Genomic DNA, 54,072 nt, shown 5'->3' on the forward strand with positions numbered 1-54,072 from the left:
GGCGTATCGTCTTCACCCGACAGGTGCCTTTCGTTCCGGGGAACTGGTTGGCTTTGCAGCTCCAATTCTCCCGCAACGAAAGGCATCCGTCGCGCATCCGAACGAACGTACGCGCGGCTAACTCACCGATCTAGGTCTGACTCGACGCGGCTCCCCGCCCCTTGGATCCATGTCCGCCACCACGGGGGACTCGGTCCAGGGGTGGAGTGTCAACCTCTGCAGAAGTCAGCTGGCGACGGCTCGGCGGCCCCCGTCGAGGTGGTCGACCAGGGTGCCCTCGGTGCCGAAGAGGCGCTCGCGCCACTCGGCCAGCAGCTCGGTGGCGTCGTGGTCGTTGGGGTGGAAGTCGGGGCGGTTGTAGTCGCGGATGCGGCGCCGCACGTCCTTGGTCAGCCACGGCGAGCTGCGCACCCGGCGCAGGCTCCGACCGAGCCGGCGCAGGTCGCGGCTCGCAGGGTCGCGCAGCAGCGAGAAGGCGGCGAAGGCGACCGAGGTGGTGAGGAAGCCCACGGTGACCGCGTTCATCACGTTGCCCCGCAGCCGGGCGTTGCCGCAGACCTCCTGGTAGACGTCGAAGGCCACGGCCTTGTGCTCGCTCTCCTCCACCGCGTGCCAGAGCAGCAGCGACCGCACCTCGTCGGTGCTGAACATGGCCCGGGCCTCGGGGTCCGACAGCAGGGCCTCGGCGAGGGTGGCGGTGTAGTGCTCGAGGGCCGCGGTGATGGCCAGCTGCCAGGTCTGGGGCAGGGTCTTCTCGTTCATCCGGAGGCGAGCGCGGGTGAAGCGGTCGACCAGCTTGGTCGGGTACCCGAGCTCCGCCAGCCGGTCGTTGAAGGCCCGGTGCTCACGGCCGTGGGTGGCCTCCTGGCCGATGAAGCCGGCGACCTGGGCCTTGAGCTCGGGGTCGGTGATCCGGTCGCGGTAGTTGCGCACGGTGCGGACGAAGAAGTCCTCGCCCTCGGGGAACAGGCCCGAGAGCACCGACACGATGTGGCTCATCACCAGGTCGTCGGCCATGTAGTGACGGGGCAGCTCGTCGGCCGGGTAGTCGAAGGAGATCCGTCGGACCTTGATCGGGCGGTCCTCGGTCGGGCGGGAGATGGTGGCGGTGTCGCTCATGGCTGCTCCTCCGGGCCACGCTCCAGGCCTGGCCCTGTCGAATTGCTACCGACGGTAACACTGACCCGCCCTGATGGCGAGAGGCATGGGTCACACGATCGAGCTCATCACCGTCGTGGGGCCGTAACTGCGCCGATGAGTTCCCGGGCCGGCCGCGCGGCTCGGCTTCGAGTTCGACCCGGCGTTCACCGACGAGAGCGCGACCTGCATGATCATCGGTCCCGACGCCTTCGCCATGCTCCTCGTCGAGGCGCGCTTCCAGGACTTCACCAAGAAGGCCATCTGCGACGCCACCACGCAGATCGAGGCCATCTTGGCGGTGTCGGCCGAGAGCCGCGAGGCGGTCGACCAGCTCGCCGACGCCGCCCTCGCCGCCGGCGGTCAGCCGGCGAACGAGCCCACGGACCAGGGGTTCATGTACGGCCGGAGCTTCCACGACCCCGACGGCCACTCATGGGAGGTCATGTGGATGGACCCCAGCGCCGTGGCGCAGCGACCGCGGTCGCGGGTCCAGATCTGCCTGACCCCGTGATCGTGCATCAGCGCCACCAGGTGGGCGTCCGCCACGAGCTTCGCACGGATCGACGTTGACATCGAGGGTCTGGCTCACCGGTCGTCGAGCACGGCCCAGAGCGCGTCCTTGTCATCCAGGTCGACCTTGGCCCCCATGGGCTGGGACGCCCAGGCGTGGTCCCGTTCCGGAACGGCGTCAGCCGCAAGAGCCCGCAGGAGCAGCTCGGAGGCGATCACGCCCAGCGGCTTGTGGTCGCGAGCCCGGCGCTCCTTCAATGCACGGAGGCGCCATCGTCGAGGTCGAGCGTTGTGCGAGGCATGAACTCGATGGTACGCCGTTGCGCATCTGATGCGCGCCACGCGTCCGCACGGACCGCTGGGCTCTCGACGCCGGGAGTGAGATCACCCGCTCACACACCGTCGACGCCCGTCGAGGTCGGCGATGAGCGGGCCGAGAACCTGCTCCTCGTGGATCGCCACCGCCTCGGTCTCCATGCGGGCGGGGAGGCCGGGTGACCACGGCGCCGTGACCGGTCCTCGCGACGTGCCGAGCCCCAGACGTCCGAGGGGCACGGCCTCGGCGTAGTCCTCGGCGGAGAACCGCCACGGGGCCATGGCGTAGCGGGCGATGAGGGCGGCGCCGATGCGCACCCCGTCCCAGTCGAAGTCGCCGTGGTAGCGGAAGGCCGAGCCGGCGGCGGCGAGGAGGTCCAACAGGGTGTGGACCGCGGTGTTGGGCTGGCCCTCGACGCAGACGAGCGGCGCCGACGTGCACTCCAGGAGGGCCGCGGCCTGGGCCACCACTGACGGGTTCTCGCACACGTGGACCGTGACTCCGGGGACCACCTCGATCTCCCCGACGGCTAGCTGGCGCAGGGTGAGCCGCAGGGGCTCGCCCACCGCGCCGTGGTCGTGGATCGACCCGCCGACGACGGCACCGCTCGACGCCACCGGCAGGTTCAAGGCCAGCACGCTCACCGACAGGTCGTCGCACACGACCCCCGCCCGGGCCCAGCGCCGCCGCCACCAGTACGCGCCCGCCGTCGGCCAGTCGGGACGCCATGGGTCGTCGGCTTCCTCGGGGTCGAGCACCGCCAGGGCCCCGCCGACGAGGGTGCCCAGCGGACGGCCGCGGTCGAGGGCGTGGGCGTCGCCGGTGGCCTCCGCGGCCAGCACGGCCAGGGGCACGTGGGCGGCGGGTAGGTGGGACACCACGTCGAGGGCGGCCAGGGCGAGGGCGCCGCCGGCCGGTGCCGAGCCCGCCAGCCGGGTGGCCGTCCCCGCCCGTCGCGTCGTCGCCACCCACGCCGCCAGCTCGGGGCGAGCGGCCAGCACCGGGTGGCCCTCGGCCGCGACCCAGGCGTCCTCGCGGGCCGAGCGATCGGCGGCGCGCTCGGCCCGCCGGTCCCGCACCGGGCCACCGAGGCCCTCGAGGAGGTCGATCAGAGCAACCTCCGCCGCTCCGGTGCGGAGCCGGGCGTCGAGGTCGGCCAAGTCGACCCGCAGCACGCCCTCGCCGGCGGCGGACACGCCGAGGAGGCCGGCGATGGCCCGGCGCGATTCGGTCTCGAGCCCCGTCAGGCGCAGCGGCGTGCCCTCCAGGCGGCGACCGTTGCCCTCCAACCGGGTGCGAGCACGGTCCCACAGCGGCGCGAACGGGGCGCCGGCCAGGGCTACCCGGGCCCGCTCGCGACGATCGTCTGACGGGGCCGCCGTCACGGATGGTCCTCGCTCGCCGGCCACGCCAAGGAAGGTCCGGCCCGCGCTGCCCAGGCCTGCGCCCGACGATCACCGGCCGGTGCCGCCGTCACGACCGTTCGCCGCTCGCCGGCGGCGTCGCGAAGAGGCCGTCGGTCGGAGGGTCCAGGCCTGGCGCGCGCCCGGGGCCGGCCGCGTCGAGTGCGGGGTCGGGCTCCTCGACGAGGGCGTGGCCGTCCCACCGGAGGGAGAACACGCTGACCCCCTCGGCCGGCGGTCGGCGCAGCAGGTCGTGCACGGCGACGGCGGGGACCTCGACGTAGGCCCCCCAGAGCTCGTGGCCGGTCATGATCAGGTCGAGGTCGAACCGCACCGTGAGGCCCATGAGCTCGCCCCGCATGGCCTCGTCGATGCCGGCGAAGGCCTCGTCGAGGGCGACCAGGCGCGGGGCGGTGGGCTCGGCCCGGGCGTAGTGGGCGGCGGCCGCCGCGAAGAGCGGCAGGTGCAGGGCCACAGCCTGCTCACCGCCCGACAGCTCCCGGTAGCGGGTGCGCGTCAGACGGGTCCGAGCGCCGTCCGCGCCCCGCAGGTAGGGGCGGAACTCGTGCCACGACCGGTAGTCGAGGGCGGCCTCCAGGGCGGCCCGGTAGCCGGCGGTCGGGTTCTCGGCCCGCTGCTGGCGGATCACCCGTTCGAAGAAGGCTCGCAGCTCGGCGCGCTCGCTGTCGCCCATCTGCTCGGTGTCGCGCCGCAGGAGCCGCACCGCGTCGCGCACGGCTGGGTCGTCGACGCCCAGCTCCCAGCCCAGCTCGACGCGCAGGCCGCTGGCGGTCGGCGCGCCGGCGAGGGCCCGGTTGACCCCGGCGACGAACTCATCGGCGTCGGTGAGCAGACGTCGCAGCTCGTGGGCCACCCGGTTGAGCAAGAAGCGCTCGAAGACCTCTCGGTCGCCCTCGGTGAGGTAGGCGCGGAGCTGCTCGTCCTGGGCGGCCAGCTCGTCGGCCAGCACCGACAACCCGAACGTGCCCCGCTCGGAGGTGACCTGCACGGTGGTGATCCCGTCGTCGTGGGCGAGCGACGGGTCATAGCCGTGGTGCAGGTCGTCGAGCAGCGTCTTCTGGGCCCGGTCGAGCGCTGAGACCCGGCGGGCCTGCTCCTCCGCCGAGGGGACGTCGCCGTCCACCCGCCGGGTCAGCCACGACGCGAACTCCACCGGATCCGACGGGAGCCCGTCGGCGACGTCCGCCGGTTCCCGGGCGAAGACGTCCGGTCCGTCGCCGTCGGGTCCGGACGGGACGGCACCGGACGCGTCCCGGCCGGACGGCGCACCACTGGACGGGTCGACACCCGGCGCGGCAGCCTCCGGTGCGTCGCCGTTGGATCCGGAGGGGACGGCACCGGGGTCGTCCCTACCGCACGGTGCAAGACCGGGCGCGGCGACGCCCGACGGGGCGGTACCGGGCGAGGCGACGCCGGGCTCGGCGGCCCCGGACGCGGCGGCATCGGACCGAGTGGCCCCGGGCGCGGCGACGGCCAGCAGGTCCGCTCGCCGCAGCACGGTCAGCCGCTGGGACACCTCGGTGAGGTGGTCCGCGGCGGCGGTCCGGGCGCGAGCCGCCTCGTCGACCTCGCCTTCGACGCTCCCCTTGCGCCGCTCGAGCTGGGCGCGGGCGTCCTCCAGCTCTCGGCGGGCGCCGGCCAGGTGGCGCAGCCGCGCCTCGCAGCGCTCGAGGGCCAGCAGCGGTGCCTCGGCGTCGGGTCCGAGGCGCGCCCGCAGGGTGTCGACCCGGGCCCGCAGGCCGGAGGCCTCGCGACCGGCGTCGTCCCACTCGCTCCGGCGGACGTCGAGCTCGCGGGCCGCGGCATCTGCCCGCCCCTGCGCGTCGGTGGCCCGCTCGGCCGCGTCGATCGCCTGCTGACGAGACCGGACGGCTCGCCCTGTGGCCGCCGCGAAGCCGGCCACGAGCTGCTCGGCGGTCTCCAGGGCGGCGGCCTCGCCGCCCAGGCGCCGGGCGATGGCCTGCCGGGTGAGCGCCTCGCCCGCGGCCGCGGCGGCCACCGCCGCCTCGGCCTCCTCGGCCTGGGCCGCAGCCGCGGCATCCGCCCTCGCCTCAGCGTCGGATCGAGACCGGCGGAGGGTGGCGAGGGCGTGCTCCAGCCCGACGCTCGGGGGAAGGGTGGCCGGGGCGGCATCGAGCTCAGCAAGCCGGGCGACGACCTCGTCGCGGGCGGCGCCCTGGTCCTCCAGGCGGGCGGCGAGGACGGTGAGGGCCTGTCCGATCTCGGCCAGTCGACGGCGGCGGCGATCAGCCCGCGCCGTGGCCCCGATGAACTCCGGTCGATCCTTGGCCGCCGTGCCGCGCAGGGGACCGAGGACGAAGCCACCGTCGCGGTCGACGGCGACGCCGAGGTGTCCGAGCCCGATGGCGCGCAGCACGGCTCCCACCCGCGCCACATCGAGACCCGAGGTGTCGGGCACCGAGGGCACCAGCACGTCGGCCAGCGTGGGCCCCTCTGCGTCGTGGAGGCCGGCGCCCGCAGCGGTGCCAGGAGGGCCAGTGCCCCCAGCGACGCCAGCGACGCCAGGCGGTCCGGCGCCCTCACCGGCGCCAGGCGGGCCGGCAGGTTCGGGGGCGGCCGGGTCCGGCGGCGACAGCCAGGAGTCGATGGTGCCGGTGCCCGGCTCGGGCGGGGCGTCGGCGGGGGCGACCCAGGCGTCGAGGATCCCGCCGGCGTCGAGCGCGGCCTCGAGCCCGGCCCGGTCGGCGTCGGGCACCGAGGGGGCGAAGTCGCAGCATGCCCAGAGCGGCGCTCCGGGCCGGCTGGCGCGGTCAGACCGACGCCAGGTAGGTGCGGCTGGTCCGGGGTCGACCTCCGCCTCCACCTGCTGACGTTCGGCCTGCAACTGGGCCATCTCTGCGTCGAGGTCAGCGAGCACGGCGAGAGCCCCCACGCGGGACTCGACGAGCAGCTCGCGAGCGGTGGTGGTGAGCTCCCGGAACCGCTCGGCCAACCCGGGCTGGCCCGGTTCGCCCAGCTCGGCGACGGTTGCGACAAGGGTCGACCGATCCGCCGCCGAGAGGCCCGGCGCGTCGGCCGCCCAGGTGCCCACCGCGCTGGCCAGCGCGTCGCGTTCGCGGTCGGCCTCTCCCTTCGCCCGGGTGGCCTCGGCCGTCGCCGCGTCGGCCCGGACCAGGGCCTCCGAGGCGGCCCGTTCAGCTCGGTCGTGGTCGCGGCGGGCGGCGTCGAGGTCGGAACGGGCGGCGCGCACCACACGGATGTCGTCGCGCCGCGACCGCTCGGCCACCATCGCCCCCGACGCCAGCCGGTCCGGGTCCCGGGCCTGGTCGTCGCTGAGGGTCCACACCAGGTCGACGGCGTCGGCCGCGTCGCGCACCTCGGTGAGGGCCCGCTCCGCGGCGGTGGTCCGCTCCGCGGCCACCTCGCCGAGGCGCGCCGCCTCGGCATCGGCCTGCTGCGCGCCCGTCACGGCCTCGTCCCGGCGCCGGGTCGCCGCCACGAGCTGCTCGTCGGCCCGCCGGGCCGCGGCCTCGACCTCCCGCAGGCTGGTGGCGTCCCGGAAGGCGGGCGACTCGATCACCGCGACCCGCTCGGCGTCGGCCGCCTCGTGGGCCAGGTCGGTGTCGCGGCGCGCCGCGGTGTTGGCATCGAGCTCGGTCGCGACCCGCCCGACCGCGGCATCGGCCTGGCGCACGCGCGCCTCGGCCCGACGGCGGGCGTCGGCACCGTCGGCCACGGCCGCGGCCCGGGTGAGCGCTTCACCGGCCAGGTAGGCGGCGTAGGTGGGCAGGAAGGCGTCGAGGGTGGCCCGGGCGGCCTGCAGCTCGGCCAGGTCGCGCTGGGTGCTCTCCAGGTCGTCGAGGCTGGAGGCGACGTCGTCGAGGACGGCGCCGTCGAGGGCGGGCAGACCGCCGGAGAGCACCTCGGAGAGCAGGGTCAGGTCGAGCTTCCCGGCCAGCTGCGGGCGGCGGAGCACCCGGATCAGGCTCACCAGCTTCTGTTGTCGGTCGGCACCGAGGCCGAACACCGCCCGGTCGACCGCCGCCCGGTAGGCCTCGGCGGTGTCGTGGACGGCGTCGGCCCCGATGGCCTCGGCCAGCTTCGGACGGGTGAGCAGGTCGCCACCGGGGGCCAGGTCCACCTCGGGGCCCACCCGCCGTTCGGTCACGAAGAACCACGAGCGGGCGTCGCCGCTCTGGGCGGTGGCCCGGGCCCCGCAGCCGATCGTGAGGAACCGCTCGCTGCCGGCCCGATCCCGCCGTCCGAGCTCCATCCACACGTAGCCGAGGCGGGTGTCGTGGCGGTAGCGCCGGGCATCGGCGTCATCGCGCCGCACCCCGAGCAGCAGCGAACGCATCGAGCGGCCACCGGCGAAGGGGTCCATGGCGGCCGCGCTCATGGTGCCGTCGAGCAGGAACGGGAACAGCAGGGCGAGGGCGTTCGACTTCCCCGAACCGTTGGGGCCGCGCAAGATCAGGCGCCCGTCAGCGAAGGCGAAGACCTGGTCGTCGTACTCCCACACGTTGCGGATGCCGGCGCGGACCGGCCGCCACCGATCAGGCGCCATCATCGCCTCCACCGAGCCACGACAGCTGCGCGTCGTGGGCCCCGTCGTCGTCCTCGCCCCGCCCATCCGCCGGTCGGTAGCGGGCCAGGGCGGCCGAGACGGCGACCGATCCGTCGTCGCGCACCGTCGCCAGTCCGAAGCGGTCCAGCAGGGCCACCACCTCGCGGCGCAGGCGGTCGGGGGCGTCGCGGAACTCGGACCGGAACCGGGCGCCGTAGCCCGCCACCACCGCGTCCCACGCCGCGGAGGCCACCGCGGCGTCGACGACCGCGATCGCCGCCGGCGGTGACGGCATCCCGTCGTCCTCGGGCCGATCCCGCGCCGCCTCGTCGCCAGCGGACACCGAGGTCGGGGCCGAGCCAACGGCCTGCGCCGGCGCCGGTGCCGAGGCGACCAGCGCCGCTCCCCACAGCAGGGCGGCCTGCACCTCGGTTCCCCCTGCGGGGAACTCCTGGGCCGAGATCGGCTCGACGGAGGCATCGACGAGCACCAGGCCCTCGGCCCGGGCCTCGACCGTGGCGCCGGTGAGCTGCTCGACATCGGCGACCACGCGGGTCCGGCGTTGGCGGACGTGCGCCCGTTCGTCGGGGTCGAGGTCCTCGTAGGCCACGACCGGCTCGGTGACCAGCCGGCGCCCGACCTGGTGCCGCACCCGGTTGCGCTGGGCGTCCTCGGTGGGCGCGTAGGGGTCGACCAGGAAGTCGGCGGCCTGAGCGACGTCGCGCAGGATGCTGGGCGAAGCCACGAGCAGCCGGGACACCGCGTCGCGGTCGACGTCGTAGAGGGCGTCGCCGGTGGGGTCGTCGGCCAGCCAGCGGTCGACGGCGCCGTCGCACAGGCGCAGGACGCCGCGGTCCTCGAGCCACTTGACGGCGTCGACGAACGCCTTGCGCTGGTCATACCGGGTCAGGTCGACGGGCAGGGCCTCGTCGCCGGCGCGGAGCCGCAGCACCTCATCGGACAGGCGCGACGCCGTGGTCTGGTCGCCGAGGCCCTCCAGGGCGGCGAGCGCCAGGCACAGGAACGAGCAGGACACGCGACCCATGGGGCGCCCGGTGCGGGTGACCGGGCCGCGGTGGGCAGAGGTGGCGGCGGCCTTGCGGTAGAGCCGGGCGCACGACCGGCCGATGTCGAGGCGGAACCCCAGCACCCGGCCGAACTCGTTGCGCAGCGGGACCTCCCACCGGCGGATCGCGGCCAGGGCCCCCGCACGGGGCCAGGTCTCGGTCACGAGCGGGTGAGCGAGCAGGAGGCGGGCTGCGGCCTGGAAGCCCTCGAGCTCGCTGCGGTCGATCTGCACCGCGGCACGGGGACCCGAGCGCGTCGGTCCCGCCACCAGCCCAGTCGCGCCGCGGGCCTCACCGAGGTTGCTCACCGTGGTCCGGCGCCGGCCGCGACGGCGCCCACCACGAGCCGGTGGTCCGAGAGGGTGAGGGTGCCTCGTCGCGAGCGCACCGCCATCCCGTCGGGGTCGGGCTCCAGGCGGGCCGCGGTGCCCTCGATCACCACGGGGGCGTCGTGGCCCGGCGCGTCGCCCACGGGGCGCTGGTGCGCGGCCCGGTCGAGCAGCTCGAAGAGGACCGCCAGCTCCGGGTCCGACAGCACCCGGCCCTCGACGGGGCGGGCCCGGAGCCGGGCCGCGGCCTCGGCCCGAGCGGCCTGCGCGGCCCGGTGCTCGGCGGCCAGCCGGGCCTTGTGGGCGGAGAAGTCCGCGGCGTGGCCCGAGCGCCCTGAGGAGGGGCGCCGGCCGTGCTCCCGGAGGGTGACCGGCACGGGCACCGGGGTCGCATCCCACCACGAGGTGGCCGCCGGGGTCGTCTCGGGGTCGTCGTCGGCCCCGCCGAGGTGCAGCGGGCGGCCCAGGCCGAAGGCAGCGTCGAACAGCTCGGCCGCCTCGGCGTCGGTGCCGAGGCGCCGGAACCAGCGGGCCAGCACGACGAGCTCGGAGGCTCGGGTGATGGGGCGCCGGGCGCTCTCGGTGACCTGGCGGAGCAGGGAGAGCAGGTCGCTGATGGCGGCGGTGGTGGCTCCGATCAGATCGTCGGCCCCCGCCGCTCCTCGCGGCGGGGCCACGAACCACCCGGCCAGGCCGTCCCACCGCTCCCGCCACAGCTCGGCCCGGTCCCCGTCGTCGAACAGCCCCGCGGAGTCGTCGCCGGCGGCGGCCAGCTCGACGAGGCGGTCGATCCCCCGCTCCTCCACCGCCTGCACGGCCCGGACCACCAGGGCTCGCTGGGCCACGAGGTGCTCCAAGAACTGCTCGAGGTAGGTGATGAGCAGGTCCTTGTAGGCCAGGAACCGGTCGGGGGCCACGTCGTGCTCGCGCCGGAGCTGGGCCACCGCGGCGTGGAAGTCGCGGGCGTTGGCGGCGAGGTCGCGGAGCGAGCCGTCGAGGTCGCGGAGGCGGAGGTAGGCCCGCTCGGGGTCGCGACGGTCGAGCGCGCCGGCCAGCTCCTGCAGGTTCTCGCGGATGTCGCGGAAGAGGGTGCGCTGCAACGAGCCGGACTGGTCACTGGCATCGAGCACGGCCACGATGGCGTCGTGGGCGGCCTGCCCGGCGGCGGTGAGCTGCCACAGCGCCCGGCGCTGGCGGAAGTCCTCCAACCGGGCGACCCGGGCGGTGTCCTGGGTCCAGGTCAAGTTGCCCCACTGCCGGAGCTGGTCGAGGGCGGCGTCGAGGTTGTCGACCTCGAGCCCCGCAGCGTCGAGGTCGGCGGCGATGCGGTCGGTGCGCACCTCAACCTCGTAGCGCTCCCGGGCGGCGACGAAGGCGGCGAGCACGGCGACGTAGACCGGGGCGTTGGCCTCGGTGGCGGCCCGCAGCACCAGCAGTCGGTCCCGCTGCTCACCCTGCTGCAGGCGACCGAAGAGCTCCCGCGGTGACCCCGGTCGGCCCGCACCGACCTGCGTCGCGTCACCGTCCATCCCGCGCACGGTACCGCGCCCGGCCCGGGCCTCCGAGCGGCCGAGGGGCCGACCCGGTTGGTGAGCGAGCGGCCGAGCTCGGCCCGCGTCCCTTCTCGGTACGGGATCCGGCGCGGATTATCGGATCCCGTACCGAGAACCTGCCCGCTCACGGGCGCGGAGCTCCTTCGCCCCGATTCCCCTCTGCGCCGAACGGGCAGGCGCGGCATCGGGTCACCCACCGCCTCGATGGCGGGGGTGGCCACCTCGGGGATCTCGTGCGAGCCGCTGGTCGATGCACGGGAGCAGTCGACCACGTCCCGACCTCAGGAGTCGTCCCGGCTGGCCCAGCCGGCGCCGCCGGTGCGCTTGGCCCGGTAGAGGGCGGCGTCGGCGGCGCGGAGGAGCGCCTCGAGGTCACCGGCGTCGGGGTCGTCGCCGGCGACGACGGTCATGCCGATGCTGCAGCGCACGTGGTGCTCGGCGCCGTCGATCCCGAACGGTGGCTCCAGCCCGCTCAGGACGTCGTCGGCGATGGCTTCGGCCTCCTTTGGGTGGGCAAGGCTCGGGCACCAGATGGCGAACTCGTCCCCGCCCAGGCGGGCGACGCGCCCCCGCTCGGCGCACGCGTCGGCCATGCGGGTGGCGACCTCGCGGAGGATGCGGTCGCCGACGAGGTGGCCGTGGCGGTCGTTGACGGCCTTGAAGTCGTCCAGGTCGCAGAAGAGGAGGGCGGCCAGGGTGGGGCGGTCCGCCCCGACCCGGTCCTCCAGGTCGGCCCGGTTCCCCATGCCGGTGAGCGGGTCGGTGGTGGCGCGGGTCAGCAGCTCGTGATGGCTCTCGGCCCAGCGCAGCGCCAGCTGGGCCAGGCGGGCGGTCTCGTCGAGGTGGCGCCGATGGGTAGCGAGGATGGGGCCCGGGCGGCGGCGCCAGCACACGAGCAGCGCGGCCGGCGGGCCGTCGCCGACATCAGGCACCGGTGTGCTCCACACCGCGTGGAGCCCGGAGTCGGCCGCAGCAGCGGCCAGCTCGGGGCTGAGCTCGGTGCACGGGGCCTCGGCCATCGACCCGGTCGCGATGCTCTGCGCCCACGGGCCGGGCGTGTCGGCGTCGATGCGGAGGTCAAGGCCGAGGACCGACGGCAGCGCGCCCCACGCCGCCGCCCGGTAGGCGCCGTCGGGCGCGCGGCACAGAGCGGCGGACACGGTGTCGGGGGCCTGAGCGTCGCACCATCCCAGCACCTCGTCGAGGATCTGCTCGAGGTCGCGGGCCGAGAGCAGCGATCCGAGCACGTCCAGGAGCCGGCTGGTCGAGGTGTAGGAGCGCCCCCACGACAGGAAGACGCCGGACCCATCAGGGCCGCGCAGGTCGACGCCGCCGAACTCGAAGGTGGTCCAGGACCCGTCTGCGTGGGCCAGGCGGAGCACGGCGAGGATGCGGTCGCGGGAGCCGCGAGCGTCCTCGCTGAAGGTGAGCGCCAGCACCTCTTGGTCATCAGGGTGCACCAGCTCGAGGGCGTTGGTCCCGATCAGCTCCCGCGCCGGGCGGCCGAGGATCCGCTCGGTCGACTCGCCCATCCACACGATGGTCCCATCGTCGGCGACGGCCGAGAAGAGGACCATTCCGTCGCCGAGAAGGCGGCCGACGACCTCGGGGTCCGCGAGCGGGCCCAGCGACGCGGTCGGGTCGTGCGCCTCCACTGTTGTTGCCTCCGTCCGCCGCGCCGCACCTTCCGTACGGCCCCCGGACCCTACCGGCGTCGGGGCCGACGGTCGGGGCGCGGCAGCGACGGACGGCGACGGCTCCCGGGGTCGGGCCGTGGCGGTGTCCGCCCTGCAGCCACATCGAGTCAGCCGGCGCGACGGCGAGCGGTGAGCACGGCGATCAACGCGGCCAGCGCCGCGACGAGCAGGGGCCACCAGAGCGCGTGCGGGTCGTCGGTGGTCCCGAGCCAGGCCTGGCGCAGCCCCCCGATCACGTGGCTGAGCGGCAAGGCGTCGGACACCGTCTGCATCGTCGAGGTCATGACCGCCCGGGGCGGCCCACCGCCACCGAGGAGGAACATCGGCACGAAGACGAGGTTGCCGAGGGCGGTGGCCGAGCGACCGGTCGCGACGAGTGAGCCGAGCGCCACGCCGATGGCGATGAAGCAGGCCAACCCGGCGACGTACCACCCGGCGACGCCGAGCGGGTCGACCGGCATCTGCAGCCCGTAGACCGCGGTGCCGACCAGCAGCACCACGGCCCCGCCCACCGTGCCCATCACCACGCCGAGGGTGATCTCGCTGGCCACCACGACGCCGGCGCTGAGACCGGCCGCTCGGAACCGGCGCAGGACGCCGAGCTCCCGGTGGGTGGCCAGGTGCACCGGGATGGTGATGAGGCCCATGGCGGCCAGGACGACGCCCAGGTAGCCGGCGAGGTAGTGGTCGCTCGGGGCGACGCCACCGAAGTCGGGGTCGGGACCGTCGCCGAAGACGCCGGCCAGCACGAGGACGGTGGCCAGGGGGAAGCCGATGAGGCTGACGGCCACCATCGGTTCGCGGAGGAGCAGACGCAGCTCGACGGCCACGAGACGCAGGGTGGTGCGCACGGGCCCGCCCCGTTGCGCCGCAACGCTCGGTTCGGTCGGGGCGGTGATGGTGGTCATGACGGTGCCTCCTGGGTCAGGGCGACGAAGCGGTCTTCGAGGGTGGGGACCGCGACGTGCAGGTCGAGCGGCGGTCGATCGAGGGCGACGAGGCGGGCTCCGACGTGGGCCAGCACCGGTCCGACGCCTGTCACCCGGACCTCGGCGCCGTGGCGGTCGACCCGATCGACGCCGGGCAGGTCGCGGAGGCTCCGGACATCAAGCTCCGCGTCGGTGAAGCGGACCGTGGCCTTCCCGCCGAGGGCGCCGACGATCGCCGCCGGTGGGCCCTCGGCGACGACCCGACCCCGGTCGAGGACGACGATGCGGTCGCAGAGGCGCTCGGCCTCCTCGACGTCGTGGGTGACCAGCACCACGGTCGTGCCGCCGTCGCGGATGCGGCGCACCACGTCCCAGGTCCGGCGGCGCCCGACGGGGTCGAGGTTCTGGGTGAGCTCATCGAGGAAGACCAGCCGGGGCCGCCCGACCAACGCGAGGGCCACGAAGAGCCGTTGGCGCTCGCCCCCCGACAGCGCCCCGAACGGACGACGCCAGAGCGGTTCGAGCTGCCACTCGGCGGCGAGCTCGTCGAGGGGCCGGGGCGCGGGGTGTAGGGACGCGAAGAGCGCGAGCGACTCGCCGACCCGCAACCTCTCCGGCAGCGCCGCGTCCTGGAGCTGGGTGCCGATCCGCCGCCGCAACCGGTCACCGGATGTCGCCGGGTCGAGGCCCAGCACCCTGACCGAGCCGCCGTCCGGGCGCCGGAGCCCCTGCAGGATCTCGACCGTCGTGGTCTTGCCGGCTCCGTTCGTCCCGAGCAGCCCGAAGAGCTCGCCCTCCTCCACGGCGAAGGAGATGCCGTGGAGCACCTGGGTCGATCCGTACCGCTTGTCGAGGTCGCGGACCGAGATGACCGGACCGGTCGTCGTGTCGAGTTCGTCGGGCGTCGCCGTGGGCCTCGTGGTGAGCATGGCCCCATCGTGCGCCGGTGGCGGGCCGAGCGCATCGGCCCTCGGTGGCTAGTTGGCCTCCGTCCCCGGGTGGGGGCCCACGACCCCGTGGTCGTAGGCGAAGACGATGGCGGCGGCCCGGTCGCGCACGCCGAGCTTGGCGAAGATGGCACCGACGTGGCTCTTGACGGTGGCTTCGCTGACGATCAGCGCGGTGCCGATCTCGCGGTTGGTCGCCCCTTGGGCCATGTGACGCAGGACATCGTGCTCGCGCTCGGTCAGCTCGCCGATGCGTGCCGCCTGCGCCCGGCGCGGTCGCACGTTGGCACGAAACTCCCGCAGGACCCTCGGTGCCACCTTCGGATCGAGCCAGGCGGCGCCGTGGGCGACGGCGCGAACCGCGGCGATGAGGTCCTCCGCGGAGGTGTCCTTGAGGATGAAGCCGGCGGCTCCCGCGTCGAGGGCGCCCCACAGGGCGTCGTCGTCGTCGAAGGTGGTGAGGACCAGCACCGGTGGCCCGTCCTCGTCCTGGCGCAGCAGCCGGGTCGCGGTGACGCCGTCCATGCGGTGCATGCGCACGTCCATGAGCACGATGTCGGGCCGGTGGGTGGCGACGGCGGCGGCCACCTCGTCGCCGTCGCTGCACTCCTCGACGACCTCGAACCCGTCGTCGGGCCCGAGGATCCGTGCCACGCCGACCCGGACCACGGGCTGGTCGTCGACGATGATGACGCGGATCACGAGGCCACGAACGGGTCGCGGTCCGGCGCGGCCCTGGGCAGCCGGGCCTCGACCGACCACCCGTCGGCCGTCGGTCCCGCGTCCAGCTCACCCCCGAGCGCTCGTGCTCGTTCCCGCATCCCCACGAGCCCGAAGTGCCCGGCGTTCGGGTCCGGGCGGGCGCCGGGGCGGCCGCGGTCGACCACACGGAGGCGGACGGCGTCGTCGTCGGCGGCGAGGGTCAGCTCCACCGAGTTCTGCGGGGCGTGGCGGGCCACGTTGGCGAGCGCCTCGCGGGCGATGCGGTGCAGCGCGGTCCCGACCGAGCCCTCGAGGCGCGACGCCGGTCCGGCGGTGGCGACATCGATGTCGAGCCCCGCCCGCCGGTACTCCTCGATCAGCGCGGGCAGGTCCGCGGTGCCCGCCAGGGCGGGATCAGTCCCCCGCTCGTGGGTGCGCAGCGCGGCCACCGTGGCCCGGATCTGATCGAGGCTCGACCGGCCCACGGTCTCGGCATCGATCAGGGCCCGCTCGGCCTCGTCGAGGTCACGGCGCAGGACGTGGCGCGCGCCGGTGACGTGGAGGAGCATCGCCGCGAGGGTGTGGCCGGCCAGGTCGTGCAGCTCGCGGGCGATGCGTCGTCGCTCCTCGGCCACGGCGTGCTCCGCCAGTGCCTCACGAGCCCGTTCGAGCTGGTCGATGAGGGCCTGCTGGCGTCGAAGGGTCCGGCCCAGCCCGAAGGTGAACAGGCTGGCCGCGGTCCATGGCGTCCAGCTGATCCCGGCCTGCGGGGCCAGGGTGGTGGCCACCAGCCACGGTGCCACCGTCGACACGGCGAGCACCAGCGTCGCCCGGGCGGTCGACCCCAGGTGCCAGGCGACGTAGAGCACCATCATCACGACGAGGAAGAACGCCCCCTCGAGCACGCCGTCATCGCCGACCACCAACACCACCGGCGCGACGACCAACGCGGCGAACACCTCGGCCGGCATCGTGCGGAGCAGTCCACGGAGCACGAAGGCCAGCAGGGCCGGGGAGAGCAGCAGGAGGTCGGTGGCCGACCCGGGATCGCTCACCTGGGCCACGGCGATGATCGCCATGGCGCTGCCCGCCAGGAACACCCGCTCCTCGCCACGCGTCGGCGCCTCGGGCCGGGTGAGATCCGTTCGCAAGCGACTCCACCACGACACACGGTCGAGGCTATGGCGACCGTCGGCGGATGTCATCCGCCCGAGGGCGATGCGCCCTCCACCCACGGTCGGACGGGCCGAGCCCTCCGGGCGGAGCCTGGGCAACCCACCAGCGTCGCAGTGGCCCGGGAGGGATGACACCTAGACGTCCCCGCGTGCTGTGCCTTGACGGCATCCCCTCACCGCGCTGTCCGTGACGTCGCAGGCGCCTCCGCCGGGCGACGAGGGGAGCGTTGAGGGATCCGCCCAGGCTAGTTGCAGTTGTGGCAGGCTGCGGTAGCATCGCCGTCGTGACGGCACCTGTGGACGGGGCAGACTCGGTCTTCGAGTTCAGGGCAACGCGTGCGTCGCGTCGCGCTCTCAAGTCTGTCAAGGGTGACAAGATCGCAGGCGTCCAGGTACTGCTGGCGGACGGACGTCCGGTGGAACTGCCCGACGAGCTCGCCGCCGTGTTGCGAACGGCCGTGCGGGAGGCGGTGGGCGGCCACGACCTCGCCCTTCTGCGCCGGGACGATGAGGTGTCGCCGGCCCGAGCCGGGGAGCTGCTGGGGTTCTCTCGGCAGTATGTCGACCGGCTGATCGCTGAGGGCGTGCTGCCCTCCCGTCGCCTGCCCGACAGCACACACCGCAAGGTCCGTGTCGCTGATGTCCTCGCCCTCGCCGACCGGCGGGAGAGAAGAAGCAGGATCATCTCCGACATGGTCGACGAGATGGTCGAGGCAGGCGCCGAGTACTGACGCACCCCCATGGAGCGGGTCTTTCCGGACAGCAACACCCTGTACCCGATCTCGGTCGCCGACCTGACGCTCCGGCTCGCCGACATCGCCCTGTACGAGCTCGTCTGGTCAGAGGACCTCCTCGCCGAGGTCGAAGGCATGCTGATCGAGCACAAGGGTCTCCCGCCGGACAGAGCCGCCTACTTCTGCGACTGCATCCGCGAGGCGTTCCCCGACGGCGAGATCCAGCGCAGCGCCTACGAGCACCTTGTCGGAACCCGTACCGGCCCCGATCCCGACGACCACGTTCACTCGGCCGCCGCTGTCGGAGGCAGGGCGACGGTGCTACTCACGTCAAACAGACGGGACTTCCCCCACGCCGACCTCGAAGGAGTGCGCCGGGCGAAGCCGGACAGCTACCTCTCCGAGCTGCTCGACGCCCATCCCCACGAGGTGCTCGCCGTTGTGGAGGCCATGGGCACAGAACGACGCGACCCCCAGGGGATCGACGCCACCCTCGCTGCGCTGGCACGAGCCGGCCTCGCCCGCTTCAGCGAGCGGGCCGCCCAGCTCATCGCCGAACGATCATGAGACTCCCAGGATCGGGAGTAGTGGGTCGCGCCGGCGTCCTCGGCATCATCCCTGCCCGCGTTCAGCCCGGGCCATCCCGTCGCTCAGCCCGGGGCGCCCGTGGCGGCGTCGGTCATGCCGTAGCGGGGGAAGGGGCCGAAGAAGCCGTGCTCGTAGAGGCCGTAGCCGACGTGGCCGTCGTAGGTGAAGCGCCCGATGTTGTCGACCACGCCGTACTGGCCCAGACCCCTCACCGCCGCGACGTCGAGCACGTGGCCTTGCACCACCGTGTCGGGGCCCTGGTACATGCCGTGGCGCCAGTCGGCGTCGAGGCCGTAGCCGGTGCCGATCGAGATGAAGTTGGTGAGCAACGGTTCACAGGCGATCTCGACGTCTGATGCGGGGAACCGGATCGTCGACCCGGTCAGCATCCGGGTACCCGGCTTGAAGCGGTGCTCGTGCTCGGAGGGGCCCAGGTCGTCGATGCGACCATCGGGCCACACCCGCTCGGCTTGGACGAGGGGCCGGCTGCCGTCGGGGCGCTCCTGGCAGATGTAGAAGATCGCGTGGTCGTCGAAGCGCATGGGGAAGTAGCTCCACATGCCCTCCATGACGTTGACGCCCTGACGGATCCCATCGGGCTCGGGCTCGCCCACCGGGCGCACGCCCCACGAGCGGTCTCGCGAACCCCAGCACTCCTCGGGCGTCACCGTGATCTCCCGGCCGGCCACCGTGAGGGTGCCGGTCCACGAGCCCATCTGGGCCAGGCGCTGGGTGTCGAACACGACGCGGCCCTTGGCCCGCAGGTACTGCGGCGGCTCCGGAATGGCGGGCCCGAAGCCCTCCCACGTGCAGTCCATCGCCACCGAGTGCTCGGACGGCTCGACGACGAAGCGGAGCTTGCGCAGGGGCTCGATGACCTCGACCCGCAGAGGTCCGACCGACGTGTCGGCCCTGTCGACGAGCGGCTGCGAGGCCCGCACGATGTGCTGCTCGTCGCCGGCGCGCACGTCGACGAACGCGTCGGTCACGCCCAGGTTCGGGTACTGGCCGAGGCCGAAGATGGCGAACCACTCGGCGCTCCTCGGCAGCATGTTGAAGTAGTAGCGGTCGTAGAAGTTGCGGTCGCTAGTGGCGGGGTGGCGCACGAACTCCGAGGCCTGGTGCACCGGGTAGTCGTCCCAGGACGAGAGGGTCATCGGTCTGCTCCTGTTCGGCGCGACCCCGGGGGCCGCAGCGTCGTGCGCGGCGTGCGAACGTCGGTAGAACGTGTTCTACCGAGCCGTGTCGGTGTTCCTACCACCGTCGGGACGGCCCTGCCTGCGTCGGTGGGTGGTAGGGATCCGCGTGACACCTCGTCAAGACAGGCTTGGGCCGGGAGGGCGGAGGGTGTCGCGAATCCTGGTCGTTGCATCTATTGCGTCTAGTGCTACCCTCCGGTCCATGACCGACGTGCTCGAAGTGCGACCTGGTGCCGTTCGTCCCGAGGAGCTCGACGCGTTCGAGCGCGCTCTCGACTACGCCCCCCGCATGTTGGGCACCCCTCGGCTCGTCGGTCCGGACGGTGTCGAGATCGGGTTGCCTGAGGGGATCCACGCCTTGCTGGTGTCGATCGTCGAGAACCTGAAGGCAGGCAACGGGGTGTCCGTCATCCCGCTGCACGCAGAGCTCACCACGGTCGAAGCGGCCCACCTTCTGAACGTGAGTCGCCCGTTCCTGATCAAGCAGCTCGAAGGCGGCGAGCTGCCGCACCACATGGTCGGGACGCATCGCCGACTTCGGCTCGCCGACGTCCTCACCTATCGCGACCGTCTGGATGCCCAGGCCGAGGAGGCTCTCGACGCGATGGCTGCTGAGGCCGAGGATCTCGGCCTCTACGACGAGTAGCTGGTCTCCGACGCGTGGCGGGCGACGTCGTCGTGCTCGATGCCAACGTCCTCTACGGCATCGAGGTGACGGACCTGGTGGCCACCATGGCGACCCGCCGGCTGTTCCGACCGCACTGGTCACCGCAGATCCTCGGTGAGACCAGGCGGAACCTCACAACGCGACCGGACCTCGACCCTGCGGCGATCGACCGTCGGCTCGACCACCTCAACCGTGCGCTCCCAGACGCCCTGCGGGAGATCCCGCCATCCCTCATCGAGGCGATGCCCGTCAACGAGCAGGACCGGCATGTGCTCGCCCTGGCCGTCGCCGTCAGGGCGCCCACCATCGTCACCGAGAACCAACCGACCTCTGCGGCTCCTTCGGCGTGGAAGCGATCAGCTCTGATGCGTTCGTCCTCGCCCAGATCCACCTCCACCGCGATCAGGTGATTGCAAGCATCGACGCCATGGCAGCCCGGCGACGGCGCCAGCCCAAGACCCCCGCCGAGATCATCCGACGCCTCAGCCGGCACATTCCCGAGGCGATGGCAGCGCTGGGGACGAACAGGTGACCACCCACCGCCACCGCCTGATCTCTTGAGGCAGGTGAAGGATCTCCTTCGTTGGGAGTCCGCTCACCGTAGGGTCGCGACGGTGACCGCCGACGCCCTCGTCCTGCCCGGCTGTGCCACCCCCATCGCGCCCCTGGGCCTGGGGACCTGGGCCTGGGGCGACAAGGCCACCTGGGGCATGGGCGGCTACGACACCGAGCTCACCGAGGAGCGCATCGCCGAGGCCTGGGCCGCCACCCTCGACGCCGGGGTGACGCTCGTCGACACAGCCGAGGTGTACGGGGGCGGGGAGAGCGAGCGCATCATTGGCCGCCTCCTGGCGCGCGACCCCGGACGGCGGGCGTCGGTGGTGCTGGCCACCAAGTTCATGCCGCTGCCCCAGAAGCTGGCCGTGAAGGGAGCGCTGCGCTCGGCCCTGCTGGCCTCCATCGAGCGGCTGGGGGTCGAGCGAGTCGACCTCTACCAGCTCCACGGGCCTATCAGCCTCCGCTCCAAGGGGGCCCTGGCTGAGGCGCTGGCCGCGGTGGTGGACGAGGGGTTGACCCAGGCCGTCGGCGTCTCGAACTACTCCGCCCCCGAGATGGAGCGCATCCACACCGCCCTGGCCGGCCAGGGCGTCCCGCTGGCCTCGAACCAGATCGAGCTCTCATTGCTGCGGCGCCGGCCCGAGACCGGAGGGCTGCTCGCCGCCTGCCGGCGCCTGGGCGTCGTGCCCCTCGCCTACTCCCCCATCGGCCAAGGCCGCCTCACCGGCAAGTACTCCGCCGCCCACCCCCCGCCGGCCAGCCGCACCTTCTCGGCCCACCCCATGGAGGAGGTCGACCGGGTCGTCGACGTCCTCCGCCGCATCGGCGTCGCCCACGACGACCGCACGCCGAGCCAGGTGGCCCTGCGGTGGATCATCGAGAAGGACGCGGTGCCGATCCCGGGGGCCAAGAGCGCCGAGCAGGCGGAGCAGAACGCCGGCGCCCTCGGGTGGTCGCTCACCGCGGCCGAGGTGAGCGAGCTCGACGCCGTGGCCCTCGAGGGCACCCGCACGCTCCAGCAGCGCATCTGGCAGCACGGCTGACGCCAGCCGCCGACGCCCGACACCCGAAGGACAGGTGGCGGGCCTCCTCGGTGACGTGGATGCGCATGATGCGCTCGATCAGGTGGCCTTCGGGCGGGCCGGGCGGGGGAGCTCGCCCGCGCCCAGAGACGTACCTGTGGGTCCGTCAGATCAGGCCCGCTCCCCGCCGTCGGGGGGATCGGGCTCCGGCAGTGAGGCTGCCGCGTCAGCCGGACCGGGCTCCAGCGGCGAGCCGGGAGGTCGGACCGACGGCGGGCTCGGGTCCGCCCCGTCCTGCGACGACGGTGCGGTGGAGACCAGGCTGCGGGGGACGCCCTGCTCCTGCGCCTCCTGGTCGACCTGCTCCGGCATCGGCCGCGCCTTCGGGGCGCTGGGGGCCCAGGGACGAAGGTTCTGGGCGGTGGACTCGTAGAAGTCATCGAGGACTCCGAGGACCGACCCGATGAAAGACCCTCGACCCTGTCCACGCTTGGCGCCCATCGGCGCCGCGTGCACCAGGCGGAAGGCGCGCAGCTCCTTCTTTGGATCACTCACGAGGAGACCGGGATCGGCGCGCGCGTCCCGCAGCAGCTCCGAAGAGGCAATGGACCGTCCATTGACCAGGAACGTGTCGATGCGGAGCCCGTCCGGGGCGTCCTTCAGCTGGCGGAGGAGCCAGTTGACCCGCGTGAGGGGCCGGCCCTCACGAGGAGCATCCACCGTGACCGAGCACATGACCCGTTGCGCTCGGAGGTCAGCGGTCAACGTCAGCGGCGCCACCGCGCCCGGAATGCGGATGTCGCGCTGCATCCGCCCGTTCTCGGCGAGGTCGGCGACGATCAGCTGGTTGCAGAGCGCCGGATCGGCCGCTTCCCGGCGAGACAGTGCCGGCTGGACCTCGACACCGAGCCGCTGCCCGTGGGAGAGGCACGCGTAGCGAACGAGCTGGTCCCAGCGCAACGCCACCCGCGGCGCGCTCTTGTCCCTGGGATGCAGTGTTCCGGCTTCGACCGCGTTCCGCACGGTGACCCAGTCGTCGCCCATGTCGTCGAGCCCCAAGGCGCCGGACCGAGGGTGCTCCAGGTAGCGCACGAGCTCACCGAGGATCCATGCCTGGTCGGGATCCGCGACCCCACGGTGCACCTTCTGCATCACCGCCGCGGTGAGGACCTCGGTCCACGACAGGTGATGCAGCGCCACTCGCTTCAGCTTGCGGCGATCGACGGTGGTCGGGTGGAGGCCCGGTGCCGGCGCCAGCTCGTTGGAGATCGTCAGCAGGGCATCGAAGCCTTCGGCGCGCGCCACGTCGAGGTAGTCCTCGAGCTGCTGCTGCGCCAGCTCGTTGGTGCCGGTCTTGACCTCGAGGAGGCAGGTCCAAGTGCGCTTGCCTCGTGAGACCCGGATCAAGCCGTCGGGAAACACTCGGCGCTCCTGCAGCTCGAACGGCACCTCGATGAAGGTGTTGAGCGCGCCGGACGGTGCACCGAGCGGCTTGGTCACCGCCGATCCGAACTCGCGAACCGCCGCCATCACCGCGAGGAGGGCCGAGGTCGCCCGCCGCTCCTGTTCCTCGGCACCGTTGATCCCCGACGTCGGGATCAACCGGGCTGCATGCCAGCTCTCCTCCGCCATGTGCTTCCCTCTCCGACGAGTGGCGCGCAGGTTAGCGAACCGTTCGGCCGCCGTGGCGGTGACCGACGGCCTCATCCATGGACCTGCGATACCACGGCGCCGCCGCAGGTCGAGCCTCGGCGCCCGGCGGCCGAGGCCGGACCGTTCCTCAGGGTCCGAGGGTGGCGGGGGCAACTGCGAGGTGCTCGGCGGTGGCGCCGGCATGAAGCCGGCGGTCCCACACGGCGACGACGAGGTCGGAGGTGTCGAGGCTCGAGTCGAAGTACACTAGCGCCATCGTTCAGCGCCGCTGCTCGCTGACGATGTCAGCCACCGGGCGACGAGACCGAGGACGGGCTCGGCCCGCCGCCCGAGGCCGGTGGGGCTGTTCGGGCGCGGCGATCACACCCTGTTCAGCCAGGCGTTCCAGGGTCGCGGTGGTGGTGAGCCCCAGCAACCGGGCGACCGGCACGCCGCGTTCGGTGATGACGACCTCCTGTCCCTCACGGACACGCTCGAGCCAGTCACTGAGGTGAGCTCGCAGATCGGTCACGGCAACGTCCATCGCCAAAGCGCACAGAAGACTGAAGACCGAGACGTACGGTTGTCCCGGTGAGACACCACCGGCGGTCCGTGCTGACGGCTCCCCCGGGCCACCACGTCCGGTGCGGGCCCGGGGTCCACCGCGACGTCGTCGTCAGGTCGCGGTCAGGCCGAAGGACCGCCACAGCCGGCCGAAGGGCCGGCGCAGCAGCCCCAGCTCCTCGCACAGCGAGCGCACCTTGCGCAGCGACTCGGCGGTGGCGGTGCGGTGGTCGGGGTTGTCGGTGTACGCCGCCGTAATGACCTCGGAGGGGATCTCGTAGCGGGCGACGAGCTGCGGCGAGGGCTTCAGCATCAGCTGGGCCATGCCGGCGAGGATCGTGGGCGCTCCGACGGCCAGGACGGCGGAGCGGACGGGGCCCAGGCCGGGGACGTTGCGCTTCAGGTAGTGCCGGGCGAAGGACAGGTGGCGGGCCTCCTCGGTGACGTGGATGCGCATGATGCGCTCGATCAGCGGGTGCAGGTCGTCGCGGCGCAAGGCCTGGCGCTGGACGTGGTCGATCGGGTCCTCGCCGCCCAGCACGAAGACGAAGAACAGCTCCGGGAACCACCGTCCCAGGTGGATGACGAGCCGGGCGCCGAGGCGATCGAGCGGGCCCAGGCCCTTGGCGTCGAGCCCGGACCGGTTCACGAACTCCTGGAACATCACGGCGTGCTGGGCCTCCTCGATGACCTCGTGGTAGGCGTAGCGGAACTCGGCCGACCGGTTGGGTAGGGCGCTGGCGAACTCCAGCAGGCCGCGCTTGAGGATGCTCTCGAACTCGAGGCCGGCCTTCATCTTGGAGGCGACCGACTCGCAGCCCAGTCGGGCCCGGGTCGCCGCCGGCAGGGAGCGGTACCAATCGGTGGCGCCGAGCGGGTCATCGGCCGAGAGCTCCCACCGGGGGTCCTCGGGGTCGAGGTGCATCTCGGGGTCGTCCCAGGCGATGTCGGCGTACGCGTCGAAGTGCTTGGTCACCGACTGGCGGTTGAGCCGGGCGAGCAGGCTCTCCCAGGCGGCGTCGCCGCTCACCTCCGACGGGGTGTCCTCGGTGACGGAGGTAGGGGTGGTGGTCATGGATGCTCCTCGGGGGCGGCGGGGCGGCGGTCGACGAGCTGTCGGGCCACCCCCTTCAGGATCTCGATCGGGCTGGTGTCGACGGGCTGGACGAGGGCGCGCAGGGCGACGCCGTCCATCACCGCGAAGGCGAAGCCCATGCCCTCGGCCAGGAAGCCGGCGTCGGGGTACTCCTCGGGCGGGAACAGCTCGGCGAACAGCTCCTGGGAGCTGGCGGTGAACTGGTCGCCCATGGCCGCGACCGACACGGCCAGGTCGGCGTCGGCGGGCCGCGACCCAGAGTTCGGCGTAGGCGACGAAGGTGGGGCCGGAGAACGCCGACCACAGCAGGTCGATGGCGGCATCGAGGCGGTCGCGGCCCATCTCGAGGTCGGCCATCTCCTTGCGGAACTCGGCCTGGCGGCGCTCGAGCACGTGGCCGACCGCGGCGGTGAGCAGGTCGGCCTTGGTCGGGTAGTGGTGCAGCATCGCCCCGAGCGACACGCCGGCCCGGTGAGCGATCTCGGTGGTCGTGGTGCCCCCGAAGCCCCGCTCGACGCAGACACCAGGCGCCTGCCTCGCCCCCGGCATGACACGCTGGCCCTCCGACGAACCGCCCACCCGCGTGGGCGGACCCCTCTGGAGCTGGTCATGACCGAACCGCACCCGACGCCCCCGGCCCCCGAGACCGCCCCGTGACGTCCTCCATCACGGGGCGCACCGCCCTCGTCACCGGCGGCGGCACCGGCATCGGCCTCGGCGCCGCCACCCGCCTGGCCGCCGACGGCGCCCACGTCGCCATCTGCGGGCGCACCGCCGCCACCCTCGACGCCGCCGTCGACAAGGTCACGCCGCTCGTGGGCGAGGGCGGGTCGATCCGCTCGATCGTCGCCGACATCACCGTCGAGGACCAGGTCGCGGCGGCCGTCGCCTTCGCCACCGAGCCCACCAGCGGGCTCGACATCCTCTTCGCCAACGCCGGAGGCTCGGCCCACATGGGCCCCTTCGCCGAGGCTGACGCCGCCGCCGTCCGAGCCACGGTCGACCTCAACCTGGTGGGCACCATCCTCTGCATCAAGCACGCGGTGCCCGCCCTGCGCGCCGCCGGGGGCGGTTCGATCGTCGGCATGTCGTCGGGCGCCGGCGCCTTCCCCCACCGCTACCTGTGGGCCTACGGCGCAGCCAAGGCCGGCATCGACATGGTGTGCCGGAGCGCGGCCGAGGAGCTGGGGGTCGACGGCATCCGCGTCAACACGGTGCAGCCCGGCATCGTCGATGACGAGCTGATGTCGTTCATCACCGGTGGCGGTGCCCTGCTCGACGACTACATCGAGGGCATGCCCCTCGGCCGCGTCGGCCAGGTCGACGACATCGCCGAGGCCGTCCGCTTCCTGGCCGGCCCCGAGTCGGGCTGGATCACCGGCGTGAACCTGCCCATCGACGGCGGCCACCACCTCCGCCGGGGCGCGGACTACTCCAAGCTCTTCGGCTGAGACCGGCGGCCCAGGACACCGACCACACCGAACCGGTCGCGGATCCCGTCCCTCCACCGACGTCGATCGGGACCACCTCGGCCGTGGGGACCGCTCAGGTGGCACGCCTCGCGGGCGGTCAACCCCGGACGGTGGTGGTGGTCTCGGTGGCCTCTGCCACCTGGTCCTCGGTGAAGGCCACGGCCCGCCACTCCTTGGCCGAGAACGCCTCGGTGGCGGCGAGGTAGGCGGGGGCGTCACGGTCGGAGGTGTTGGCGTAGGTGAGGAACACCTGGGCCTCGGGGCCGTCGTCAGTGAAGGCGAGGGCCATCATGAACGACGTCCCGTAGTTGATCCGGTAGCCGGTGCCGTCGGCGCCGCTGCCGGTGACGACGGCCAGGCTCGACCCGTCGACGACCGGCTCGCGCTCGATGGCGCGCAGGGCGGGGTCGAGGATCGAGCCGCTGCCACCCCACGACACGATGTTGGTGGTGCCGTCGTCGGAGCCACCCCCGTGGATGGGGACGAGGGTGCCGTTGCGCTCCGCGACCTGGACCTCGCCCAACGGCACGTCGACAGCGAGCCCCGCCGCCTCCAGGATCTGGACGGCGCGGGCCAGGTTCTCCAGCAGCGGGTCGCTCGCCTCGTCCGGCGCCGGCGCCAGCCCGCTCGGTGTCGCCACCGGGTCAGCCGGGTCGAAGGCCTCGGCCCAGAGGCCGCCCGCATCGGCGAGGTCGTCGGACGAGTAGCGGCCCATGAGCTCGCGCCAGACCGGGGGACCGACCGACTCGAGGTCGTAGGTGCCGTCCCACCCGTCGAGGACAGTGCACGCCTCGGTGACGTCGATGGTGCCGGCGGGGAGCTGCTCGACCTCCTCGTCGTCGAGCAGCGCGGCCACGGTGACCGGCGCCGCGCCGCGGCACCGCTCCACCACGGCTTCGCGGAGGGCCCGGGAGGTGAACCCGGTGTTCTGCACCGCGGCGGCGGCCAGCTCGTCGAGCGAGAAGGCCCCGTCGTCACCCGACGGACCGGCGGCGGTGGTGTCGTCGAGCACGGTCGCGTTCTCACGGGTCCGGGGCGAGCGAGGCGTCTCCTGACGCCCGTGCAGCGGTGAGAAGTCGCCGGCCAGCAGCTCGGAGGCGTGGGCCATCCAGAACGAGTCGTTGGCGTTGAACACATAGTCGTCGCGCTCGAGTACCGGCATCTCGTCGTAGGGCACCAGCCCCGGGTCGCGGGCGCCGTCGACCTCCTCCCACTCGAACATCGGATCAGAACCGTCGAGGAGCACGGCTCCGGCATCGGCCGCGGCGGCGACGAGCGGGTCGGCGTCGAGTGACGTCTCGTAGGCCGCGAGGGCGTCGTCGGAGAGCTTGGGCGTGGCCGAGGTGTCGGCGTACCAGGCCCGACCGTCGGCGGAGGTGGCGACGGTGTTGAACAGCGGGATGCCGCTGACGTCGCGGTGGATGGCGATGAACTCGTCGAGGTCGTCGGCCTGCATCATCGCCAGGTACTGCTCGAAGAACTCGTCGTTGTCGATGTTGGCGTCGCGGAGCGTGATGGCCTGCTCGGCGGTCCACCCCACGCCGGGGAAGTCGAGCACGGGGCCGTAGTGCGTGCTCCACAGCGTGCGGGTCTCCTCGGTGAGCTCCCCGTCGTCGCCCATGACCTCGACGGTGACGTCCTCGGAGGTCATCTCCCGTTCCTCGTCGCCGTAGCGGTAGGACGTGGGCGTGCCGGGGACGAGGTCGATGCTGTAGGCGGTGAAGCGGTTGCCGGCGGAGACGGTGTGGGTCCAGCCGAAGGTCTCGGTGAAGCCGATGCCGATGCCGGGCAGGCCCGAGAGCTGCACGCCGTAGATGTCGAGCTCGCCGGGGACAGTGAGGTGGACCTCCCAGAACCGGAGCTCGCCCTCCCAGGGGAAGTGCGGGTTGGCGACGAGCATCCCGCCGCCCTCGGCGGCCCGCTCGGCGCCGATGGCCCAGCCGTTGGAGGCGAGGGGCGCGTCGTCGGTGCCCAGCGAGGTGAGGGCCGCCTGCGGCTCGGCCCCGGCCCCGGCGTCGTCGTCGCGAGCCTCGGTGGGTGGTACTGCGGTCCCGAGCAGATCGGAGACGGCGCCGCTCGAGGCCTGGAGGGCGATCGAGCGGGCGTAGGCGTACACCTCGACGGGCTCGACCGGCTGCACCCACTCCTCGCCCGCGCACCACTCGTCGATCCCGTCCGCGCCGACCTCCGCGAGGTGGGCGTTCCACCCGTCCGCGTAGGCGGTGACGAGCTGGCGCACCTCGTTCGACGCATCGGCCCAGTCGGCCTCGGCCCGGTCGCGGATCCCGATGGCCCGCCAGGACAGGTCGGAGGCCAGGTTGGCGTCCTCCTCGCCGGCGCCGAACCAGCGCGAGCGCTCGCCGTTGATCTTCACGACCTGGTCGGCGAGGTCGCAGGTGCGGTCCTCACCGCTGGCCCAGCCCTGGCCGAACGACAGACCGGCGAGGTCGTCAGCGGTGATGTGAGGAACCCCCTCGGCGCTGCGCCGGATGGTCGCCTGGTACTCCTCGCCGTCGCCGAGGACCGTGCCCTCGGGCGCGTCGGCCCCCGACCGACCGGCGTCCCCGGCGTCCTGGCCGGCGTCGCCTCCGTCGCCGTCGCCGCTGCCGTCGCCGTCGCCGGAGCAGGCGGCGGTGACCACGAGCAGCGCACAGAGCACGACGGCCAACGGGGGCCGGGCCCACCGGGGAGACGGAGCAAAGGGGGTGCGGCGAGGGGGCATGGCCGGCCACCGTACCGACGCGCCACCGTCGCGTCAGGAACCGTTCACCTCGAGCCACTCGGGCCCCGCAGGGTCGCGAAGCATCTCGGGCGGCTCACATATGGGATACCATATGGCAATGGCTCGACGCGAAGTCCTGGTCCAGCTCGACGACGACCTCGTCATGGCACTCGACACCATGGCGACCCGCCTCGGCACCAACCGATCCGAGCTCCTCCGCCGCGGCGCCCAAGCGGTGATCGCGGCCGAAGAGCTCGCAGTCGCGGATGGCGAGCTCATGGCCGCCTACCGACGCCAACCGGCCGATCCCGCGCTGATCCAGTCCTCCCGGCGACTTGCGACCGAGACCGCTCCCGCGTGGTAGCCCGCAACGACATCTTCTGGGCTGACCTCGGCCCGCCGGCCGGACGACGCCCCGTCTGCGTCCTCACCCGAGACGCAGCGATCCACGTGCTGACCGCGGTCACGTGCGCTCCGATCGCGCGCACGATCCGGGGCATCCGCTCCGAAGTGGAGATCGGCCCCGAGCAGGGTCTTCGCGAACCATGTGTCGTCAGCTGCGACAACGTCATCACCGTGCCGGTCAGCGCACTCGACGACGAACCCGTCGGACACCTCGATGAGCTCGTGCGGGCCGCCCTCGATCGGGCCCTTCGCTACGCGGTCGACATCGTCTACTGACCGACAGGCACGGCATCCATGCCCCTGATCCGGGGGCAACGGGACGAAGCAACATCGGACGGCCGTCCGGCGCCTTGCTTGCCGTCATGTGGTTCGCCACCAAGTGTCCCGATCGGCGCTTGCCGTCTTCGGTGATCCGGAGCAACGTCGCGCCCGTACTCGTCGTGCTGAACGGTCCCATCGCCGCGGGGAAGAGCACGCTCGCTGCGTGCCTGGCGGACGAGATCCGAGCCGCCGACCACTCCGTCGCCGTGGTCGGGCTCGACGAGGTGTTCTTCATGGTCCGCGGCCTGTCGAACGCATCGCTGGACGATTGGTGGGACCTGGCCCGCGCCGCCCACTCGAGGCTCGTTCGCGCCTTCATCAGCTCCGGCGTCGAGGTGGTGATCGTCGACGGTCCGTTCCACGACGACTGCGAGAGGCGGATGCTGCTCGCCGATCTCGGCCTGGACCACGCGCCGGTGTGGATCACGCTGGTCGTGTCCTACGAGGAGGCCCGGTGACGCGTCGCCGGCGACGAGACCCGAGGGCTCTCGAAGGACCCCGACTTCCTCCGCACGGCACACGACAGCTTCTGGTCCGGGCACCGATCGTCGGGTGACCCGGGTCCCACCTTCGACACCGGCGAGATCTCGTCTCGTGAGCTCACCCGCACGATCATCCCGGACGTCCTGGACGTGATCCGCAGCGCCGATGAACGGCCCCGCTCGCGCTCCACCACTCACCTCGGGCCTCCGGTTCAGCAGCCGGACGCGGAGCCATAGATCGCCGTGGTGAAGCGCTCGCGGGCCAGCGCGTCCCACATCGATCGCCACGCAAGGCCCGGATCCTCGGGGCGATCGGCCGGACGGCGCAGCCCGCGGAAGATCGTCGCATCGGCGCTCGGCCACCGGGTCGTCGGCCGACTCACGCGTCGACGGCAAGACGAGCGCGCCTGGGTGCGCGGCAGCCAGCTCGCGCCAGAAGGCCGACGCCGGTCCAGACGCCGGTCAGAGCATCCCGATGAAGTCCTAGCTCTGCAGCCGTCACCCGTTGAACCGCCCAGGATCACGCGTGTTCCGACGATGTCGCGCCACGGAACCTCTGGGTGGGCCATCTTGACCTCGACAGAGAGCTTCGACGCGGCTTCGCCGAGCACCTCGATCCATCGTTGGGCAGCAGCCTGAACCACCGGATCAGTATCCAGTCGATGAGGATCCGTCGCGTGTTCGATGATGAGGTCGCACATCTCGACCATGTCGAGGGGAGGTCGCGATCCGCTCTCACAGGTCCACTGCGTCGGCCAGCACGCGCTCGGCGACCCGAGGCCGAAGCCCGGCCTCGGTGGTCACATCGACATCGCAACCGAGGAGCTCCCTGAGGTCCATCAGCAGACCACCGAGATCGAACAGACTGCGCTGCTCATCGAGGTCCACCAGGAAATCGATGTCACTGGTCTCAGAGGAATCGCCACGAGCAACCGACCCGAACACTCGCACCCGTCGCGCGCCGCGAGCCTCGGCCACTCGGAGGATCTCATCACGTTGATCGCGCAACTCGGTCAGCACCGGGACGGCCACATAGATCAGGCTACGCAGTGCGGGTCGGAGGTCACCGCGAACTGGATCGGCATGCGCCCGATCACCTGACCGGGGAGTGCAAGCCCGCTCCTTTCGCACTCGGCCATGCTCGTACCCATCCCGCAGCGGGCCACAGTCGCCAGCCGTCATCCACCGCCGCGCTGGAAGTCTGCGGTCGAGTTCTCGTGGGGGAAGGGTGCGTCCGGCACGTCGACGCCGAGCGCGTCGCACAACGGTGACCACCCGTCACCCGGCTGCCATTCGATGAGGCGCTGCGGTTCGACGTCGGCCCTGACGCTGGCGTTGTGCCGCTCGTAGGCAGCCATGGCCGCGTCGGGGTCGTCGATCGCCGTGGTGAAGCGCTCGCGAGCCAGCTCGTCCCACATCTCTCGCCACGCGACACCGGGGCCCTCGGGCCGATCGGCCGGGCGCCGCAGTCCGCGGAAGATCGTCGCATCGGCGCTCCGCCACCACGTTGCGGCCGACTCACGCGTCGACAGCAGGACGAGCGCGCCCGGGTGCTCCGACGCCAGCTCGCGCCAGAACGCTGCTGCCGGCCAGTCCACCGCGGCACCGAAGCCGTCGAGCACAGCGCGCCAGTCGACAGGCTCACCGAGTGCGGCACGGCGCCACGCGTCCAGGTGGATCGGCCGGTCGAAGGTCTCGACCATGTGGTAGCAGGGACATTCGAGCAACCGCTCGAGCGCCACCTTCAGCGAGCTCGTACCCGTGCGGCCGAGGCCGGCGCCCACGACCGCAAGGCTCATGACCCCACCCTTGCCCATGGCCGCCTACGGGCCTGCACGCGGCCGCAAGCGGTTCGCCCGGACCAGGGTGGAGTACCGGCCGATCGTGTGATAATCAGCCCCGAGCGCAGCCATGGCGGCGCGGATGCCCGGTCCGTCGTCGCTCTCCCAGACGCACAGCGGCGCGTCGAGGTGCTCCGCCGGCGGCCCGGGTCACCTGGTGGCGAGGTCCGGGTTCTCGGCGAGCGATCGCACGAAGGCGGCGGTCGTCCCGACTGAGGAGGCCGCCGAGCAGCCGGCGGCATTCGTCCTGGGGCACCGTGAGCGCCCCCGAAGCGCCCGTCGAGGACGCGCCGGTCCGCCGTCAGCGAGTTTCCACCGATGGCTCGCCGTCGCCGGCAACGACATCGGGCCGGACGATGTGTTCGCAGCCGGTCACGGCCTCGCGCACGGCGGCCTCGTCGCGGAGGTCGCCCCCGGTCGCCATGTCGAAGGGGCGCACCCTCCAGCCCTCGTCCACCAGTCGGCGACGAGCCGAGCGGCCCACCTGACCGGCGGCCCCGGTCAGCAACACGGTGCGCACCGGCCCATCCTCGCCGACTCGCCCGACGTCCGACCTCGTCCGAGCTCTGCTGCGGTCGAAGCCGTCGGCGTCGGTGCTACAGCCTCCGGGGGTGCGCCTCGTCGCCGCGGGCCCACTCGTCGACCTCCGGGCGCGAACGCTGGGCTCGACCCGACCGAGCCGGGCCTATCGTCGGGACATGGCCAGGATCGCTGCTCCCGAGCGCGACGCCTACTTGGCTCGGCTCGGGCTCGAGGCGGAGCCTCCATCGGTGGCCGCGCTGTTCAGGATCCACCGAGCGCACGTCGAGCGCGTGCCGTACGAGACCCTGTGGATCCACCTCGGCGAGCGCTGGGGAGTTGGCGTCGGCGAGTCCGTGGCCCGCATCGCCAGCCAGCGGCGCGGCGGGTACTGCTTTCACCTCAACGGTGCGCTCGGTGAGCTCCTGCGGGCCCTCGGGTACGACGTCCGAACCCATGTCGGTGGTGTGCACGGCCCGGGTGGTGCGACCGATGCGGAGATGACCAACCACCTGGTCCTGACGGTCTGGGGCATGCCGACGGACGCCAACCCGGACGGCACCTGGTACGTCGACGCCGGGCTCGGCGACGCCCTCCACGAGCCCCTCCCCCTGCTCGCCGGCCCCTACGACCAGGGCCCATTCCACCTCCTGCTCCACGAGACGCCGGGCGAGGTGGGCGACTGGCACCTCACCCACGATCCAGCGGGCGGCTTCGCCGGGATGGCGTGGCGGTCGGCGCCCGCCGAGACCGATGCCTTCGCCGCCCAACACGCCTGGCTGTCGACGTCGCCGGAGTCCGGGTTCGTGAAGGTGCTGACGGTGCAGCGACGTGACGCCACGGGCGTCGACATCCTGCGTGGCCTGACCCTCGCGCGCGTCGGCGACGGGGCCGCCGAGTCGACCCTCGCCACGCGAGACGAGCTGACCGACGTCCTCGGGGACCTCTTCGGCCTCGACCTCGGCCCGGTGGACCGCAACGGCCGGCAGACGCTCTGGGCCAAGGTCCACGCCGCCCACGAGGCGTGGGAGGCCGCCGGCCGGCCGTAGGCGCCCGCGCGTCTGGGCGTCCGCCGGGAAAGCGGCCGCGGCGCCGTCGGCTCAGGTCCGGGCCGCGAGCAGCGGGGCGCCGTCGCCCGAGAGCTGTGCGGCGTGGGCCGTTCGCCCGAGGATGACGCCGCTGAGGGCGAGGGCCGGGCCCGACACGACGGAGTCGCCGGTGCCCACCCGAAGCTCGACGTCGGTTGCGTCGAGCACCAGGCCCTCGATCGAGGGGGCACCGAAAGCCCTCCGAGCCTTGGGACCGGCGACGACGGTCAGTACGGCGCGCAGGGCGTCGGGATCGTGGGTGACGGAGCGGCCGAGGGGCGCCAGGATGTCAGCGCCGTGGACGACGACGTCGGTGAGCGGCGCTTCGGGCCCAAAGCCGGGCGGTGTGAACCGGTCCTCGGCGTGGTCGTGCAACGCGGCCACGCAACTGGCGGGATCGAGCCGCTCGGCCTGCTCATGGGAGAACCGATCCATGGCGCGGTCGATGTTGCCCCTCTCCTTCGCCAGGCCGACGAGGAACCGCGGCTTGCTCACCGACCACGGCAGCGTGAGGTGCGCCGCCACCACGTGGTTCGTCCATCCCGCGCACAGCGACGCCTGCTTCCACTCCGCCGCCGTGAGGCCTTCCAGCTCGTCGGCCAGGCGTCGTCGTTCGGCTGCGACCAGCCCGAAGAGGTCCATGGCCGGAGCATAGGGCCGGACGGCCGGGTCGAACCGGCCTCATCGGGGGGCTCAGGTCCACCGGCTGCGACATCACCATCACCGCGCCACAGCACGAGCAGGTCTCGATCGGCTCTCACAGGTTCTACCTCGCAGCCGCAGCCCGGTTCGTCGGGACCCCGACTCGGAGCTACCGGATGATGGTGCGGTAGTCGGCCCCGAGCGCAGCCATGGCGGCGCGGATGCTCGGTCCGTCGTCGCCCTCCCAGACGCACAGCGGCGCTCCGAGGTGCCCCGCCGCGGCCACTGCTTCGGCGCCGAGGCTCGAGACCCGGTGGGCATCGGCGACCAACGCCATGCCGTAGGCCAGCGTTCGGATCGGCACGATCTGAATGTGCTCGGACAGCGTGACGAGACCGGCTCCGAGCGCTCTGCGGCGCTGGCTCGGCCAGGTACCGGTGAGCGCGCCACCGCGTGCCGAGACGACGCTCTTGCACAGACGGAGGAGGTAGAGGTTGGTCGTCGCCGGCTCGTGATCCTCGAGCACCACTGCGAGGTCAGCGCTGACGTCGTCAGCCGAGCAGGTCGCGCAGCAAGTGGTCGTCGAGGAGCGCTCTGGTCACGTGGTGGCGAGGTCCGGGTCGTCGGTGAGCGACCTCACGAACGCGGCGTGGTCGTCCCGACTGAGGAGATCGCCGAGCAACCGGCGGCCTTCGCCGTGGGGCACTGTGAGCACCCCGAAGCCCAGGTCGATGACGTCGACCGGGCCACCGTCATCGAGGTCCCACCGATGCCGTACGGCCGCCGGCAACGACATCTGGCCCGACGATGACACGAGGTACTCCTGGAGCCCGTTCATGGCGGGATGCAGCCTATTTGGTGGCGTGTGGCTGGTCACCAGGTTCTCTGATGCAGATGCACACGCGGGCCATGCCCGCGACGTCCGTCGATCCTGCGCGCGCCGCCGAGGGGCGTTGGACCTTTCGGGAGGGCTGCCCGTCGCTCCAGGGCGAGGACGCGGAGGCCACCGTGATCCTGCAGCCATGCAGGCGCCGGACTGGCATCGTGTCGCATGCGGGCTCTGACGACGAGGTCACGGAGACCAACCGACATCGACGAGTGCGTTGCTCTCCTGCGACGCGTTCATGAGCAGGACGGCTACCCCACCCATTGGCCGAAGGATCCTCGCCGCTTCGTCGCGCCACCGTACGAGCGAAAGGCCTGGGTGGCGGATCTGCAGGGCACCGTGGTCGGCCACGTTGCCCTCCACGACCCGGGACAAGACCCCGCGTGCGCCGTCGCCCGTGAGGCTGCGGGCGTGGCCGAGGATCGGCTGGCGGCCGTGGGCCGGCTCTTCACCAGCGTCGAGCATCGACGACAACACGGGGGCGACCGGCTGCTGGAACAGGTCACCGCCGCAGCGCACCGCAACGGACAACGTCCCTTCCTGAACGTCGTGCAGCACCTCACCCGGGCGGTGGCCCTCTACCAGCGCCACGGGTGGACCGATCTGGGCCCGCTCACGATCGCGTTCGCCGACGGGACCAGCCTCGAGACCTTCGTCTTCCTCGGCCCGACCCCGTCGTGAACGGGCCGGTCAGGGCGACACGACGAGGTCAGCACAGGCGGTCGCGCGATGAGAGGTCGCCCCCCCGTCGCGTGACCGCTTCGACCCCGAACTGGGGTCCGCAACGATCGTCAGGACGACCAAGGCGTGCCCCAGTTGGCCTGCGAGTCGAGCAGCGGGGAAGGGGCTTTGAGATCGGTGCCGCTGACCCCCGGGCCCCCCGCCACTGCGCCGGGAGCGGAACGTCGGGCGCGGCCGCATCGAGGCCGGCTGCCATGCTGACCTCGTGGCCTTCGATCCCGACACCGTCGGCACCGGTCCGGCCCGCCGGGTGCACGACTTCCCGGCCGGCTGCGACCGCCTGGTGGCCTCCAGCGTCGGCATCGTCCACACGTGGGTCCGAGGCGAGGCGATCTGGGCCGACGGCGCCGCGGTACCCGGCGTCGCCTCAGGCCGGCTCCTGCGCGGCGGGGCCTGATGTCGGCCCGGCGCGAGGAGATCGTCGAGATCGCCAGGGGCCTCTTCGCCCGCAAGGGCTACACCACCACCTCGATGCGCGACATCGCCCTGGCGTCCGACCTCCTGGCCGGCAGCCTCTACTCGCACTTCCGGTCGAAGACGCACCTGCTCGAGCTGGTGATCCTGCCGTTCTACGACGAGCTCATCCCCGGCCAACGGGCCGCCCTGGAGAGCGGAACCACCGGGGCCGAGGCCATGGAGGCGATGCTGCGCCGGGTGCTGGCGGTGTGCGCCGAGCACGACGCGGTGCTGACCATCCTCCACTACGACTGGGCTCACCTGGCCGGCATCGACGAGCTGGCCGACGTGATCGCCCGCAGCAACGAGACCCTCGACCTGTGGGAGCAGGTCCTGGCTCGGGGCCAGGCCGACGGCTCGCTGCGGGCCGAAGTCAGCCCGGCCACTGCGGTGCGGATCATCACCAGCGGGATCCACGGCGTGCTCGACCGCCGCCGGTTCGGCACCCGCGAGCACCTCCAGGCCGACCGCAGCCTCGACCAGCTGGCCGACGAAGTCGTCGCCTCCCTCATCGGCGGCCTCCGCACCGCCCCCACCACCGCCCCCATCTGACCCGCCGCCGCGCCCGGGCGTCTCCGTAGCACCCGTGCTACGGTGTGACGTCATGGCCCGGGAGATCAGCCAACGAGAGCTCCGGAACGACAGCGGCGAGATCATGCGTGGTCTCGACCGCGGCGCCTCCTTCGTCGTCACGCGCAACGGCGTACCAGTCGGCGAGCTGCGGCCGATCCGGAGGGACCAGTACGTCCACACCGCCGTCGCCCTCGCCACCTTCCAGGGTGCGCCCGCCATCGATGGGCGCCGCTTCCGCGACGACGTCGATCGGATCCTCGACCAGGACCCGTTCCCACGTGGCTGAGGGCCACGATCGAGGCCTGCTCGACACGTCCGTCGTCATCGACCTCGAGCACCTCGACGCCTCGGTGCTGCCCCGCCAGCTCGCCATCTCGAGCCTGACCATGGCCGAACTGGCGGCCGGGCCACACGTCGCCGCCGACGCCGCGGAACGGGCCCGGCGTCAGGATCGCCTCCAGCGGGCCGAGGCGACGTTCGACCCCTTGCCCTTCGATGACGCCGCGGCGCGCGGCTACGGCCTCGTCTACGCCGCCGTCGCAGCCGCGGGTCGCAAGGCGCGCGGTGCCCGAGCCGTCGACCTCCTCATCGCCGCGGTGGCGGTCGCCCACCGTCTCCCCCTCTACACCCGCAACCCCGACGACGTGATGGCCCTGGACGGCTTGGTCGAGGTGGTCGCCGTCCCCTGAGCCGGTCCGAAGGTGTTCAGGCCAGCTGGCTCCTGACGTCCTGGAGGTGGTGGCGCACCTCGTGCACCGTGTGTACGGCCACCCACCGCATCGACCGCTCGGTGCGAGCCGGGAAGTTGTAGACGACGGTACGTTCCCAGCCGTCAGGGCCGAGGCGAGCGAGCACGTTGGCCAACAGCATCCCGGCGTCGACGAGCTGGCGGGCCACGTCGTCGGCGACCTGGTCGGCGTAGCCGTCGTGGTCAACCCGCTCATCGCGGCCCATCGGCGTGAACGCCGGCCGGTCCGTGCGGCGCGCCTCCAGCACTCGCTCACGCTGGACCACCAGCACGTCGCGCAGGTGGCAGCCGTACTCCAGGGGGGACCACTGATCGGGCTCGACGCGGGTCGCGAGGTCGATGCCACCGCGGCGCAGCAGGGCAGCCAGCTCCTCGACCCCCCGCACGATGTCGGCGCCGGCGTCCGTCGCAAGGCCCAGGTCGTAGACGAACCCACAGCCGTCGCACCGGTCCACCGCCCGAACGGTACCCGAGCCGACCCGCCGGGTCGCCCCGCTCCGTCGGCTGCGCTCCCCCGACCTAAGCGACGCCTGTGACGCGGCCGCCCTCCGCGGTGGTGTACCGCCCCTTCGAGAGGTCGATGAGAACGAGGACGTTGCCGAAGGGGTCCCGCACGACGGCGATCCGTCCGACGGGGACATCGGAGGGCCCGGCCAGGAGGTCCCCGCCCGCCGCTCGGAACTGCTCGGCGGCGAGGGCGACATCATCGACGAGCCAGTTCGGCTCGTAACCGTGCCGGGTCGTGAGCACGATCTCGGTGTCGCTGTCGGGCACGGCGATGCCGGCCTGACCGATGGCGTCGTTGCGCCAGTTCAGCGTGTGACCGAGAGCCTCGACGTAGAAGGCGATGCCGCCGTCGAGGTCGGGGACATGCAGCGTGACAGCATCGACTTTCCGCAAGGTCGGCATGCGACCGACTGTGAGCGATGGCCGCCCGATGCGCAACAGGTGGGTCTGCGGACCGTCGGCGCCGGCGGGCAGTCGCACGGCGGACCGCGGAGTCGGCATGCTGATCCGGTGACATCTGCCGCCGATCCCCCGGACATCGCGTGGGCGGGCGTGACCATCGACTGCCGGGAGCCCGAGCGAACGGCGACCTTCTGGTCGACGCTGCTCCGCACCGAGGTGCGCCCTGCCGGTCCCGGCCGTGACGGCTGGTACCGCCTCGGGCCTGCGGTCCGCGGCGGCCCGGTCATCACCTTCCAGCCCGTGCCGACCAGAAAGTCGGCAAGGTCCGCCTCCACCTCGACCTCTGGGTCGACGACCTCGACGCTGCGGTGCGGCGCATCGAGGGCATCGGCGGCCGTCGTGCGGGTGGTCGCGAGGTCGTGCCCGGCCGGTGGTCCATCGTCGTGATGACCGATCCGGAGGGCCACGAGTTCTGCCTGATCTCAGCCGATCACCCCTGATCGCCGGTTGCCGGCGGCAAGTGGTGCAAACGCAACGAGCGGGACCCTCATCGACGCCGCCCGGGTGCTGCTCGAGAGGGGCGCCACCTCCGTCCTCGCCGCGGTGTCGCAGGCGCTCCTGACACCGGAGGCGTGCCGACGACTCGACGACAGCCCGATCACCCGGCTCTACGTCACCGACGCCGTCCCGCTCCTCGGCGAGAGCGACAAGGTCGAGGTCGTGTCGGTCGCCGGGCTCTTCGGTGAGGCGATCCGCCGCATCGCCCAGCGCGAGAGCATCAGCGTCCTGTTCGAGTAGAGCCGAGGAGCGGGTGGCTCGGCCGGGCCGGTGTCAGGGCCAGGCGTGCCAGGCCAGGTGCTCGATCACGATCACCGCGCCGGGCGGGCGCAGGCTGCGGTACTGCGGGTACTTGGCCGCCAGGGCGTCGAGAGCAGTCTCGCGCTCGGGCCCGGCGGTGACGACGCGCGCCGTGCCGTCGACCCGGACCCACCAGAGCTGAGTCCAGTCCGCGTCGTCGTAGCGGTCGACCAGCAGGCTCAACGCCGGGTGGGCTCGGATGTTGTCGAGGCGGCGCAGTGCGGTGGTCGACTTGGGCTTGGCGTCGACGGCGGAGACGATCGCGTCGCCCACCAAGGCGAAGCAGCACGGCACCATGTGGGGCCTGCCCTCGGGGGTGATGGTGGCCAACCGGCCCACGCGAGCGGCCTCAACCCGTGCCCGCGTCATCGCCTCGTCCATCACCCCACTGTGCCCGGGCGCGGGACCGGAGGCGGGTCAGCTGGCCAAGGTGTCGGGGAGGTAGTGGGCCCGCACGACGTGGCTGACCACATGGCCGCACACCTCGCACTCGCCGATGCGCTCGTGGCCGTGGGCGGTGATGGCCACGGCGGAGAAGACGGTGATCTCGCGGTCGCAGTACTCGCAGATGTCCATGGGCCAGACGGTACGCAGGGGGTGTGACAGTGAAGCCGGACCCCGGACGTCACGACCCGGTGATCAGGCGTCGGCGGGTGCGGGGAGGTGGGCGGCGACGGCAGTGCGGGCGAAGAAGTCGGGGTTCTGGTCGAGGAAGAGCCGGGCCGGGTTCTCGTAGACGAACTGCGAGAACTGGGCCTCGGTGAGGATCTGGTGCTCGACGAGCTCGTAGGCCTCGGCCACCACACCGGCCACGTCGCCCGCGTCCCAGTGACCGATGTCGGAGCTGAAGAGGGGCTTGAGACCGAACCCCCGGCTGTTGGCCGGGGAGAAGGCGTAGGCCACGGTGCGGTCGTCGGCCTCGCAGCCGAAGTAGAAGCTCGGGGCGAAGCGGTCGATCAGCTCGTCGGGGCTCGACGCGCCGACGTGGCGCCACTCGTCACGCTCCGCGGGCGGCACGCCGATGCCCGGGATGGTCGCCAGCCCGGCTCGTACGTCGTCCCGGCGGCGAGCAGCTCGGGGCCGTGGCGGCGCATCAGCGCCTCCAGCTCGTCCCAGTCGATGCCGGCCGGGTCGAGCGGTTCGAGGCCCTCGGGGCGACGCTTCTCCCAGTGGTCGATGAGGTCGTTGAGAAAGATGGGCGAACGAGCCCACGCCGCACTCGAGCACGGCGAAGCCCATGTCCGGGAAGCGCCGGGTGACGCCGCCCATGAACAGCGACTTCACCAGCGTGTGCATGCGCTGGGCGAACGAGCCGACGTGGTTGAAGCTGTAGTTCGACACCGACGTGAAGCTGCCCGTCGCCATGTTGCCGAGCCCGCCGTGGAACGTGACCGCGAAGTCGAGGTCGCGGGCCTTGACCCACACCGGGTCGTAGTCGTAGGCGCTGTCGAGCCCGAAGCTGTCGAACCAGTGCCGCTGCTCGGGCAGCAGGAACGGCGACCCGCCGTCGAGGACAGGCTCGGGGATCTCTCAGGCTCGACGGCCGAGCGTCGCCAGCACCCGGGTCTGACGGTCAGCGCCGGCGGGGGCCTCGACCCCAGGCTTGCAGATCCCGTCCATGTGGATGGCGTCGCCGAAGCTGGCGATCCCCGACTCCAGCTGGTCGAGCTCGGTCTCGGTGAAGGCGTCCTCGACGCCGACGGTACGAGCCACGTCCCAGCGGTGCACGACCATGTCGAACACGTAGAACCGCTCCAGGGTCTCGCCGATCGTGGTCGGCCCGAAGTGGCCGTCGTACGGCGTCGCCACGACGGCGTCCTGGGCGATCAGCGCCGAGACCGCCTCGCGGTGGGCGCGCCAGGCGCTCGCCGGATCGCCGTCGACGTCAGGTGCGGCACCGAGGTCCGAGCCCCGGCCGACCAGGAAGTCCCGTTGGGTCTCGATCAGGTGCCGGACCACCTCGCGGGCGTCCCAACCCTCACACGGCGACGGTGCACTCCACTGCTGCGGGGACAGCCCGTCGAGCCGTGCGCTCAGCGGACGATCGGCCTCCTCGTAGCGCTCGAGGGTGGTCGGCGTCGATGTGGTTCGTTCCATGGCGGGACCGTACGGCGGTGCGCCATGCTGGGGCTTGATGAAACCCGACACCCCCGCTGGGTCCCCGCTCGATCGGGTCGAGCGCGCCCACCTGAGGGACCCGGCCGACCGCTCGCACGTCATCTACCGCTACGACGCGCCGACCGATCTGTGCAGCCTGGTCCAGCGGTTCTGGATCCCGGTGTGGTCGGTGCCACCGGGCCACGAAGCGCCCCAGCAGGTGCTCCAGTACCCGGTGGCGCTCGTCGTCATCACCGCTGACTACGCACGCTTCTACGGCGTCGTGCCCGGGCTGTCGACGACCACGCTCACCGGTGAGGGCTGGGCCGTCGGCGTCATGTTCCAGCCCGCCGCCGGAGCCCTGCTGGCGGGCACCACCATGGCCGACTGGACCGACCGCTTCGCCGACCTCACCGAGGTGATCGGCGAGACCGGAGCGCGCCTGACCTGGGCCGTCCGAAGGGCCATGGCGACGCGACCGGACGCCGAGGCGTCACACCGCTCCGCCATGAGCGCCTACGCGGAGGTGCTGCGCGGCTACCTGCCCGTCAACGAGCAGGGGATCCTGGTGAACGCCATCGTCGCCTTCGTCGAGGGCCGACCCGACGTCACCCGCGTCACCCAGGTCGCCGACAAGTTCGGGCTGACCGAACGGGCCCTCCAGCGCCTGACCCGTCGCCGGCTGGGGCTCACCCCGAAGTGGCTGATCCAGCGACGCCGCCTGCACGAGGCCGCCGAGCGGCTGCGCGCCGGCGGCGGAGACCTGGCCGCTGTGGCTGCGGATCTCGGGTACGCCGACCAACCCCACTTCACCCACGACTTCCACGCCGTCACCGGCATGACCCCCGGCGGCTTCGCCGCCCGCTTCGCCGCCAGCCCCTGCGACCGAGACAGGGCCACGGCAAGGTCCTGAGGCACTCGGCTGACCTGGGCTGACGCGAGGGTACTGACGCTCAGCGTCGCCCCGGTGTTACAAGATCGGGATGGAGCCGAGCGCACTAGGTCCGCAGAGGTCACTTGTCGTGCGTCCGATCACCCTCGCTGAGCGCGTGCGGTTCGACGAAACGCTCGAACGCTCGCATTGGCTCGGCGCGGGCCTGGTTGGCGAGGTCATGCGCTACGTCGCTATCGACGATGGTGAGTGGTGCGCGTTGTTGGGGTTCGGCTCCACCGCGCTGAACACATGCGATCCGCCACCCGCCCCGCGGACATTGCCGATCACCCTGCCGCCCCCCGCCGCCCACGCGCCCTCGCCGCGCTCTGCAACGACCTCACCGCCACCCGCACCACCTACCCCGGCACCAACCTCACCCTCACCTACGCCGTCAAGAACCGCTGAGAACCCGCATCAACTCCGGGAACATGTCAGGAGTCCTGGACTCCTCCTGACTTCGTAGCGTCGGCGCGTGCCCGTTCGGTCCTCGAGCGTGGTTCAGCATGGGCTAGCAGGCATGGATGTCCCCGGTCGCCGGTGGCGGGGCCACCTCTTCTGCCGGCCGAGGGATGGCCGGCGTCGTTCCTATGGCTGCCGCTAGGCAACGAGTCGCCGAGGGTCTCAGCTGAGAGAACGAGTCCGACGGCACAGCATCCATCGTACGAGAGGGGTATGACATGAACGGCGACCGTCAGCTTCGCGCTGCCCTCTCGCCGCGCGGCCTCGATGTCTCGATGTCTCGATGGACCGTCACACCGGCGGCCTTCGCCATCCCCCGCCGCCGGGCGTCAGCATCCTGAGCACATCGCCGGCCTTCAACTGGATCGTGCACTTGTCGGGCAGCGCCTCGATCCGGCTCTCGTCGCCGCCCGGCAGCAGCCAGTTCTCCCCAAGCGCCCCCGGCTCGCCGCCGGCCAGCCCCCACGGCTGCGAGAAACGGCGCTCGGTGATCAGCGACACGGTGGCGCCGACGAGGACCTGGAGGTCTCGCTCGATGCCCTCCCCGCCGGCGGCCTGGCCGGCGCCACCACTTCCCTCCCTCAGGCGGTACCGGAGGACCCGCAGGGGGAAGGCCCGCTCCAGCGCCTCGGTCGGCGTGTTGCGCGTGTTGGTCATGGCCGTGTGGATGCCTGATTGCCCGGCCCGGGGCGGGCTGCCGTCGGGCAGACCGGTGCCGCCCACCGCGGCGGGGCGGGCGGGGCGAGCCCCCTGGCCCCCGGCCACCGTCTCGTAGTACACCCAGCCCTCGCCGCCGATCAGCAGGTTGTTCATCGTCCCCTGGGACGCAGCGCCGATGCGGTGCGGGGCGGCACCAGCCAGGGCGGCGAGGCAGACGTCGGCCACTCGCTGGCTCACCTCGACGTTTCCGGCGCCCACCGCCGCGGGGAACCGGGCGGCCACCACCGATCCCGGCGGAGCCGTCACATCGACCACCCGCAGACCGCCCCCGTTCGCCGGCACCGATGGGTCGATCGCCGAGCGCAGGGCGAAGATCGCGGCGCTGATCGTCACCGCCTCGACCGCGTTGACGTTGCCCCGGCGCTGGGCATCGGTGCCGGCGAAGTCGAACTCGACCCGCTCGCCCTCGACCCGCACCGTCACCCGGATGGTGGTGGGCTCGCGCTGATCGGGCCCGGAGCCGAAGGAGTCGAGCACGTCGGACGCCGTCCACTCGCCGTCGGGCAGTGCGCCGATCGCGGCGCGCATCCGCCGCTCGCCGTAGGCCACGACCTCGGTGAGCGGCTCGTCGGCCAGCTCGGCCAGGCGGGCCACACCGACCACGTTTGCCCCGACCTGGGCGTCGATGTCGCCCCGCCGCTCCTCCGGTGTCCGAGAGGAGGCCACCAGCAGCTCACGCACCTCGGAGGTGAAGCGCACCGGCGGGATCCGCAGCCCCTCCTGTTGGATCTCGGTGGCATCGGCAGGCAACGACCCGGGCGCGGCCCCGCCGAGGTCCGCGTGGTGCGCCCGGTTGGCGGCCCAGCCGACGAGGCGCCCCGCCGCAGTGTAACAGGGGGCGACGAGCGTGATGTCGTTCAGGTGGGTGCCGCCGGCGAAGGGGTCGTTGACGATCATCTGCACACCGGGCTCGGGATCCGGTCCCACGGCATCGATGGCGGCCCGCACCGACGCGGGCATCGAGCCCAGGTGCACGGGGATGTGCTCGGCCTGCACGAGCAGGGTGCCATCGGCGGTGAACAGGGCGGCGGAGCAGTCGGCCCGCTCCTTGATGTTGGGGCTGAAGGCTCCCCGGCGCAGCACCGCGCCCATCTCCTCGGCCACGCCGGTGAGCCGGGCGATGAGCACCGCCAACGTGGCCGGGTCGAGGTCCCCGGAATCGTTCATTGGCTCGCTGCGCTCGCTCATCGGTTGACCCGCGTCAGCAGGAGGGCTCCGAGGGGGCCGGGATCGGCGCGCCAGCCGTCGGCCACGAAGATGGTGCAGTCGGCCTCGGCGATGACGGCGGGACCGACGACCGGGCCACGCTCCGGGGCGGGCAGGTCGATCACCGCCAGCGGCGTGGACCTCCGGGCCGTGGCTCGCAGCGCCACCACCTCGACCGGCGTGTCGGGCCGGTCGTAGCCGTTGCGGCGCCGGTGCTCGACCCCGAAGGCCTCGACCGATCCCACCCGCAGCTCGTGGGACTGGCCGGCGTAGCGACAGTCGAGCTCGAGGGTGACCTCGACATCAGCTCCGCCGCCCAGGGCGGCGGCCGCCTCGGCGCCCAGCGCGGCCAGGGCGGTGTCGAGCCCGGTGTGGTCCGCGAGGCCCGGCCAGGTCTGCACCTCGTCGTGCTGGCGCGACCCGCAGAGCAGCCCGACGGCCGAGAGCACCCCAGCGCGAGGCGGGACGATCACCGTCGTCATGTCGAGAGCCTCGGCCAGGCCACAGGCGTGCAGTGGACCGGCGCCGCCGAAGGCCACGAGGGCCAGGGTGCGCGGGTCGACGCCCCGGGTGACGGTGACCGCCCGCACCGCCTGCTCCATGGCCGCCTCGACGACCCGGATCACGCCCTCGGCGGTCACGCCCGCGGCATCGAGGGCGTCGGCGGCCGCGGAGCCGTCGACCCGTCCGAAGCCGGGTAGCACGGTGTCGGAGGCGAGGCGACCGGCCACCAGGTCGGCGTCGGTCACCGTCGGCTCGGTGCCACCCAAGCCGTAACAGGCCGGGCCGGGGACCGCACCGGCGCTGCGGGGCCCGACGGTGAGCGCCCCACCCGGGTCCAGGGCGGCGATCGACCCGCCGCCGGCGCCGATGGTGTGGACGGCGAGCGAGGGAAGGCGCACCGGCAACCCGGCCACCATCCGCTCGCCCGCCGGCTCGGCCTCGCCACCGCGGACGAGGCAGACGTCGGTGCTGGTCCCGCCCATGTCGAGGGTGACGGCGTCACCGAACCCGCACGCCTCGGCGATGGCCGCCGCCGCCGCCACCCCACCAGCCGGGCCCGACAGCAACAGCGACGCCGGCACCTCGGCCGCCCGCGCGAGGGGCACCAGGCCCCCGGCCGAGCTCATCACCAGCACGTCGTCGGCGACATGGGCGAGGGCGCGCAGGTAGGTGCGACACGGCGGCCGGAGGTAGGCGTTCACCACCGTGGTGACGGTGCGCTCGTACTCGCGAAGCTGCGGCGAGACCTCGTGCGAGCTCGTAACGTCCACACCTCGTGTCCGCAGGGCACCGGCCACCTGCTGCTCGTGGATCGGGTCGAGATCGGCGTGCAGCAGGCAGACGGCGGCGGACCCGGCCCCGTCCAGGTCGAGCGCCCTCACGCCACCGAGGTCGATCGGCGTGATCTCCGTGCCGTCGGCGGCGAGGCGACCGGCGACCTCGTGACGGTCGGGCCGGGCCACCAGCGGCTCAGGCCGATCCGCGAACGGGTCGTAGAGCGAGGGCCGGTCCTGGCGGCCGATCTCGATGACATCGGCGAAGCCCTCGGTGGTCACCAGGGCGACCCGGGCCCCGCGCCGCTCGAGCAGGGCGTTGGTGGCCACGGTGGTGCCGTGGGCCAGGGTCCCCAGGCCCGGTCGCAGGTCCGACCCCGGCAGGTGGGCGACCCCGTCGCGCACCGCCCGAGCCGGGTCGTCGGGAGTGGAGGGCACCTTCACCACTGCGCCGTCCGCCGCCACCACGTCGGTGAACGTGCCGCCGGTGTCGACGCCGACGCGCGCGCGGGGGAACGAGGCCGTCACCCGCCGAGCATGCCACGGCCCTCCGCGACCGGGGGGACAGCCCCACCCCGTTCGGGGGAGTCCTCCCCCGTGACGTTCGGGTTCGGGGTCCCGATGATGGACCCACGATCACGACCCGCACCGAGGCACCCGAGCCATGAGCCCCCGTCACTCCGAACGCACCAACGTCCTCGTCGCCACCGGCGGCCTCGCCCTCGTCTTGCTGCTCTCGCCGTTATTCGCGCTGCTCACCGCGGCGGTGGTGGTCACGATGGCGGGCATCGCCCTCACCTACCGGCTCACCGCCAACCCGCTGCACGTGGTCCGGGCCTCGACCTACCCCGACGGGCGCCCCCGGCACCGGTGAACCGACCCTGACCCGCCGGGTCGCGCCCGCCGGCTTCTGACCCACCCCGCAGCCACTGATGTCCGTCTCATGGGTCAGATGGCGACGCCGCCGGGTCGGGGGGACGAACCTCGAGGTCGTCGAGGTCGACGAGGTCGTGGAGCTCGTCGAGGAGGTCGAGCAGGCGCGCCTCGTCGGAGCAGCCGCACATGAGGGCCTGCTCGGTGCAGCGGGGGCACTCGTCGATGTCGCACCCCGGGTGGTGGAAGCCACCGGGCAGCACGCCGCAGTCGCCGCAGCGATGGATGGACCGGGGCCAGTGGCGCTCACACCCCCAGGGTGTGCGGGGTACGTCGAAGCCGTCGATGGCGATCGTGGCGTCGGTGCACGACGCTGCGGTGTGCATGTCCTGGCGGCACCAGGCACAGTCGACGGGGACGGGCGAGTGATCGGGTGCGGGTCGGTCGGGGCACACGGGCCCTCCTCGGGTTGGCAATCAGAGGGAGGAGGGCACTCGGTCCGTGCCGACGAGGACGCCGCCACCGCCGCCGCGGTGGGACGGCCCCATCATCGCAGGGGGGTGTGACAGTGGGCCCGGAGCGAGCTACTCGACGACGACCTCGCCGGTCATGTTGGGGTGGATCTCACAGACGTAGGCGAAGGTGCCGGCCTCGTCGAAGGTGAAGGAGAACGACTCACCGTCGCCGAGGGTCTCCGACGCCCAGGTGTCGTCCTCGGCGGTCGAGGTGTGGTCGGTGCCGTCCTCGTTGTTCCAGGTAACCTCCGTGCCGACGGCGACGGTGAGGGTGTCGGGGTCGAAGGCGATGTCGACCATCGCCACCTCGGAGCTCTCCGAGCCCTCCGGTTCCGGGTCCGCCGGCTCGCTCTCCTCCACCGGAGCCTCGGCGCCCTCGTCGGCCGCCGTGGTCTCCGCAGCCTCCTCGGGGGAGTCGGTCGCACCCTCATCGTCGTCGTCGCCGCACCCGGCGATGGCACCGATGGCGAGGAGCAGGGCGAGCGGACCGGCCAGGAGACGCCGGGAGCATGAGGTCATGGGCCCGATCCTCCCAGACCCCACCCGACGGTGCTCGGCGGGCCGCCGCCGATCGCGCGGAAACCCACCGCATTCACGCCCCCGGGGTGGGCGAGACTCAGCCGATGGGACGGGACTGGGTGGGCTGGCACCGGGGCTACGACGATCCCGACCGCTCGTTGACGGCCCGCCTCGCCGTGGTGCGGGGACTGATCCGCACGGCGCTCGACGAGGCCCCGCCGGGGCCGGTCCGGGTGGTCTCGCTGTGCGCCGGGGACGGACGGGACCTGCTCGGAGCAGCGGCCGATCACCCTCGTCGACCCGACATCGTCGCCCACCTGGTGGAGCTCGATCCCACCCTGGTGGGTGCCGCTCGACGCCGCGCAGAGCACATCGAGCTGGACGCGCGACTGATCCAAGGCGACGCGGGGCGGACGGCAGCGGTCGCCGGGGCGGTGCCGGCCGACCTGGTGCTGCTGTGCGGGATCTTCGGCAACGTCTCCGACGACGACGTGCAGACCACCATCGCGGCGGTCCCCATGTTCTGCCGGCGGGGGGCAACGGTGCTGTGGACCCGCCACCGGTGGCCACCCGACCTCACCCCTGCCGTGCGGGCCGGCTTCGACCGGATCGGCGCCACCGCCCTGGCCTTCGAGTCCCCTGGGCCGGGCGGCTTCGCGGTGGGCGCCGAGCGCTTCGACGGCGCACCGCAGGCCCTCGACCCCGACCTCACGCTGTTCCGCTTCGTCGGCCGAAGCCGGTGACCGGCACCCGACCGCCGCACCAGGAGACGGCTACCAGATGACGGTGACGTCGTCGCCGAGGGCGCGCTCCATGCGGGTGACGAAGCTGCGGCCGTGGGGGTCCTCGCCGTCCCAGACCACGAGGGCCAGGTCCGCGGCGGCAGCCAGCCAGGCGTCGCGCCGGCTGAGGGCCGCGGCCCGGTCGGCCACCGTCGCCGGCACCTTGCGCCCGAGGGTGATCTCCTGCGGCGCCCGGGACCGCAGGTGAACGAAGCGCGCCCGATCGGCGGCACGCATGTGGTCCTGCGGATCGGGCCAGGGCAGGACCGCGGCCCAGTCGACGCCGGTGTCCTCGGCGGCTTCGCCGGCCAGCGCCTCGGCCCCGGGGCGCAGCCCGGTGAGCACCAGGAGGTCCGGGTGCAGCACGGCATGCGCCGCCATCATCTCGCCCAGGCGCCGCCGCCGATCTCGGAGCGGGCCGGGACCGTCGGGCAGGGTGCGCTGGCCGCCGACGACGCACAGCGTCCCGCCCGGGATGCGCCCGTCGCGGCGGCGGCGCTCGGCCCGCTGCTCGGCCGGGTCGAGCTCCCGCAGTGACGGCGAGCTGGGAGTCACGGGCGTGGCCGCCGTCGCTCCCGCGACGCTCACGATGCGGTCGGGCGGGCCGAGGTCCTCGGGCGAGGGGGGGACGGAGCCCGATGCGTCGTCGCCGCCGAGGCTGGAGGCCACCGCCAGGCGGTCGACCAGGTCGTTCATCTCGTCGCCGGAGTGGCCCTTGACCCAGCGGGGCACCCCGAAGCGCCCTGCCTTGTGGGCTTCGATGAGCGGTTTCCACAGGTCCTGGTTGGCCACCGGCTGCTTCTGGGAGTTCCGCCAGCCCCGCTTCTCCCACCCCCGCCACCAGCCGTCGCGGAAGCAGTTGGCCACATAGGTCGAGTCGGTGACCACGTCGAGCTCCCCGTCGAGGGCGCGGGTCGCCTCCAGCACCGCCCGCAGCTCCATGCGCTGGTTGGTGGTCGCGGTGTCGTGGCCCCGGCCCCAGGCCCCGCCGGGTACGGCCCACGCCCAGCCCCCCGGCCCCGGGTTCCCCGAGCAGGCCCCGTCGGTGTACACGACCGTCAGCACCCGGCGAGCCTCGCAGACCCCGCCCTGCCACGGGAACGAGTGGGAGCCCTCCCCAGTCTCCACGTCCGGGCCCGGGGGCAGGCTGAGCGGCCATGGACGACGTGACGTACCAGACCCTCCGCGGGCTCGGCGCGGCGGCGACCGGCGTCGCTCTTGCGTTGATGGCGGTCAGCCCCGTCCTGCCGTGGTGGGCCACCGACGGAGGGCCCGATGTCTCGGCCCGCACCGGGGGCGGGCCCGAAGGGCTGGTCCTCTCGCTCTTGGTGCTGCCGGTGGTCGTCACCATCTTCCTCCGCCACCGGGCCGGGGCCACCGGCCGGAACCCGGGCCCGCGGGCGTGGACCTACGTCCCCGCAGTGCTCGCCGCCGGGCTCGCCCTGAGCGTTGCCTCGTTGTACGGGGCCGGCGACACCGACGGCGCGAGCTACCGCAGCGCCGAGGGCGCATGGGCGTTCACCACCGCGGTGGTGTTCCTGGGTGCGGCGCTGCTCCTCCAGCGCGCCGCTCACTCCCGCTGGCGGTGCACGAGTCCGGCCCACCCCGGCGGCGCCGGCCTCGACCCGGGCTGGATCCGCCCGGCCGCGCCGCAGAGCGCACCGCCACCCGGTGTGAACCCACATCAGCGGTGAGAGAGTAGGGACGCACCGTCCTCCGTCCCCTACAGGAACGCGCAGATGAGCATCCACGACGACTTCGTCGGCCAGCTCCCCGACACCGACCCCGACGAGACCCGGGAGTGGATGGAATCGCTCGACGCGGTGGCCAGCGTCAAGGGGCGCTCCCGGGCCGAGTTCCTGATGCAGAAGCTGCTCGAGCGCAGCCACGACCTGCACTTCGGCATCCCCGCGCCGGTGCGCACGCCGTACGTCAACTCCATCCCCCGCCAGGACCAGGACCAGCAGTACTGGTTCCCCGGCGACGAGGACCTCGAGCGCCGCATCCGAGCCTTCATCCGCTGGAACGCGGCGGTGATGGTCATCAAGGCCAACAAGGCGGCCGACGGCATCGGCGGGCACCTGGCCACCTTCGCCTCCTCCGCCGCGCTCTACGAGGTCGGCTTCAACCACTTCTGGCGGGGCAAGGACCACGGCCAGGCCGGCGACGCCGTGCACATCCAGGGCCACGCCGCGCCCGGCATCTACGCCCGGGCCTACCTCGAGGGCCGCCTCGACGAGGAGCAGCTCGACGGGTTCCGCCGCGAGCTCCGGGGCAAGGGGCTCTCGAGCTACCCCCATCCGCGCCTCATGCCGGACTTCTGGGAGTACCCCACGGTGTCGATGGGACTGGCCCCCATCTCGTCGATCTACCAGGCCCGGTTCAACCGCTACCTCCACGCCCGCCAGCTCGACGCCACCGACGCCACCAAGGTGTGGTGCTTCCTGGGCGACGGCGAGACCGACGAGCCCGAGTCGCTGGGATCGATCGCCCTCGCGGCGCGCGAAAGCCTCGACAACCTCATCTGGGTCGTGAACTGCAACCTGCAGCGCCTCGACGGTCCGGTGCGCGGCAACGGCAAGATCATCCAGGAGCTCGAGGCCGTGTTCCGGGGCGCGGGCTGGAACGTCATCAAGGTCATCTGGGGCTCGCGCTGGGACGAGCTGCTCGCCCGCGACGTCGACGGCGTGCTGCTCGACAAGATGAACACCACCGTCGACGGCGACTTCCAGCGCTACGCCACCGCCGACGGCGCCCACATCCGCGACCACTTCTTCGGGCCCGACCCGCGCCTGCGGGCGATGGTCGAGGACTTCACCGACGACGAGCTGCGGACCCTCCCGCGCGGCGGCCACGACTACCACAAGCTGTACGCCGCCTACCGTGCCGCCACCGAGCACCGGGGCGCGCCGACGGTGATCCTGGCCAAGACGGTGAAGGGCTGGACCCTCGGCGAGGGCGTGGAGGCCCGCAACGCCACCCACCAGATCAAGAAGATGACCATCACCCAGCTGCGCACGCTCCGCGAGCGGCTGTTCCTGCAGGAGGAGATCCCCGAGGGCGCCCTGGCCGAGGACCGCGACCCGCCCTACTACCGGCCGCCCGAGGGCAGCGCCGCCCACACCTACCTGATGGAGCGGCGCCAGGCCCTCGGGGGCCCGCTGCCGTCGCGCATCGTGCGCACCAAGAGCGAGCTGCCGCTGCCGCCCCGCGAGGCCTTCGCCGAGCTGCTGGGCGGCTCGGGGAAGCAGGCCGTCAGCACCACCATGGCCTTCACCCGGCTGCTGCGGGCCCTGGCCCGCACCGAGGGCTTCGGTCGCCGCATCGTGCCGATCATCCCCGACGAGGCCCGCACGTTCGGGATGGACTCGCTGTTCAAGGAGTTCGGCATCTACGCCTCGCAGGGCCAGCAGTACGAGCCCGTCGACCACTCGCTGCTGCTGTCCTACACCGAGGCCAAGGACGGCCAGCTGCTCGAGGAGGGCATCACCGAGGCCGGCTCCATCGCTTCGTGGACCGCGGCGGCGACGTCGTACGCCACCCGGGGCGTGCCCATGGTGCCGTTCTTCATCTTCTACTCGATGTTCGGGTTCCAGCGCGTCGGCGACCTGATCTGGCAGGCGGGCGACGCCCGGGCCAAGGGCTTCTTGATGGGCGCCACCGCCGGGCGCACCACGCTGCTCGGCGAGGGGCTCCAGCACCAGGACGGCCACAGCCACCTCCTCGCCTCGACGGTGCCGGCGTGCCGGGCCTATGACCCCGCCTTCGCCTATGAGGTGGCCACCCTCGTCCAGCACGGCATCACCCACATGTACGGGCCCGACGCCGAGGACGTCTTCTACTACCTGACCCTCTACAACGAGAACCACCCGATGCCGGCCATGCCCGAGGGCGCGGCCGAGGGCATCGTCGAGGGCCTCTACCACTGGGCCGACGCCCCCGAGGGCACTCCGGCCCGGGCATCGGTGCTGTTCTCGGGCACCGCCCACCTCGCGGCCCGCGCCGCCCAGGCCGAGCTGGCCGAGCACCACGGCGTCGGCGTCGACCTGTGGAGCGCCCCGGGCTACAAGCAGCTTCGCGAGGAGGCCCTCGCCGTCGAGCGGTGGAACCGCCTGCACCCCACCGAGCCGGCCCGGATCCCGCGCGTGACCCAGCTGTTGCACTCGGGCGAGGGACCGATCGTGGCCGTCACCGACTTCATGGCCGCGGTGCCGGACCAGATCTCGCGCTGGTCTCCCCGCCCCTACACGTCGCTCGGCACCGACGGCTACGGCCGCTCCGACACCCGCGAGGCGCTGCGATCGTTCTTCGAGACCGACGCCGGCCACGTCGTGGTCGCGGTGCTGGCGAGCCTGGCCCGGGAGGGCGACATCGACCCCAGCGAGGTGGCCAAGGCCACCGCCCGCCACGGCATCGACGTCGATGTCGCCCCGCCCTGGACCCGATGACCTGACCCATGCTGGTCGAACCAGCAAACCGCCGCCCGGTGGGGGCCGTGGAGCGCACCATGGTGGCGGTTTCGGGCTCTGACGACGGGGACCGGCGAGCCGTCCCGACCGACCGCGGGCGGGGCTCAGGAGCCGATGACGGTCACGATCGCGTAGGTCGGACCGACATCGGGCGCCACGGCGCGGATCTCGGCGACCTGGTCGCCGCCCCCGACGCGCAGGCCGAGCAGCGCGACGCCGTCACGACGACGATCGGCGATGTCGGGCGGGTCGCCCAGGTCGGAGAACTGGCGGGCGTAGGCCGCCATCACGTCGCGGATCATGCCGTCGACCTCGACCACGAACGACCACCCCATGTCCTCACACGCGCACGGCCCGGGCATGCCCACGAGCCGGCTGCCCAGCTCGACCGAGCGCACCGGTGAGCCCGGCACCCGCAGGGCGGCGGCCACATCTGCGTCGTCGGGCTGGGCCACCGGGCCCTCGGGCAGCGCCACGTCGAGCACCGGCGCGGTCGGCGCCGGTGCGGTGGACGGGCCGCCGCCCCCCGTCTCCTCGCTGCCCGGAGGTCGGTACCTCAGACCGAGGCCCGACACCACGCCGGTCTCGTCGACCCGGCGGTCGAGCGCCAGGGTCAGGCTCTCGCCGTCGGCACGGTCGAGGAGGCGCCCGGTGCACTCCAGCTCGCCGTCGACCCCGCGGCACCCGCCTTCGAGCTCCATGCCCAGCGCGGCGCCCTGCTCGTCGAAGGAGTTGAACACCTCGACCGGCTCGCCGGTGACGAGCAGCAGAGCCCGGTAGCCGCCCCCGACGAGGTCCGGGAAGGGCACGCCGAGCAGCAGCGAGCCGTCCGGCACCTCCAACCCCGCGCCGAGCGGGGTGCCGGCCCCCGCCACCCCCTGGCGGCTGAACGAGAACGGGCCCAGGTCGCCGGTCGAGACATCGGTGCGATCAGCTGCCGCGGTGAGCGGCGCCTCGGTGGTGGTCGACGCCCCGTCATCGCCCGACGAGCAGGCCCCGCCCACCAGCAGCGAGGCGACGACGACGGCCAGGCCACGCCGGGCGCGGCGTCGGGACAGGTCGAGCGCTGGAGACATCGTCGCGACCGTAGGCGACGCCCGCGGTCAGCCCGGGGCGCCCGCACGGGTCCCCTCGCGCCGTACCGGAGCACGATCAGGTCGCCCCCAGGCCGCTGCGGGCCC

The 54,072-nt window shown here is 72.8% G+C and carries 58 protein-coding genes and 4 pseudogenes; 24 read left to right on the forward strand and 38 right to left on the reverse strand.

Annotation, left to right across the window (positions count from 1 at the left end; translation table 11 throughout):
- Positions 1 to 225: 225 nt before the first annotated feature.
- Complete coding sequence (locus VNL12_RS02890; protein WP_325591344.1) at positions 226 to 1,119, reverse strand: metal-dependent hydrolase; 894 nt, start codon at positions 1,117 to 1,119, stop codon at positions 226 to 228.
- 157 nt (positions 1,120 to 1,276) lie between these two features.
- Here VNL12_RS02890 and VNL12_RS02895 point away from each other — a divergent pair.
- Positions 1,277 to 1,651, forward strand: a pseudogene (locus VNL12_RS02895) (VOC family protein); the annotation flags it as partial.
- Between the two features lie 74 nt (positions 1,652 to 1,725).
- On the opposite strand, the gene VNL12_RS02900 reads toward VNL12_RS02895, so the two are convergent.
- The 10 genes from VNL12_RS02900 to VNL12_RS02945 form a co-directional block, all read right to left on the reverse strand.
- Positions 1,726 to 1,908 carry a hypothetical protein gene (locus tag VNL12_RS02900; RefSeq protein WP_325591348.1) on the reverse strand — a complete coding sequence of 61 codons (183 nt, stop codon included), beginning with the start codon at positions 1,906 to 1,908 and terminating at the stop codon, positions 1,726 to 1,728.
- Between the two features lie 126 nt (positions 1,909 to 2,034).
- Positions 2,035 to 3,351 carry a TIGR02679 family protein gene (locus tag VNL12_RS02905; protein WP_325591350.1) on the reverse strand — a complete coding sequence of 439 codons (1,317 nt, stop codon included), beginning with the start codon at positions 3,349 to 3,351 and terminating at the stop codon, positions 2,035 to 2,037.
- An 88-nt stretch (positions 3,352 to 3,439) separates the two neighbouring features.
- Entirely contained in the window at positions 3,440 to 7,918 is a 4,479-nt protein-coding gene (locus VNL12_RS02910; RefSeq protein WP_325591352.1) for an SbcC/MukB-like Walker B domain-containing protein, read from the reverse strand.
- Positions 7,908 to 9,254 carry a TIGR02678 family protein gene (locus VNL12_RS02915; protein ID WP_325591354.1) on the reverse strand — a complete coding sequence of 449 codons (1,347 nt, stop codon included), beginning with the start codon at positions 9,252 to 9,254 and terminating at the stop codon, positions 7,908 to 7,910. The genes VNL12_RS02910 and VNL12_RS02915 overlap by 11 nt, the downstream gene beginning before the upstream one ends.
- A 35-nt stretch (positions 9,255 to 9,289) precedes the next feature.
- On the reverse strand, positions 9,290 to 10,843 hold the full coding sequence (locus VNL12_RS02920; protein WP_325591356.1) for a TIGR02677 family protein: 1,554 nt from the start codon (positions 10,841 to 10,843) through the stop codon (positions 9,290 to 9,292).
- A gap of 305 nt (positions 10,844 to 11,148) precedes the next feature.
- Positions 11,149 to 12,522 (reverse strand): GGDEF domain-containing protein, encoded by a 1,374-nt coding sequence (locus tag VNL12_RS02925; RefSeq protein ID WP_325591357.1) that lies wholly within the window; start codon positions 12,520 to 12,522, stop codon positions 11,149 to 11,151.
- 149 nt (positions 12,523 to 12,671) lie between these two features.
- On the reverse strand, positions 12,672 to 13,472 hold the full coding sequence (locus VNL12_RS02930) for an ABC transporter permease (protein ID WP_325591359.1): 801 nt from the start codon (positions 13,470 to 13,472) through the stop codon (positions 12,672 to 12,674).
- Entirely contained in the window at positions 13,469 to 14,422 is a 954-nt protein-coding gene (locus VNL12_RS02935) for an ABC transporter ATP-binding protein (protein WP_325591360.1), read from the reverse strand. The genes VNL12_RS02930 and VNL12_RS02935 overlap by 4 nt, the downstream gene beginning before the upstream one ends.
- Before the next feature lie 48 nt (positions 14,423 to 14,470).
- Complete coding sequence (locus tag VNL12_RS02940) at positions 14,471 to 15,142, reverse strand: response regulator transcription factor (RefSeq protein ID WP_325591361.1); 672 nt, start codon at positions 15,140 to 15,142, stop codon at positions 14,471 to 14,473.
- Positions 15,139 to 16,311 (reverse strand): sensor histidine kinase, encoded by a 1,173-nt coding sequence (locus VNL12_RS02945; RefSeq protein ID WP_325591363.1) that lies wholly within the window; start codon positions 16,309 to 16,311, stop codon positions 15,139 to 15,141. Before VNL12_RS02945 ends, VNL12_RS02940 begins: the two co-directional genes overlap by 4 nt.
- Positions 16,312 to 16,733: 422 nt before the next feature.
- Between VNL12_RS02945 and VNL12_RS02950 the strand changes: the two genes are divergently transcribed.
- Positions 16,734 to 17,048 (forward strand): hypothetical protein, encoded by a 315-nt coding sequence (locus tag VNL12_RS02950; protein WP_325591364.1) that lies wholly within the window; start codon positions 16,734 to 16,736, stop codon positions 17,046 to 17,048.
- 9 nt (positions 17,049 to 17,057) lie between these two features.
- Positions 17,058 to 17,618, forward strand: a complete 561-nt coding sequence (locus VNL12_RS02955) for a PIN domain-containing protein (protein ID WP_325591366.1) — start codon at positions 17,058 to 17,060, stop codon at positions 17,616 to 17,618.
- Positions 17,619 to 17,701: 83 nt separating this feature from the next.
- Here the strand turns inward: VNL12_RS02955 and VNL12_RS02960 are convergent, their stop codons facing one another.
- Entirely contained in the window at positions 17,702 to 18,796 is a 1,095-nt protein-coding gene (locus tag VNL12_RS02960) for a hypothetical protein (protein ID WP_325591367.1), read from the reverse strand.
- Positions 18,797 to 19,040: 244 nt separating this feature from the next.
- Here VNL12_RS02960 and VNL12_RS02965 point away from each other — a divergent pair, with 244 nt between their 5' ends.
- The 3 genes from VNL12_RS02965 (at position 19,041) to VNL12_RS02975 (ending at position 21,106) form a co-directional block, all read left to right on the forward strand.
- Positions 19,041 to 19,484: an excisionase family DNA-binding protein gene (locus VNL12_RS02965; protein ID WP_325591369.1), complete on the forward strand. Its 444-nt coding sequence runs from the start codon at positions 19,041 to 19,043 to the stop codon at positions 19,482 to 19,484.
- 14 nt (positions 19,485 to 19,498) lie between these two features.
- Positions 19,499 to 19,915, forward strand: coding sequence for a PIN domain-containing protein (locus VNL12_RS02970; protein WP_325591370.1), 417 nt, complete (start codon positions 19,499 to 19,501; stop codon positions 19,913 to 19,915).
- Between the two features lie 204 nt (positions 19,916 to 20,119).
- Positions 20,120 to 21,106 (forward strand): aldo/keto reductase, encoded by a 987-nt coding sequence (locus tag VNL12_RS02975; RefSeq protein ID WP_325591371.1) that lies wholly within the window; start codon positions 20,120 to 20,122, stop codon positions 21,104 to 21,106.
- Positions 21,107 to 21,256: 150 nt separating this feature from the next.
- Here VNL12_RS02975 and VNL12_RS02980 read toward each other — a convergent pair whose 3' ends face one another.
- From VNL12_RS02980 to VNL12_RS21140, 6 genes and pseudogenes are all read right to left on the reverse strand, one after another.
- A complete protein-coding gene (locus tag VNL12_RS02980; protein WP_325591373.1) occupies positions 21,257 to 22,717 on the reverse strand; it encodes a hypothetical protein in 1,461 nt (486 codons plus the stop codon).
- A 148-nt stretch (positions 22,718 to 22,865) separates the two neighbouring features.
- A pseudogene (locus tag VNL12_RS02985) lies at positions 22,866 to 22,985 on the reverse strand (VapC toxin family PIN domain ribonuclease); the annotation flags it as partial.
- Positions 22,986 to 22,997: 12 nt separating this feature from the next.
- Positions 22,998 to 23,261, reverse strand: coding sequence for a type II toxin-antitoxin system prevent-host-death family antitoxin (locus tag VNL12_RS02990; RefSeq protein WP_325591376.1), 264 nt, complete (start codon positions 23,259 to 23,261; stop codon positions 22,998 to 23,000).
- 132 nt (positions 23,262 to 23,393) lie between these two features.
- Positions 23,394 to 24,356 carry a diiron oxygenase gene (locus VNL12_RS02995; protein WP_325591377.1) on the reverse strand — a complete coding sequence of 321 codons (963 nt, stop codon included), beginning with the start codon at positions 24,354 to 24,356 and terminating at the stop codon, positions 23,394 to 23,396.
- Positions 24,353 to 24,589: a hypothetical protein gene (locus VNL12_RS03000; RefSeq protein ID WP_325591378.1), complete on the reverse strand. Its 237-nt coding sequence runs from the start codon at positions 24,587 to 24,589 to the stop codon at positions 24,353 to 24,355. Before VNL12_RS03000 ends, VNL12_RS02995 begins: the two co-directional genes overlap by 4 nt.
- A gap of 244 nt (positions 24,590 to 24,833) precedes the next feature.
- Positions 24,834 to 24,926: pseudogene (locus VNL12_RS21140) on the reverse strand (hypothetical protein); the annotation flags it as partial.
- A 104-nt stretch (positions 24,927 to 25,030) separates the two neighbouring features.
- Here VNL12_RS21140 and VNL12_RS03010 point away from each other — a divergent pair.
- Positions 25,031 to 25,828 (forward strand): SDR family oxidoreductase, encoded by a 798-nt coding sequence (locus tag VNL12_RS03010; RefSeq protein ID WP_325591381.1) that lies wholly within the window; start codon positions 25,031 to 25,033, stop codon positions 25,826 to 25,828.
- A 118-nt stretch (positions 25,829 to 25,946) separates the two neighbouring features.
- Here VNL12_RS03010 and VNL12_RS03015 read toward each other — a convergent pair whose 3' ends face one another.
- Positions 25,947 to 28,571, reverse strand: a complete 2,625-nt coding sequence (locus VNL12_RS03015; protein WP_325591382.1) for a penicillin acylase family protein — start codon at positions 28,569 to 28,571, stop codon at positions 25,947 to 25,949.
- Positions 28,572 to 28,689: 118 nt separating this feature from the next.
- On the opposite strand from VNL12_RS03015, the gene VNL12_RS03020 reads away from it, so the two are divergent.
- The 3 genes from VNL12_RS03020 to VNL12_RS03030 all read left to right on the forward strand — a co-directional run bounded on the left by VNL12_RS03020 (position 28,690) and on the right by VNL12_RS03030 (position 29,755).
- Positions 28,690 to 28,935 carry a ribbon-helix-helix protein, CopG family gene (locus VNL12_RS03020; protein WP_325591384.1) on the forward strand — a complete coding sequence of 82 codons (246 nt, stop codon included), beginning with the start codon at positions 28,690 to 28,692 and terminating at the stop codon, positions 28,933 to 28,935.
- Positions 28,929 to 29,252 carry a type II toxin-antitoxin system PemK/MazF family toxin gene (locus VNL12_RS03025; RefSeq protein ID WP_325591386.1) on the forward strand — a complete coding sequence of 108 codons (324 nt, stop codon included), beginning with the start codon at positions 28,929 to 28,931 and terminating at the stop codon, positions 29,250 to 29,252. The genes VNL12_RS03020 and VNL12_RS03025 overlap by 7 nt, the downstream gene beginning before the upstream one ends.
- Before the next feature lie 164 nt (positions 29,253 to 29,416).
- Positions 29,417 to 29,755, forward strand: a complete 339-nt coding sequence (locus tag VNL12_RS03030) for an AAA family ATPase (protein WP_325591388.1) — start codon at positions 29,417 to 29,419, stop codon at positions 29,753 to 29,755.
- 236 nt (positions 29,756 to 29,991) lie between these two features.
- Here the strand turns inward: VNL12_RS03030 and VNL12_RS03035 are convergent, their stop codons facing one another.
- From VNL12_RS03035 to VNL12_RS03050, 4 genes are all read right to left on the reverse strand, one after another.
- Positions 29,992 to 30,480: a DUF86 domain-containing protein gene (locus VNL12_RS03035; protein WP_325591390.1), complete on the reverse strand. Its 489-nt coding sequence runs from the start codon at positions 30,478 to 30,480 to the stop codon at positions 29,992 to 29,994.
- Between the two features lie 34 nt (positions 30,481 to 30,514).
- Positions 30,515 to 30,811: a nucleotidyltransferase family protein gene (locus VNL12_RS03040; protein ID WP_325591391.1), complete on the reverse strand. Its 297-nt coding sequence runs from the start codon at positions 30,809 to 30,811 to the stop codon at positions 30,515 to 30,517.
- Between the two features lie 146 nt (positions 30,812 to 30,957).
- Positions 30,958 to 31,578 (reverse strand): sulfotransferase family protein, encoded by a 621-nt coding sequence (locus tag VNL12_RS03045; protein WP_325591393.1) that lies wholly within the window; start codon positions 31,576 to 31,578, stop codon positions 30,958 to 30,960.
- A gap of 343 nt (positions 31,579 to 31,921) precedes the next feature.
- Complete coding sequence (locus VNL12_RS03050) at positions 31,922 to 32,140, reverse strand: NAD-dependent epimerase/dehydratase family protein (RefSeq protein WP_325591395.1); 219 nt, start codon at positions 32,138 to 32,140, stop codon at positions 31,922 to 31,924.
- A gap of 178 nt (positions 32,141 to 32,318) precedes the next feature.
- Here VNL12_RS03050 and VNL12_RS03055 point away from each other — a divergent pair, with 178 nt between their 5' ends.
- On the forward strand, positions 32,319 to 33,188 hold the full coding sequence (locus tag VNL12_RS03055; RefSeq protein ID WP_325591397.1) for an arylamine N-acetyltransferase family protein: 870 nt from the start codon (positions 32,319 to 32,321) through the stop codon (positions 33,186 to 33,188).
- Positions 33,189 to 33,239: 51 nt separating this feature from the next.
- Here VNL12_RS03055 and VNL12_RS03060 read toward each other — a convergent pair whose 3' ends face one another.
- From VNL12_RS03060 to VNL12_RS03070, 3 genes are all read right to left on the reverse strand, one after another.
- A complete protein-coding gene (locus tag VNL12_RS03060) occupies positions 33,240 to 33,869 on the reverse strand; it encodes a maleylpyruvate isomerase family mycothiol-dependent enzyme (protein WP_325591399.1) in 630 nt (209 codons plus the stop codon).
- 169 nt (positions 33,870 to 34,038) lie between these two features.
- Positions 34,039 to 34,395 carry a hypothetical protein gene (locus tag VNL12_RS03065; protein WP_325591401.1) on the reverse strand — a complete coding sequence of 119 codons (357 nt, stop codon included), beginning with the start codon at positions 34,393 to 34,395 and terminating at the stop codon, positions 34,039 to 34,041.
- Between the two features lie 72 nt (positions 34,396 to 34,467).
- Positions 34,468 to 34,707, reverse strand: coding sequence for an AbrB/MazE/SpoVT family DNA-binding domain-containing protein (locus VNL12_RS03070; protein ID WP_325591403.1), 240 nt, complete (start codon positions 34,705 to 34,707; stop codon positions 34,468 to 34,470).
- Positions 34,708 to 34,920: 213 nt separating this feature from the next.
- Here VNL12_RS03070 and VNL12_RS03075 point away from each other — a divergent pair, with 213 nt between their 5' ends.
- The 5 genes from VNL12_RS03075 (at position 34,921) to VNL12_RS03095 (ending at position 37,214) form a co-directional block, all read left to right on the forward strand.
- Positions 34,921 to 35,436, forward strand: coding sequence for a GNAT family N-acetyltransferase (locus tag VNL12_RS03075; RefSeq protein WP_325591404.1), 516 nt, complete (start codon positions 34,921 to 34,923; stop codon positions 35,434 to 35,436).
- 265 nt (positions 35,437 to 35,701) lie between these two features.
- Positions 35,702 to 35,893, forward strand: coding sequence for a hypothetical protein (locus VNL12_RS03080; RefSeq protein ID WP_325591406.1), 192 nt, complete (start codon positions 35,702 to 35,704; stop codon positions 35,891 to 35,893).
- Positions 35,893 to 36,504: a TetR/AcrR family transcriptional regulator gene (locus VNL12_RS03085; RefSeq protein ID WP_325591407.1), complete on the forward strand. Its 612-nt coding sequence runs from the start codon at positions 35,893 to 35,895 to the stop codon at positions 36,502 to 36,504. The genes VNL12_RS03080 and VNL12_RS03085 overlap by 1 nt, the downstream gene beginning before the upstream one ends.
- A 52-nt stretch (positions 36,505 to 36,556) precedes the next feature.
- Complete coding sequence (locus VNL12_RS03090) at positions 36,557 to 36,811, forward strand: hypothetical protein (RefSeq protein ID WP_325591409.1); 255 nt, start codon at positions 36,557 to 36,559, stop codon at positions 36,809 to 36,811.
- Positions 36,804 to 37,214 (forward strand): PIN domain-containing protein, encoded by a 411-nt coding sequence (locus VNL12_RS03095; protein WP_325591411.1) that lies wholly within the window; start codon positions 36,804 to 36,806, stop codon positions 37,212 to 37,214. The genes VNL12_RS03090 and VNL12_RS03095 overlap by 8 nt, the downstream gene beginning before the upstream one ends.
- Before the next feature lie 16 nt (positions 37,215 to 37,230).
- Here VNL12_RS03095 and VNL12_RS03100 read toward each other — a convergent pair whose 3' ends face one another.
- Complete coding sequence (locus tag VNL12_RS03100) at positions 37,231 to 37,728, reverse strand: DinB family protein (protein ID WP_325591412.1); 498 nt, start codon at positions 37,726 to 37,728, stop codon at positions 37,231 to 37,233.
- A gap of 64 nt (positions 37,729 to 37,792) precedes the next feature.
- Positions 37,793 to 38,182, reverse strand: coding sequence for a VOC family protein (locus VNL12_RS03105; protein ID WP_325591414.1), 390 nt, complete (start codon positions 38,180 to 38,182; stop codon positions 37,793 to 37,795).
- Here VNL12_RS03105 and VNL12_RS20785 point away from each other — a divergent pair.
- Positions 38,144 to 38,682 (forward strand): annotated as a pseudogene (locus tag VNL12_RS20785) (VOC family protein). The gene VNL12_RS03105 and the pseudogene VNL12_RS20785 sit on opposite strands and share 39 nt — an antisense overlap.
- A 7-nt stretch (positions 38,683 to 38,689) precedes the next feature.
- Entirely contained in the window at positions 38,690 to 38,980 is a 291-nt protein-coding gene (locus tag VNL12_RS03110) for a hypothetical protein (protein WP_325591416.1), read from the forward strand.
- A gap of 33 nt (positions 38,981 to 39,013) precedes the next feature.
- Here VNL12_RS03110 and VNL12_RS03115 read toward each other — a convergent pair whose 3' ends face one another.
- From VNL12_RS03115 to VNL12_RS03130, 4 genes are all read right to left on the reverse strand, one after another.
- The gene (locus VNL12_RS03115) at positions 39,014 to 39,421 is read right to left on the reverse strand and encodes a TIGR03668 family PPOX class F420-dependent oxidoreductase (RefSeq protein ID WP_325591418.1); all 408 of its coding nucleotides are present in this window, start codon (positions 39,419 to 39,421) and stop codon (positions 39,014 to 39,016) included.
- 36 nt (positions 39,422 to 39,457) lie between these two features.
- Positions 39,458 to 39,616: a hypothetical protein gene (locus VNL12_RS03120; RefSeq protein ID WP_325591419.1), complete on the reverse strand. Its 159-nt coding sequence runs from the start codon at positions 39,614 to 39,616 to the stop codon at positions 39,458 to 39,460.
- A 63-nt stretch (positions 39,617 to 39,679) separates the two neighbouring features.
- On the reverse strand, positions 39,680 to 40,465 hold the full coding sequence (locus VNL12_RS03125) for a hypothetical protein (protein WP_325591420.1): 786 nt from the start codon (positions 40,463 to 40,465) through the stop codon (positions 39,680 to 39,682).
- A 105-nt stretch (positions 40,466 to 40,570) separates the two neighbouring features.
- Positions 40,571 to 41,137 (reverse strand): TIGR03086 family metal-binding protein, encoded by a 567-nt coding sequence (locus VNL12_RS03130; RefSeq protein ID WP_325591422.1) that lies wholly within the window; start codon positions 41,135 to 41,137, stop codon positions 40,571 to 40,573.
- A gap of 37 nt (positions 41,138 to 41,174) precedes the next feature.
- On the opposite strand from VNL12_RS03130, the gene VNL12_RS03135 reads away from it, so the two are divergent.
- A complete protein-coding gene (locus tag VNL12_RS03135) occupies positions 41,175 to 42,050 on the forward strand; it encodes a helix-turn-helix domain-containing protein (RefSeq protein WP_325591423.1) in 876 nt (291 codons plus the stop codon).
- 270 nt (positions 42,051 to 42,320) lie between these two features.
- Positions 42,321 to 42,476, forward strand: coding sequence for a hypothetical protein (locus VNL12_RS03140; protein WP_325591425.1), 156 nt, complete (start codon positions 42,321 to 42,323; stop codon positions 42,474 to 42,476).
- 345 nt (positions 42,477 to 42,821) lie between these two features.
- Here VNL12_RS03140 and VNL12_RS03145 read toward each other — a convergent pair whose 3' ends face one another.
- Both VNL12_RS03145 and VNL12_RS03150 read right to left on the reverse strand, forming a co-directional pair.
- Complete coding sequence (locus VNL12_RS03145) at positions 42,822 to 44,438, reverse strand: hydantoinase B/oxoprolinase family protein (protein WP_325591427.1); 1,617 nt, start codon at positions 44,436 to 44,438, stop codon at positions 42,822 to 42,824.
- Positions 44,435 to 46,261: a hydantoinase/oxoprolinase family protein gene (locus VNL12_RS03150; RefSeq protein ID WP_325591428.1), complete on the reverse strand. Its 1,827-nt coding sequence runs from the start codon at positions 46,259 to 46,261 to the stop codon at positions 44,435 to 44,437. The genes VNL12_RS03145 and VNL12_RS03150 overlap by 4 nt, the downstream gene beginning before the upstream one ends.
- Positions 46,262 to 46,397: 136 nt before the next feature.
- Here VNL12_RS03150 and VNL12_RS03155 point away from each other — a divergent pair, with 136 nt between their 5' ends.
- The gene (locus VNL12_RS03155) at positions 46,398 to 46,607 is read left to right on the forward strand and encodes a hypothetical protein (RefSeq protein WP_325591430.1); all 210 of its coding nucleotides are present in this window, start codon (positions 46,398 to 46,400) and stop codon (positions 46,605 to 46,607) included.
- 67 nt (positions 46,608 to 46,674) lie between these two features.
- Here the strand turns inward: VNL12_RS03155 and VNL12_RS03160 are convergent, their stop codons facing one another.
- Both VNL12_RS03160 and VNL12_RS03165 read right to left on the reverse strand, forming a co-directional pair.
- Positions 46,675 to 47,061: a hypothetical protein gene (locus VNL12_RS03160; RefSeq protein ID WP_325591432.1), complete on the reverse strand. Its 387-nt coding sequence runs from the start codon at positions 47,059 to 47,061 to the stop codon at positions 46,675 to 46,677.
- A 129-nt stretch (positions 47,062 to 47,190) separates the two neighbouring features.
- Positions 47,191 to 47,640, reverse strand: a complete 450-nt coding sequence (locus VNL12_RS03165) for a cupredoxin domain-containing protein (RefSeq protein WP_325591433.1) — start codon at positions 47,638 to 47,640, stop codon at positions 47,191 to 47,193.
- Between the two features lie 104 nt (positions 47,641 to 47,744).
- Between VNL12_RS03165 and VNL12_RS03170 the strand changes: the two genes are divergently transcribed.
- Positions 47,745 to 48,383 carry a class I SAM-dependent methyltransferase gene (locus VNL12_RS03170; RefSeq protein ID WP_325591435.1) on the forward strand — a complete coding sequence of 213 codons (639 nt, stop codon included), beginning with the start codon at positions 47,745 to 47,747 and terminating at the stop codon, positions 48,381 to 48,383.
- Positions 48,384 to 48,413: 30 nt separating this feature from the next.
- Here the strand turns inward: VNL12_RS03170 and VNL12_RS03175 are convergent, their stop codons facing one another.
- Positions 48,414 to 49,487, reverse strand: coding sequence for a ribonuclease H (locus VNL12_RS03175; protein WP_325591436.1), 1,074 nt, complete (start codon positions 49,485 to 49,487; stop codon positions 48,414 to 48,416).
- Between the two features lie 92 nt (positions 49,488 to 49,579).
- Here VNL12_RS03175 and VNL12_RS03180 point away from each other — a divergent pair, with 92 nt between their 5' ends.
- On the forward strand, positions 49,580 to 50,116 hold the full coding sequence (locus tag VNL12_RS03180) for a hypothetical protein (RefSeq protein ID WP_325591438.1): 537 nt from the start codon (positions 49,580 to 49,582) through the stop codon (positions 50,114 to 50,116).
- A 45-nt stretch (positions 50,117 to 50,161) separates the two neighbouring features.
- Positions 50,162 to 52,870: a pyruvate dehydrogenase (acetyl-transferring), homodimeric type gene (aceE, locus tag VNL12_RS03185; RefSeq protein WP_325591439.1), complete on the forward strand. Its 2,709-nt coding sequence runs from the start codon at positions 50,162 to 50,164 to the stop codon at positions 52,868 to 52,870.
- 125 nt (positions 52,871 to 52,995) lie between these two features.
- Here aceE and VNL12_RS03190 read toward each other — a convergent pair whose 3' ends face one another.
- Positions 52,996 to 53,967, reverse strand: coding sequence for a hypothetical protein (locus VNL12_RS03190; protein ID WP_325591441.1), 972 nt, complete (start codon positions 53,965 to 53,967; stop codon positions 52,996 to 52,998).
- Positions 53,968 to 54,072: the final 105 nt, after the last annotated feature.

The organism is Iamia sp., from assembly GCF_035575815.1.
Lineage (GTDB): Bacteria > Actinomycetota > Acidimicrobiia > Acidimicrobiales > Iamiaceae > Iamia.

What these genes read in the sequence shown, in the direction of transcription:
- VNL12_RS03015 (WP_325591382.1), bottom strand. Translation starts at nt 28,571, where the DNA reads ATGCCCCCTCGCCGCACCCCCTTTGCTCCGTCTCCCCGGTGGGCCCGG.
- VNL12_RS03105 (WP_325591414.1), bottom strand. Translation starts at nt 38,182, where the DNA reads ATGCCGACCTTGCGGAAAGTCGATGCTGTCACGCTGCATGTCCCCGAC.
- VNL12_RS03045 (WP_325591393.1), bottom strand. Translation starts at nt 31,578, where the DNA reads ATGAGCCTTGCGGTCGTGGGCGCCGGCCTCGGCCGCACGGGTACGAGC.
- VNL12_RS02990 (WP_325591376.1), bottom strand. Translation starts at nt 23,261, where the DNA reads ATGGACGTTGCCGTGACCGATCTGCGAGCTCACCTCAGTGACTGGCTC.
- VNL12_RS03145 (WP_325591427.1), bottom strand. Translation starts at nt 44,438, where the DNA reads ATGAGCGAGCGCAGCGAGCCAATGAACGATTCCGGGGACCTCGACCCG.
- VNL12_RS03165 (WP_325591433.1), bottom strand. Translation starts at nt 47,640, where the DNA reads ATGACCTCATGCTCCCGGCGTCTCCTGGCCGGTCCGCTCGCCCTGCTC.
- VNL12_RS02920 (WP_325591356.1), bottom strand. Translation starts at nt 10,843, where the DNA reads ATGGACGGTGACGCGACGCAGGTCGGTGCGGGCCGACCGGGGTCACCG.
- VNL12_RS03075 (WP_325591404.1), top strand. Translation starts at nt 34,921, where the DNA reads ATGCGGGCTCTGACGACGAGGTCACGGAGACCAACCGACATCGACGAG.
- VNL12_RS02890 (WP_325591344.1), bottom strand. Translation starts at nt 1,119, where the DNA reads ATGAGCGACACCGCCACCATCTCCCGCCCGACCGAGGACCGCCCGATC.
- VNL12_RS02960 (WP_325591367.1), bottom strand. Translation starts at nt 18,796, where the DNA reads ATGACCCTCTCGTCCTGGGACGACTACCCGGTGCACCAGGCCTCGGAG.
- VNL12_RS03085 (WP_325591407.1), top strand. Translation starts at nt 35,893, where the DNA reads ATGTCGGCCCGGCGCGAGGAGATCGTCGAGATCGCCAGGGGCCTCTTC.
- VNL12_RS02935 (WP_325591360.1), bottom strand. Translation starts at nt 14,422, where the DNA reads ATGCTCACCACGAGGCCCACGGCGACGCCCGACGAACTCGACACGACG.
- VNL12_RS02910 (WP_325591352.1), bottom strand. Translation starts at nt 7,918, where the DNA reads ATGGCGCCTGATCGGTGGCGGCCGGTCCGCGCCGGCATCCGCAACGTG.
- VNL12_RS03000 (WP_325591378.1), bottom strand. Translation starts at nt 24,589, where the DNA reads ATGGGCGACCAGTTCACCGCCAGCTCCCAGGAGCTGTTCGCCGAGCTG.
- VNL12_RS03060 (WP_325591399.1), bottom strand. Translation starts at nt 33,869, where the DNA reads ATGGACCTCTTCGGGCTGGTCGCAGCCGAACGACGACGCCTGGCCGAC.
- VNL12_RS02965 (WP_325591369.1), top strand. Translation starts at nt 19,041, where the DNA reads ATGACCGACGTGCTCGAAGTGCGACCTGGTGCCGTTCGTCCCGAGGAG.
- aceE (WP_325591439.1), top strand. Translation starts at nt 50,162, where the DNA reads ATGAGCATCCACGACGACTTCGTCGGCCAGCTCCCCGACACCGACCCC.
- VNL12_RS03070 (WP_325591403.1), bottom strand. Translation starts at nt 34,707, where the DNA reads ATGAACGGGCTCCAGGAGTACCTCGTGTCATCGTCGGGCCAGATGTCG.
- VNL12_RS02980 (WP_325591373.1), bottom strand. Translation starts at nt 22,717, where the DNA reads ATGGCGGAGGAGAGCTGGCATGCAGCCCGGTTGATCCCGACGTCGGGG.
- VNL12_RS03020 (WP_325591384.1), top strand. Translation starts at nt 28,690, where the DNA reads ATGGCTCGACGCGAAGTCCTGGTCCAGCTCGACGACGACCTCGTCATG.
- VNL12_RS02995 (WP_325591377.1), bottom strand. Translation starts at nt 24,356, where the DNA reads ATGACCACCACCCCTACCTCCGTCACCGAGGACACCCCGTCGGAGGTG.
- VNL12_RS03140 (WP_325591425.1), top strand. Translation starts at nt 42,321, where the DNA reads ATGCGATCCGCCACCCGCCCCGCGGACATTGCCGATCACCCTGCCGCC.
- VNL12_RS03120 (WP_325591419.1), bottom strand. Translation starts at nt 39,616, where the DNA reads ATGGACATCTGCGAGTACTGCGACCGCGAGATCACCGTCTTCTCCGCC.
- VNL12_RS03055 (WP_325591397.1), top strand. Translation starts at nt 32,319, where the DNA reads ATGGCCAGGATCGCTGCTCCCGAGCGCGACGCCTACTTGGCTCGGCTC.
- VNL12_RS03180 (WP_325591438.1), top strand. Translation starts at nt 49,580, where the DNA reads ATGGACGACGTGACGTACCAGACCCTCCGCGGGCTCGGCGCGGCGGCG.
- VNL12_RS03155 (WP_325591430.1), top strand. Translation starts at nt 46,398, where the DNA reads ATGAGCCCCCGTCACTCCGAACGCACCAACGTCCTCGTCGCCACCGGC.
- VNL12_RS03090 (WP_325591409.1), top strand. Translation starts at nt 36,557, where the DNA reads ATGGCCCGGGAGATCAGCCAACGAGAGCTCCGGAACGACAGCGGCGAG.
- VNL12_RS03035 (WP_325591390.1), bottom strand. Translation starts at nt 30,480, where the DNA reads ATGTGCGACCTCATCATCGAACACGCGACGGATCCTCATCGACTGGAT.
- VNL12_RS03190 (WP_325591441.1), bottom strand. Translation starts at nt 53,967, where the DNA reads ATGTCTCCAGCGCTCGACCTGTCCCGACGCCGCGCCCGGCGTGGCCTG.
- VNL12_RS03115 (WP_325591418.1), bottom strand. Translation starts at nt 39,421, where the DNA reads ATGGACGAGGCGATGACGCGGGCACGGGTTGAGGCCGCTCGCGTGGGC.
- VNL12_RS02955 (WP_325591366.1), top strand. Translation starts at nt 17,058, where the DNA reads ATGGAGCGGGTCTTTCCGGACAGCAACACCCTGTACCCGATCTCGGTC.
- VNL12_RS03135 (WP_325591423.1), top strand. Translation starts at nt 41,175, where the DNA reads ATGAAACCCGACACCCCCGCTGGGTCCCCGCTCGATCGGGTCGAGCGC.
- VNL12_RS03170 (WP_325591435.1), top strand. Translation starts at nt 47,745, where the DNA reads ATGGGACGGGACTGGGTGGGCTGGCACCGGGGCTACGACGATCCCGAC.
- VNL12_RS02930 (WP_325591359.1), bottom strand. Translation starts at nt 13,472, where the DNA reads ATGACCACCATCACCGCCCCGACCGAACCGAGCGTTGCGGCGCAACGG.
- VNL12_RS03130 (WP_325591422.1), bottom strand. Translation starts at nt 41,137, where the DNA reads ATGGAACGAACCACATCGACGCCGACCACCCTCGAGCGCTACGAGGAG.